Below are 57,671 nucleotides of genomic sequence, written 5' to 3'. Positions count from 1 at the left end.
AACGAACACACTATCGCTTGTAGTTTCTTGTTGTTTACAAGCCAAGATAACAACAACTTGGGCTCTTCCATGAATGTGGTTACTGGTACTCTCATAGCGTTCACGATGGCTGCCTCTTTGACAGCGCTGCCTGTTTTTGCGGATATCAATGATAGCAACTACAGCCCAATCCAATTTAAAAGCAAAAAGATAGCTCGCTGGCAGCTAAACAGCATGTACCGCGTTCAATCTACTACTGAAACATTTCTTTACGACAACAGCTATACCTACCCGGCGGGTTCACAAGGTATGTTTAGCGCCAGCCGACGTTTCGATACATGGATCCCGCAAAAGGTCTATGCGACGTATAAAACAAACAACACCGCCTTTCAACATTATGCAGAGTGGCTTTATTTACCTCACGATATAGGTACATTCACGCGTTTAGGCTGGCTGCTTGGCAGAAATGAAGGGTTAAATATGGCGATAGAAATAGAGCATAGGCAAGTTGGAGAAGAAGAAAATATGGCCCTTTCTTTAGGAGTTAATTACTTGTTTTAGGTTATCGCGGTATCGCACTTTCAACACGTATTTCGAATTATCATCTAAAAAAAATCGGAAAATGTTTACTGCTTTGCCAATGCTAAAGTTTTTGCGTAAGTCTGTTGGATTATCATTGCGTCGGAGCTCGCTCTATGGCGCTTCACGTCAAGTCGGCTTGCAAGGCAGCTTTTAACTTCGTGCCACTGATTCATTTGTGCTTCAGACAAAATATATTCCAAAGCTCTACACGTAAAAGACATCTCTACCTGCGCTGTAGCGTAAAGCTTAATTAGCCACGGGTTATCTACTACCCAGCCGTCACTATAAACAACTGTATTACCAAGAAAGTTATTTAATTCAACACAAACTTTCCGAGGCTCTACTCCCCGCGCTTGCAGCATCTGCTGCGTTATGCCGTGCAGTGACTCCGCTTTTTGATCCCAGTGAACCCACGAGTCAAAGGGCCGAAGTAGCTTGCACCACTTTGCACCATCATAGCGCACGATGCCTATTTCAATAGGATAACTCGCTGCTCCAAATCCACTCGCTTCAATATCTATAATTGTTGGCAGGGTATTTTTTCGCACTCACGCTCCAAACCGCTGTTTATCGTTGCTTGCAACATCAGCAAACCGTTTTTACCACACGGTTTTACTGCAACCTAATTACCAGAGGAACGACTAAACAAAGTCGGACACTGTTTAGGAAACGTACAACCATTCTTTTCGAAATATAAGTTAATAGTAGAATCGTGCCACATTTTGTATGCACTTGTTTAGTACGCTCAGGGGGCAAAAAACCAAAGTCAGCAATCAAAAACCTCCAAATACACTCAAAAAAGCACTAAATTTATACTAAAGGATAAGAGGTTTACGCTTAAAGGCGGCGAACATTGTAATACACTTTTAAGGTTAACATTCAGGTAGCCTATTCATGCGTGCACTTTTTACCTTTCTCTCATTGGCTTGCATCTTTTCAGCTTTCACCGCAAGTAAAGCGTTCAGTTCAACGGAACCACTGATTATTGGTATCGACGCCGACCTTTCAGCAGTAGCCGTTGAAGGTGGCATGGCTATAAAAAGAGGCGTCGAGCTTGCCGTTGACGAAATCAATGCCACTGGCGGGATTTTAGGTCGTCAAATAAAAATTATTGCGAAAGACCATCGTGGCAACCCAGCCCGAGGTGTTTATAACATCGAGCAATTTTCCAAAACTCCCAATTTACTTGCAGTAGTAGGGGGTGTTCATACACCTGTAGTACTCGCTGAAGTCGATCCAATACACGAAAAGAACATTTTGATGTTGGTTCCATGGGCAGCGGGGACGCCTATTATTGACAATGGACACTCACCCAATAACATATTTCGCGTATCGGTACGCGACGCAGAGGCAGCGCCGGTTCTCATTGATCACGTTAAAGACATGGGGCTATCAAATATTGCGTTAGTGCTGGAAAGAACAGGATGGGGACGCTCAAATTTTGAGTCGTTAACACAAGCAGCAAGTAATAATGGAATCAATATCACAGCAACCCATTGGATAAACTGGCAGCAAAAGGACTTTTCTGAGGATATAGCGGCAATAAAAAGCGCGAAAGCGGAAGCTATCATTCTTGTTACCAACGTTCCTGAAGGCGTTGTGGTACTTGATGAAATGGCAAAACAAGACATTGCCTCACTACCCGTTGTTTCGCATTGGGGAGTAGCATCGGGTCAGTTTGCCTCTGCCATTGCAGAGCCCATTGAAAATTATAATGTCTCAGTACTCCAAACATTCCACTTTAACCATCAACAAAATGCTAAGGCAAAAAGCTTGTTAGACGCCTATTATAAAAAATACGGCTTAGTTGATGCTACCACGATTGATGGTGTTACGGGGTTAGCTCATGCTTATGATTTAATTCATTTAATAGCGGCAGCTGCTGCTAAAGCTGGTAGTATAGAAGTAGATGCATTACGCGGTGCGTTAGAGTCCCTTGAAAATATACAAGGCGCAGTGAAGCACTACACAGCGCCATTTTCAGAGAACAGGCACGATGCACTTTGGTCAAAGGATTATTTTATGACTAGGTTTAATGAAAACGGTCACCTGGTAACAACGGGCGTGCAATGATGCAGCAGCCCCCAAGGTTACGCGCTATTCTGCTCTCAAGCATGCTCCCGCGACTCGTCTTACTCGTCGCGGTTTTGTCTATCACGCTATTTGCATTATCTTTTCACTTTATTATTAAACAAACCGATCATCTTCAACAACAATCTGTAGATGGTCTAGAACAAGACATCAATTACATCGTTAGCGATACGACAAGACAGCTGGCAGATTTGGCGGCCAATGACATCATCATTAATTCCTTGGTTGATTTTGAGCAAAGGGATAATTACCTTCCCATGTTTTTCCGCTCGTTAAATCTAACTCAGGCTAAAAGTGTCGAATTTGCGCTGTTTGATTTTGCTGGAAACCGTGTGATTGATAAAAACTGGAGTGCAGTTATTCCAGACTCTCTCAGTAGCGCATGGCGCCAGCAAACCCTTGGATCATCGAATGCATATTCGTCGATATCAAAGAATGGCGTATTAATTAGTGTGCCTGTGTTACTGAGAGGCGTAGCGGAAGGCGCATTAGTGATGTATGTGGATAGCTTGCAGTCTTTGCTAGCGCCCTACCCCAGGCTTACTAACCAGCTTGTTACCGACGCAAGTGGGCATGTGCTATTTAGCAGCGAACCATCACTTATTGCGCCCAATTCAAGCATCTCCTATTTTGATGACAGCGGCTACGCCATAAAAAGAGCTGATTGGCAAAATCTTACTTTGTATAGCGTTAAGCCCACCATCACTGCATACAGAGAAGCCGCATGGACTGGCATTGTGTTGATGGCAATGATTGTAGGCTTTGTATTTATCCTTCTCCATATGGTTAGTATGACGGGAACACTGGCAGAACGAACGCTTTCAACCTTATATAATGATATTAAGAATCGACTAAACAACGATACGCTAAACGATGATGAAAAATCATCCCTACGCCTTGATAGTGAGGTTGAAGCCCAAGAGCTAGCGGATATTCGAGAAGCTTTCGACAAATTGATTTGGGATCTGACAGAAATGTCGCTGTCTAACGAGCAGTTTTCCAACGTTTTGGAGTCAATGGGCGATATGCTTGTGGTGGTTGACCAAGACAGGAAAGTTTTACTTTCTAATAAGCGTTTCGACGACTTTTGCTTTGACCAGTACGGTGAAAAAAAAGGTATTTTGAAGTTCATTATGCAAAAGCTTGCTTCTTCGCAAAGCAAAGAACTTACTCACTTTTCGGTATCTACCGGCCAAGAGAGGTTTGTTCGTTGGAATAAAACATCTTTGGCCGATGCTAATGGTAACATCCGAGGTGATATATATGTTGGTAGCGACGAAACAGAACAACGCTCACTGGAAAGCCACGTTAAAGTGCTCACTCACGCTATGGACGAAGCCACCGTGTCGATCATTATTTCTGACATTAAGCGTGTTGGCCAACCAATAATTTACGTTAACAGTGCTTTTGAAGAGCTAACGGGTTACAGCCGAGAAGAAATAATTGGCCACAACTGCCGTTCGATGCAGGGCGAAGAAACCAGTAGGCAGACGGTTGACCAAATCCGCAAGGCTATTGCGGTACGCGAGCCTATTGAAACAACGCTGCTTAACTATAAAAAAGACGGTAGCGCCTTCTACAACCGTTTGAATTTAACGCCGGTAAAAATAAATGGTGAAGTCACCCATTATATCGGGTTTCAACAGGACGTTACTCAACAGCGACAAACCGAACAATATCTCCAAGATGCGCGAGAAAAAGCGGAAGAATCTGCCCGTCTCAAATCGAGCTTCCTCGCCAGTATGAGCCATGAAATACGCACGCCAATACACGGTATTTCTGGTGTTTTACAGTTAATGGCAAGCTCTGAACTGACTGAAGAGCAAAAACACTACCTGTCTCTTGCTAAATTTAGTATCCAGGGCCTTTTACATATCGTAAATGATATTTTGGACTTCTCTAAAATTGAAGCGGGTCAGTTGCAAATTGAAGAAAACCCTTTTGACATTTTAGAGTCGCTCGAAAACCTTCAAAGTCAGTATGCTATTATGTGCCAAGAAAAAGGGCTGGAGCTGTATTTCCATTTTGACTTACAGGGTTTTCACGTAGTACAAGGCGACGATGTGCGCTTTAGACAAATACTCTCGAACTTGCTGGGTAATGCGGTAAAATTCACCGATAACGGATATATTGAAGTTACTACCAGTATTAAACAAAACCCAGACAACCGCCTTGAGCTTTTGTGTAGCGTCAAAGACACCGGCATCGGTATCGCACAAGATAAACAAAGCACTATCTTTGATATCTTTATTCAAGAAGACCTTTCAACAACGCGTAAGTTTGGCGGAACAGGCCTTGGCCTGTCTATTAGCAAACAACTATGCGAACTCATGGGCGGCGATATAAAACTTGAGAGTGTTAAGGGTCACGGAAGCACGTTCTCTTTCACTATTGTGCTTGAACAAGCCGACGAAGCTCTGCTAAAGCCAGTTCATCAGTCCTCGGGTGTAAAACGGGAAAAAGGAAAAAAACACAAAGTATTGATTGTCGAAGACAATGATATTAATCAGGTTATCGTTAAACAGCACCTAAACAACCACACAACATTGAGCGCCAAATCAGGGCTAGAGGCGCTTGAAGCTTTGAATAAAATGAAAGTGACCTTTGATGTTATCTTGATGGACTGTCAAATGCCGGAAATGGACGGCTTTGAAGCAACTAAACGCATCAGAAATGGTGAAGCCGGAGAACGGTACCTAAACGTTCCAATCATCGCACTAACCGCCAACGCCATGAAAGGTGACAAAGAGCGCTGCGTTAACGCAGGAATGGACGATTACTTAAGTAAACCTTTTGATGCTGTAGACCTCATTGATAAAGTTGAGCATTGGGCAAATATTGAGAGAACTAGTCAAAAAAGCGCTGTTCATTAACCTGCTTTAGTGGACAAATTAAAGTGAGCACCTTAGTGAGATTCACGTACCACATTCAAATTGTTTTTTCGTTGTGTTCTCTGATGAACGTTTCTCTTTTTTGCAATATCGCTTCAGCCGGTGAAGCATTGCGATACAACTTAGGGACATCGGGCAGTTCAGTGCCATACGAAAATGCTGTCGACGAGGATAGGGCCGGTATTCTAGTTGAAATCCTCCCCCTTATTATGAATAGAGCAGGTATTAAGACAGAAAAAGTCATGCTCTCTACCAAACGTGCCATGCTTGCATTTAAAACAGGCGCGCTCGATTTCGTCTTCTTCAGCCCAAGCTGGCTATCCCCAAATGAATCCGCAGGCGACTTTACTTTTTCAGATCCCATTATAGGCATTACAGAGTACTTTATTACTCTGCCTGAAAATCATAGCCGCTACCAAACCGTTAGCGCCACCTACGGCGACACCGTAGGGATGATTTCGGGCTATGTGTATTTTGACTCTGACAAGTTCGACAGAATGGATTTTCAGTCCGAGAGCAACCTAATGCTAGCCCTGAATATGAAACGCATAGATGTCATTATTATGGAGGAGGCAGCGGCGCGTTACTGGTCTTCAATACACTGCGTAGACATTGCGCTGGGACCCATTCATACAGAAGGAAAAATGGCGTTGCGTGTTCACAATCGACATAAAGACAAACTCCCCGCCATTAACCGCGCCATTGCTGAATTAAAACAAACGGGTCAAATTGATAGAATACTTAATAAGTATTCTGACTTTTCATTATAAGCCACACGCGGTTTCAACATTACGCCGTTGCTTTTTTGCCATAGCCCTTTAAAGCAAATGGAAATTTTATCGATTGGATTAAAAGGCAAAGACACACCAGCGTCATGCCAACCCACCCCACCGACTTGAATACTTCACCAATGAAGAAGATAGCGAAAAGTGTCGCAACCAGTGGCTCAATTAACGTAATAAGCGTAGCTTTACTCACTTCGGTTGTGCGAAGACCATAGCCAAATAGCAAATAACCCAAAAACATCGGCACCACAGCCATGTAGAGTGAAACGCTAATGTGAATAGTGTTAGCAAACAGGTTTTGACCGGTAAACCAGAGGGAAGGCAACAGAACAATTGCCGCGCAGCCGAAAAGTCCGGCCATGGCAGATTTTGAATTTGCCCCTGTCTCAATGTGCTGTTTCGCAGCCCATGAATACCCAGCATAAGTTAAACCTGCAATTAAACCCAATAAAACACCGAACACCTGATCATCTTTAGACACTGACAACGCCGATGCTTCTTGCGCCTTGCCCATGGCTAATAAGCTAATCCCCAGCGCACCAAATACAAAGCTAATAAACCATCTTAAAGTAACGGGCCTTTTACTCAAAAAATACTCTAAGAGCGCAGCAAATAAGGGCGCGCTAGCGATAGATACGACAGTACCGACGGCAACGCCTGACAAGCGCATTGAGCTATAAAAAGCAAGCGGATAAATAGCCACACATGCACTGCCAAACAAAAAGGTCAGTGGTGTAGAAAAAAGAATAGGTGCATCTTTTACCAGTGATTTTCGGGCGCTAACACACAGCAATACACCACCTATGCCCATCGCAAAAGCCCCAATCGCCAGAGGGCTAATTTGGGGGGCAAATTGAGCTGCAGTACCTGTTGTCCCCCACAAAAAGCTTGCGATAACAATTGCTAAAATACCTTTTGCTGCGTCACTTCCCTTCACCGCTTTTACCATTGTTTTTTACCTTCCCACTCTTAACTTTGTTCAACGCTCGCACATTTAATTTTCATACTAAATGTTACCCTTCACTCTACCGGCTTTTTTATTGTGATGAAGATATAAGCCATTTATCGTTTGTGCTTCTATTGCTCAGCGCTCTCGTTCGCTCCGTCAAAAAGTTTCTTGTCAAAATGATACTGAGATTAATATTTTTGTAATTAGTCAAATAGACGCTTCTTTTGACTTTTTAGACGCACTTCACACAACCAACAAAAAACATTTTATTAACAATGGAAATGTACCGGAGCAATTACAGTCAAACTTGAAATATTTATTTCGCAAAATGTGGAAATACCCATAAATTTTTGCCACATTACGCCATTAACAATAACAAAATAGAAACAACCAACCTGGATGGACTTATGTTTGAAATAGAAAAATCTTCGTTTAGACGAAGCACACTTAGCATTGCAGTAATGAGCCTTCTTAGTACTGGCGCAATGGCACAGGATACACAACAAGCGGATGAGGACGACTTTGAGCAAATTATAGTAACAGCAACTAAGCGTGCGGAGTCCATTGAAGACATTCCTTTTTCGATCAACGCACAAACTCAACGAGACTTTGAACGTAGCGGCGCTGGTAACTTAGAAGACGTAGCAAGAAACGTGGCGAGCGTCTCTATTCAGAACTTAGGACCCGGCCAAAGCCAAGTATCTATGCGCGGCGTTTCAGCAGGTCAAATTGTACGAGACCAGCCTGGCGTTAAAGAGCAGGTCGGCGTATACCTTGATGAAAGCGTGATCTCGCTGTCTCTATTTACTCCAGATCTAGACCTTTTCGACCTTAACCGTATTGAAACCCTACGCGGCCCACAAGGTACGCTTTTTGGATCTGGCTCTATCGGAGGAACCCTTCGCTACATTACTAATCAGCCAGAACTGGATACATTTGAAGGTAAGTTTGAAGCTAACCTTAACAATGTTACAGACGGTGGCGTGGGCGGTCACGTAAAAGGTATGGTAAACGTGCCAATCTCAGATACCGTTGCCATGCGTGCGGTGGTATATCGCACCGATTACGCAGGCTTTATTGATGCTCTTGGCGAAAACGGTGCGTTTAGCGAGGACGTTAATGACGGTGATAGAACGGGCGGTCGAGTGGCGTTCATTATCGCCCCCAACGATAAACTCACCATAACGCCACGACTTATCTTCCAAGAGTTGGAAATGAACGGGTTTAACCGGGAAGAGGTGTATAACGTGTTTGCTAATCCTTACACCACGACACGCCCTGCTATTCAATTAGGTGAGCGCGAACAGTATCTGTTGCTTGAGGAAGGGTTTACTGACGAAACCTTGATAGCTGATGTAACCGCTGAATATCAAGCAGACGTAGCCGACTTTACTTTTGTTTATAGCTATACCGACCGCGATATACTGGTGAGTCGTGATGCCAGTGCGCTTTCGGGCTCAGTAAGTATCGACTTAGGTTTTCCGGATGAAGCCGTATTACTACCGTCGAACCTATTGGACAGAACCGAAGTAGAGCAAGATACCTTTGAGCTTCGCGCCGCATCTAATGACGATGGCGCACTAGACTGGCTAGTTGGCGCTTTCTACTCTTCAACTGAACGGGTTTACGATCAATCACTCCCTACCCCAGGCTATGATGCGTTTACAGACGCTACATTAGGTGAAGGCACGTCGGCAGCGGTTGCCAATGGCTTTGAAGCCGATTCGCCGTATAACGCCTACTTGCCTTACGATTTAAAGCAGCTTGCTGTGTTTGGTGAAGTGAACTATCAAGTTAGCGATGAATTCAAAATGACCGTGGGCTCTCGTTTTTACGATTATGAAGAAGAGCGTCAGTTTATTTCCGGCGGCTTATTTGCCAACGGCGACAACCAAACTGATTCGACAGAGTCAGACGGCTTTACCTCTCGTGTCATTGGGCAGTATAGCCTTAACGAAAACGTGAACTTAAATGCCCAGGTTTCTCAAGGCTTTAGACTTGGTGGTGTAAATGACCCGCTAAACAGAAGCTTGTGTACCGACCAAGATGAAGCCATATTTGGTTCATTCCAAGACTACGACGATGAAAAGCTCACTAACTATGAGATTGGCATGAAGTCATCTGGTCGCGGATGGACAGCGAATATCTCGGCTTTCTATAACGACATTGAAGATCTACAGGTTACGTTAGATGCGGGTTCTTGCTCGTCACGTGTTTCATTTAATGTCCCTGACGCGCACACGCAAGGTATTGAATTTGAGCTTACACGTCAGTTTACCGACCAGCTCTTTTTCTCATTAACCGGCAGCATCATTGAAGCTGAGTTCGATTCAACGGTAGTTGACGGTGATGGTGCAGTGTTAGGTGGCGTTGAAGACGGTAACCGCTTAGCGTCTGTTCCTGAACAGAGCTTTGCCATTGCGTTTACTTATGATTTAGCGCAGCCTTTGTTCTCATCAAACAGCACCTATTTTCAAGGCTCTTACCAATATGTGGGAGACCGCATTACTCAGCCTAGCGATCAGGTTTCAGGCGCAGGTATCTTCACATCAGGTCTTGCCTTTGGCGGTGCCACTGGCGCTGAAACAACGGAATTAGATTTGTTGTTAGACGATTACGGCACACTAAATATGAGCTTTGGTCTTACCTACGATGACTACGAAATCTTGTTGTACGCCAACAACCTGTTCGATGAAAACGCACAGCTATCGTTTGATAGAGAGCGTGGAGGACGAGCTCGACTTGGATTCACTGTGAACCAGCCGCGTACCATTGGTGCAACGTTCCGCTATTTCTTTCAGTAAAAACGGCCGATAATTACACTAACTTAGTTAGTGAACTTATCCATTAGACATAAAAAGGGCTGTCGGTAGACAGCCCTTTTTGGTTATAATTGCAAGCGCACAGCTACTTGTCGTGCATAATAAACTCGAGCTCTCCGCCCTGCACTAACTGCGCGTAAGTAATAATGGGAGTTTCGAGTAGTTGGCCGTTTAATTTAACCTCTTTAACATATTCGTTTCCCTCGTTGGTATTCCTCTTAACTACAAAAGGGTGCTTCCCGAATGACAGAGACACTTCTTCGAACTCAGGGGTTCCTAAAACGAACTCTCCTCCCACCGGATTCATAGGGTAGAACCCAATTGCGCTAAATGCGTACCATGCCGACATTTGCCCTAAATCATCATTTCCTGCTAAGCCATCAGGTTGGGCTAGATACATGGTGTCGCGAATTTCTTTAATACGATCTTCGCCGCGATGCTTACTGTCGGTGAACGCATAAAGATAAGCTACGTGATGAACAGGCTCATTTCCGTGTGCATATTGTCCAATTAAGCCTGAAATGTCAGGCGAAACATCGCCCTGAAGCTCTGAACTCGTTGAGAATAACTCATCAAGCTTTGCAACAAACTGACTTTCTCCCCCAAATATAGCTTTCAAACCATCGACGTCGTGCGGGACGAAAAACGTATATTGCCAAGCATTTGCTTCAGTATAGTCAGTCTTGCGATGCTCCACATAAGTAGGATTAAATGGTGTGACCCAGTTTCCGTCTGCATCTCTGCCCCTCATAAATCCTGTACTCTGATCGAATAGGGTCCTGTAGCTATTAGCTCGCTCAGAAAATACGGTATAGTCACTTTGTTTGCCCAGGGCTTTTGCCATTTGCGCGATTGCCCAATCGTCATATGCGTACTCTAGTGTTTTCGATACCGCTTCCAACTCAAGTTCAGAAGGTATGTAGCCATACTGACGATATAAATCGATTCCAAATTTGTCCTGCATCGCAGATGTCGTAATTGCCTGATAAATATGGGAGGGGTCGGCGGTAGTTAAACCTTTTAAATAAGCGTCTACTAGCACTGGGACTGCGTGGTAGCCAATCATTACGTCAGTCTCGTTAGACATTAAGTCCCATGAGGGCAAAAGGCCCGTTTCATCATAGAAGGCCAAAAGAGACTTAACGATATCGTCTACTCGCTCAGGGTTACTAAGGGTTATTAATGGCTGCTGAGCTCGGAATGTATCCCACAAAGAGAATAGCGAATTGCGCTCAAACGTTGTGTCATTATGGGTTGCACCGTCGGCGCCGAAATAGTTGCCATTAACGTCGTTAAATGTCTGAGGAGCGACAAACGAATGATAGAGCGCGGTATAAAACTTAGTTTTGTTTTTAACATCACTATCTTTTACTTCAAACTTATTCAGCTGATTAGCCCATGCTAACTCTGCATCAGCTCTGATGTCATCAAATGTTCTATCTGCAAGTTCAGCGGCGAAATTCGCTTCCGCCCCATCAATACTTACGTAAGACAGTGCAACTTTTGCTTCTACGTCTAGACTCGGATTAACATTGAAGTTCAGTACGAGCTGCGTTTTCTCAGCCTGGATGTTGTGACCATCAACCGCTTTCTGATCATCGTAAAATTGATAAGTAAACGGTTGATTAAATACCGCTTTAAAATACACAGGTTGATTACGTGCCCATCCTGTAGAAAGTCGGTAGCCAACAACCGTTCTTTCATCCACTACGCGCATGAAACTCACAACAGGCTTATCATAATTTTGCGCGTAAGCTAAATCGATAAGTAACTGACGTTCATTTCTTTCGTCAAAGTTATACTTGTGCATTCCCCCACGGCGTGTAGCGGTAAGCTCTACATTGACGTTTTCTTCAGGTAGATAAAGCTGGTAGTACCCAGGTGACGCTGCCTCATTGTCGTGTGAATAGTGTGTAAAAATTCGTCCTTTTTCATCTTTATCCCGTTCACTGTAGTCTCCATTGAAAGGCATAAAAAGAATATCGAGTAAATCACCTACGCCGGTACCCGAAAGATGAGTATGACTGAAACCGACTAACGTATCATCAGAGTAGTGATATCCTGAAGTCCAGTCCCAGCCTTTAGATGGATTATCCGGGCTTAGCTGAACCATACCAAATGGTACAAGTGCACCAGGGAAAGTGTGTCCATGCCCTCCCGTACCAATGAAAGGGTCAACATAGTCAACCACCGCATGATCAGACGACTCAGTAGAGACAGCCTTAGATATCGACGCTTTTTTTGCGTTGGACGCACAGCCAACTACCAGTAATGTTGTCGAAATGCCAATAAGAAGACGGCGCTTTATCGTTTGTTTCATATCTTTCTCAATCTTTTAGTTTGTCTAACCAATTCCATTTTAGGAACCACATGGTAATAACAGCTATTAGCAGGGCCGTAGCCACACCGTCCCAGTCTCTTATAACCAGATAAATAGGAAGCACGACCAAACTGATCTGCCAAGCAACGCCCACCAAAATATTAGCAACGTCTCGACCCGCATTGTCATCGCGTTTGAAGTGAGGGTCATCGGCCATCACTTTTTTTCGAATAGGCCCCCAAGCCCCCCATGGTCTTACTTGACGGTAGAAATTGCATAGCACATCTTCGTCTTCAGGCGGCGTCAGAAGTGTACCCGCCACACACCCAGTTAAACTCAAGCCAAGCAAAACGGGGAATGCCATCAAAGGATGGACGTCTGGCATCAGAAGGGGTAGGAATAGCGAGCATAATAACCCTGCAATCATTCCCCAAAAGTAACCGTACGCATTGAATCGCCACCAGTGCCATTTGAGTAGGTTTGCAGCGGCATAACCACCAAACAATGCGCCAAATATCCATTGCATAATATCGTTAATTGAGCCCAGTATTAATCCAAGAGCAATACCTATAGCCACCATAGTAAAACTCACGAAATAACTTACTTTTACGTAAGTCTTCTTATCTGCGTGAGGTCGAAAATAGCGCTTGTAGATATCATTAACAAAATAGACAGGGGCAGCATTAACCGAGGCGGCAAACGTAGACATGAAGGCAGCAAGCAAGCCCGCGATAAGCAGACCCGTCAACCCTACAGGAACAAAGTTGTTAATGGCATAGGGCAGTATTTGCTCAAAATCAAAATCAGCACCTTGTGATTGAATTTCTGGCCCCATGTACACGAGTGCGAGTACTGTGAGGCCTGCCACCATCATATAACGAGGCAAAAACATCACTAGCGATACCAGCCCACTCATCTTAGCTGCCTCTTTCGGAGATTTGGTAGCCAAAATTCGCTGCATGTCGTAGTTGGGCACAGGGCCGGCCATCGAAAACAGTGTGCCTTTAAATAGCATCATCATGATCATTAAACCGAAGAGTTCAAAACCGTCGTTATGGATTTTGCTATTAACGCTGTCTATTAATCCTTCCCAATTTAAATTTAGCTCCCAGCCGAACGTGATGCTCGACCACCCCTGAGGCGTCGCAGACTCAATCTGCGATGGAGTAACTAGATTCATAGCAATTATGCCTACCGCTATTGCGGCAATAGTCATTATGATAAATTGCAATACTTCCGTGAATACGACTGAATACATTCCACCTTTAATCACATACAAGGTTGTAATGGTGAAAATCACGAGTGCATATATGTCCGGAGAGACTTCCCATGGAAAAAAAATAGCCGCAAATTTACCAATACCTTTAAACGCATAAGCGATAAAGCCTATTGCACTGATGAGAGCAAAAATCACCACGATTAATTGGCAAAGCTCTGCACTCTTGCCTTTCCCAAATCGTGTTTCCAACCATTGCGCCCCCGTCATCACGTTTGAGCGGCGAAGCCAAATAGACAAATACACCATCAGAAATATTTGGTTAAAAATGGGCCATATCCAGGGTAGCCAGGCGCTTTTAAGGCCATAAACAAAACACATCGACACCAGCCACATGGTGCCGGTAATGTCGAACATGCCTGACGCATTTGACACCCCCAACGCCCACCAAGGAATTTTGTTGCCAGCTAAGAAATAAGCGTTCATATCTTTGCTGGCTTGCTTTGATATATAAAATCCCAGTCCGAGCGTACCTAATAGATAACCAGCAATAACGACTAAATCTATTACACTTAAATTCATCTAATTACCCTGTATAGCTGTCCACTAGAGATTGACACTCAATGGCATCAATTAACTGTTCTCGCGCGTCTAGCGGTGTTGTTGTGAGAGGTAGGGAAATGACTTTAGTCTCACCGGCAAGAAGATCAAAGAAGTTATCAGAAAAATTGACTGTGAGATCAGGAACATCTACCAATACATGACGATGTAAAACGGTAGAGTGCACAGTTACATAAAGCGTATTTTCTTTGATCTCAGCACTAAGGTTGATTCCTTCCCTTGGTAAGGCTAAAGAACGATGAGGGACCAAGTAGAAGTGTGCGCGGGCTAGTTCTGTGTCTTCACGAACCAGTGAAGCAACCAATACAACCTCTTCCAAAGCAAAACCGTTCAACGCTATTTTATTTAAAATAAGTAAGCATTCGCTACTATTGGCTGCAAGTGAAACGTCGTTAGCCTCGGACCATAAAACCTTCCCTCTGAAGTCAACAACCTTAAGCTCAAGGTTAGCATCTAGGTTTTGCAAACTATCGTTCACCCCCTGAACGTTGACGCAGTCCTCAGTCTCTGTAACCACCAGTACGTGTTGAGCAAAGCTCCTTTTTGCTTGGTAGTGCAGTGCTTTCCACTTCCCGTAATAGTCTATACCTGACCATGATGCTGCCGGCCACGTATCGTTGAGCTGCCAATACAAACTCCCCATGCAAAAAGGCATAGCGGATCTATGCGCTTCGAACGCTAGCTTTAATCCTTCAGCTTGTTGCACCTGGCTCAAATATAAGAGCTGCTGGAAATTTTTTGGCGGTAAAAACTCTGTATCCATGTAGCTATGGATGAGCTGATTGCCTCGCGGGTGTTTTTGATGCACTCGTAAAACATCCGACTGCAAATCCCAATCGCCAGGGACTGTAAACTTCTTGAATGAGCTCTCAATCGGAAAAGATTGAAAGCCATATTCGCTCATAAATCGAGGGATGCGCTTCTGATATTCGCTGAACGGCTGCTCACCGTGCCATACTCCCCAAAAGTGATGATTAGCAATATGGTCCGCGTCTTCTTCCCAAAAGCCGATAGGAGATGAACGCATATAGAAACGAGCACTATCAAACTGTTCAATCATTGAGGGAAGCAGTTGATCAAATAACGCTTTGTAGTCTTGCTTCAGCCCGGCATACACCTCTTCGGAATAACCAAACTTTTCGGGCCATTCCCAGTGCTTTATCGCCATATCCACTTCGTTATTACCACACCAAAGCGCTAGACAAGCATGGTTGCGCAAACGTTTAATGTTGTACTCTGCTTCCCTCCTAACATTTTCTAAAAATGCCGTATCACCAGGGTACAAAGTACATGCGAACATAAAGTCTTGCCAAATTAACAGACCTTTCTCATCAGCTAGACGATAAAACGCATCATCTTGATAAATGCCACCGCCCCATACACGCAACATATTCATGTTTGCCGATACCGCAGAGTCCATCAACGCCGCATGACGTTCTGTCGACATTCTATTCAAAAAACTATCGGCAGGGATGTAGTTCGCCCCTTTCATGAAAACCTTGTGCCCATTTACTTGCAGGAAAAAGCTGACACCAAGATCATCAGGCTGATTAATGACTTCAATAGTTCGTAAACCAATACTTTGACAATAACGATTAAGCGTTTGCTGCTGGGATGTTATCTCAAATACAAAGTGATACAGGAATGCTTCACCCATCCCATTTGGCCACCAGCGTTTTGGCTCATCTATCTCCAATACGATTTGTGTACCGTTATTTTCAAACGCGCTGTGAGTGACAGTAGTAGTAAACCCAGGAATCTGCTTGCATGTCACTTCAAGTTGGCTGTTAACGGGAAGTGCATCATCTAGTGTAACATCAAAAGAAATCGTAGCTTTAGCATCATCAAGTGATATCAGGCGATAGTACACATCCTCAATGCGTGTATTTTCAATAGATTCAAAAGCAATATTTCTCCAAATTCCACTTGTAACGAACCGTGGGCCCCAGTCCCATCCAAAATGGCAGGGCGCCTTTCTGCAATATACGCTTAACTTTTCCTCTGACTTGTCGTTTTCGGCAGGATAGGCATACCCTGCCGCTTTGTAACGTGGCATTGTTTCTAATATTGGGGAGCGAAAGGTAATTTCTATATAATTGTCCCCAATGCGTAAAAACTCTTTTGCTTCAATGCGGTGACCCACAAACATATTATCTGTGCTTGCAAGGCGCTGACCGTTTATCGAAATATCACAAAAAGTATCTAGCCCTTCCGCCACCAGCTGAATACGAGGCGCAGATAAAAATGTGTCATCTAAAACAACCGTTTTTCGATACTCCCAATCCTCCTTTTCAATCCACTGAAGTTTGCTTTCATTATCACGGTAAAAAGGATCGTCAATCAGTCCTGCAGACATTAAATCTGTGAAGTTACATCCAGGAACTGTCGCTTTGTGCCACAATTCAGTTCCAGCTTGCCTAAACTCCCACTCTCCATTAAGTGAAAGCGTGCGAGTATCTTGCGTAGATGTGGTATTAGCCATAATTTTCATATCGTCTTGATTAAGCGTCGCCAAACTATTGAATTTCTATTGATAGAGCGCGACAGGAATTATAAAGTCGGGACAGCTTATCGTTGCTGATTAACCCGTTTTCGAGTACGGATGAGAAGCAATGTAATGAGATACCATTGTTTCCATTGTTGACTAGAGATTTGCTCTGCCCCAGTAATGATGAAATGATGAAAGGCGCATTTTCAGGAGTCACACCGCCACCAACGACCAACTCAATGTGACCGCTCGCCGCCGATTTAAGCTTTTTCAACATTGCCAAGCCTTTGTCAGCACCTAAGCCGCTACCCCATGGAGTACCTGAGGTCAAAACTCTGGTTACCCCCATATCAATGAGTGGAAGTATAGATTTTTTAGGGTTAATAATGGCGTCAAACGCCCTGTGGAAGGTCACCGATAAACCTTGTCGTCTAGCCCGGTTAAGTAGTGCCGCCGTATTCTTGTGGTGCAGCGACAACGTTTCATCAAGCGCACCAAACACTACACCGTTCGCACCGAGAGAAGCCGCCGTATCAATACTAAGCATCATTGCTTCGCATTCACGTTTCGAGTAGCAAAAGTCACCTGGCCTTGGTCTTATCATTACCATCAGCTCTTTGTGATTGAAGATGCTCCGCGCTTCAATAATTGCCGTACGCGAAGGTGTGAGGCCTTCGCAATGCATACTGGCACACAGTTCTATACGATCTACGTCTGCTTGTTTCAATTGCTCAAGGTTGCTGGTAAACGCAGGGCTATCAGCATCAACACAAACTTCTAATGGAATCATTGAGTTACCATCAATTTACCTAGCAGCCCATCAACTGCCACGTTACCTTTTTCTGTAATCAGACCAAGCTCAAGAACTTGTTCTCCTGCGAGCGCACTCAGCGGGAACGTACTCGACTGCCAGTCCTTTGAGCTAGATAGTGAAAAGGTCCATCGTTTCTTGTTGGCATCAATTAAGTAAATTGCCATTCCAGACAGTGAATTTTTTGTCGTCACTAGTAATTCACTGTCTTTCGTAATTGCAAATCGCGTAGCAAAAAGAGGCACCCTCACACGCGAGCCTTCGCCCTTAATTTTGAGTGAGCTCCCACCCTGAAACGCATCATCAAAGTGATAACCTACGTGGAATGGTGAATTGGGTGATGCGCCAAAAATGGCAAACTGCCATGTCGGAAGCGCGGTTTGTGCGGCCATATCAGACCATGGCGTAGTAGTTTTATGGCCATTATCGAATAAATGTAAGCCATGCCCTGTATTAAACGATGTCGTGAATGGCAAGGATAAATGAGGCGTTGAGGCACTCAATCTACTTGCAATTCCTGGCCACCCTTGTTTATCGAGGAACGCGAGATTGAGGTCGTCACCAGCAAAAAGGCGCTGTTCGGTGGCATAGTATCGAGCATAATCAGTGCTATCTTGTTGGAACAGACTAAACGCTTCGCGCTTATCATCGCCGCCAAAGTTATAATTGAAATTGGGCGCAAAGATTGCGATTGATGTTTTCGCACGACCATCAAAGAAAAGCCAGTTATACCAATCTGTTACAACGAATGCAGTTTGTGCATTACGCTGTGGCCACATATCTGCGCCAGTGTAGATGTCGTATGCTGAGCGTCCAATTTTTTTCGCATGGTTAACAGATTCGTCAACCATGCCTTTATTCCACCAGTAATTCAGAAAAATGGCATCGCTAGAACGTAGGTTTTTGTCGCTCAAGAAACGACTATTGACATCATTAAGCTCGTTTTGCCATTTTACCTCTCCTGAAGCGACCATTGAATCATACCAATGTATTTCCATTCCTGATGGCGCATTGGCAGTAAGGTATTGCACGAAAGCCAGCATTTTAGTGGCTAGCTTTTGACCTCGCGCATAATTTTTTTCGCCTTCCACAAGGTTATTATTTTGATCTTTAACTGAGGTAAGATCGGTTTCTTGGTTAATAAGCCAACCGTCAAAACCATAAAATTGCGCTATGCGAATAAGCTTGTCTGCAAGTAAAAACCGCCCTTCGGCGTCCTGTATAAGGAGCTGTTCGACTGTGTCGGCGCTCCCACCCCACTGCGCGACCCCAAGAAAAACTGAGCCAATGACTTTTACGCCGTTTTTGTGTGCGGCGTCTACCCACGGCTTCGCTGGAATTTGTACCGTATGCTTCGCGGTACCGGCGAACCAATTGAGTATGTCTATGTCAGACCAATGGGTGAAATTGTAAAGGTTAAACTTGGGTTGACGTGCGAGATAGTTTCCAAAGTTGTTCATGCCATCTGGTGCATAAAGCACTTTTGCGGCTCTATCTTGAATTACCGGATTTCCGTCATTTCCAAATAACGTAGCGGTGTCCCTCCTTGCAAGAGGTATTGTAGCTACGTTTCGGCTATCTACCCATTTTGATTGAGGTGACCACTGTTCAAGTTGCTCAAGTGTGAGCGCAAATGGCGGGCTATTCGGCGTAATAGTTTCTTGGTTCGACGTGGCCCATGACGATGAGACGAATAGTGCCACTAGCGTTGTCGTTACTAATCTATTCATTGTTTACGCTCCTTTTAACAAACTATTACCATCGATGAGTTGAGCGCCGTTGCCGTCGTGAACGGCATAGTTAAAACCAGGTTGAATGCAGTGCGCCCCGTATTCGCCCTGTTTATTTAATGCCAAAAATCCTACCTGGAATGCTTTGTAATCTCCTAGTTTCAACGCGATTCGTTCTACAGCGCCTTTACATGCTTCTGCTGGAGATGCCCCTTGACGCATAAGCTCAACCACTAAATGACAACCTACCGTCTTCATCATTAGTTCACCCATCCCTGTAGCGGTAGCCGCACCTACTTCATTATCAACGTATAAACCGCTGCCAATGATAGGCGAGTCACCCACCCTTCCGGGCAGTTTGTACGCCGCTCCTGACGTTGTACAAGCCCCCGATAAATTTCCCTTCTTATCGAGCGCCAACATACCTATAGTGTCGTGGTTCTCTATGTTAATTTGCTGAACTTTTCTCGTTTTAAGCCAATTTTTCCAGTCTGCTTTGGCCTCTGCGGTTAGCAGATTTTCTTCAATAAAACCCTGTTGCAGTGCAAAGGCTTTCGCTCCTTCTCCCACAAGCATGACGTGTGGGGTTTTATCCATAACGCGGCGCGCAACAGAAATGGGGTGTTTAATTCCTTGAAGGTAGGCAACTGAACCACAATTCATATTCTCATCCATAATGCAGGCATCAAGTGTCACGTTACCTTCACTATCTGGGTAACCGCCATACCCGACCGTTCTTACCTCAGGATCTGCCTCAGGAATACGTACACCAGCTTCAACAGCATCAATAGCGCGTCCGCCACTACTGAGCACATTCCACGCTGCTGCGTTCGCTGGAAGGCCATGCTCCCACGTTGAAACAACAATAGGGCTATTCGGCTTAGTAGAAGCTTTAGCTGAAGTGGGTAAAAACACCCCTAACGCACTCGTCAACGCTGAAAGCTGTAAAAATTTGCGTCGTGTTGTCATTGCGGATCCTTTTGAGCACTGTCTTTGTTCAATATGGCTTGTTGCAGCAATAATATGGCTCCCGCCTGTGGAGAACCGTGCGGAGATATAATGTGTTGTTTTAAATCGTGGGGTAAGCGCGGGTAAAGCGCGTGCGCGACGCTGCCCACCAAAGCAATATTAGCCACGCCAAAATTAATCATTTTAGCTATCACATGTGCTGCGAAATCCGACGCTTCATTTATAAGTTCATTAGCCACTGTGTCGCCTTTATCAGCTGCTTCGAATACAAAGGGAGCGTATTTTGCAAAAACACTAGCGCCAGCGTTAACCGTTTGTTGTGCCAGTTCTATAGCATTTTTTTTATTGAGAATTAGGCGTGTTAGTCGTGTATCTGGGCCTAGTTCATCTACGGCGAGGAGTACCGCTTTTATCGCTTCCAAACCAAGCCACGAACCACTTGCCTTTGCATTAATAGGAAATCCCATACCGCCTAAAGCAAATTGCTCTTTGCTTTTTATTGCCATCGCACTGAAACCAGTACCGAGGATCAATACGCCTCCATCTTTCCCTTGATGTGCGCCAGCGACTGCGGCATGAAGATCCGTTGTTAAAGTTAAGAAATCAAATGGATGGTCCCATGCGTTCATGACATCATATATATAAGGCAAATGAAGTCCCGAAAGACCCGCACCTACCGAGCATTGAGAAATGGCGTTCACGTCCATGCCCGCATTTGATAAAGCTTGATAGCAAGCCTCTAAAATGGATAGTTTTGCAAGCTCAACGTCATTTACCGGGTTCGCTGGACCACCCCATCCCTCGCCCAATATTTTGCCTTTTGAGTCTTGTAAAAGTGCGCGGCAGTGTGACCCACCACCGTCAATACCAATATATAAAGTCATTTCACGCTTTTTTTTGATATGAAAACGTTGGCGATGCCAGAACGGCACCGCCAGATTTTACCTTACTGATCAGGACCAATAAGCTCTACTTCAGACAACACGACTGTGCTGCTTCCGTTTGTCGCTGTGATATTCAAGCGATAGCTACTATAGGCAAATCCATTCGCCATATCGAACAAGCTTCGCTCGTAACCACTATCCCATGTTTCACCCGTCCAGCTTGCGATGGTTTGCCAAGTGCTGCCACCATCGTTAGAACCAACAAGGTTAAAGTCTGCTGGGGCAGAAGCTGTGTCACCGCCGATACTAAGTGTCATGTTATTAACAACTTGCGAGGCTGGCATATCAAATTGAATCCACGCGCCATTTTCAACAGATGCAGACCAACTTGTGTTTACATCGTTGTCAACTGTGCTTTGTGGGGCATCACCGCTACTCGCTGTTGCTGTTGTACCCGATTGCGAGGTCAAATCAATTGAGCTGTAAGTAGGACCAATCAATTCTATTTCGGCAATTTGCATCAACGTGTCATCGCCGCGGTTTTTAGTGACATTAAATCGGTAGTAAGAAAAACCGAGATCATTACTAAATGCAAACACTCTGCGCTGAAAACGATCATCAAAGTCTTCCCCAAGCCAACTCGACAAGGTGACCCAATTCGTACCGTCATTAGACGCTTGCACATTAAAGTTCTGAGGGTCTCTACTCTCAGCATCGTTAGCGCTAGTCAGCGCCAACTTATTAACTGTAACTGGCTGAGTGAAGGCCACTTGCGCCCATGCCGGGTTTTCTGATGTAGGTGCACCAGCCCAATCGTTATGGTCAAGCCATTTAGTTTCCGGATCGCCGTCAAATGCTTTTATGCCCGACTCCCCTTCGCTTATAGCATTGCGCGCAGTAATGCTAGCGCCCGCCGCCATGGCGTGATTCACATCTGGCGTAACAGGGCCAATCAACTCTATTTCAGAGAGCTGCATTAGCGTAACATCACCTTTATTTTTCGTAATGTTAAGACGATATTTGCTGTACGCTAGAGAGTTATTGGCCGTAAAAGTTTGACGTTCGAACCGTTCATCAAAGCTTTCCCCAATCCACTCACCAAGCAAGAACCATGTTTCACCACCATCATTACTCCCCTGTAAATTGAAGTTTTGTGGGTCACGTTCAGGCGCATCGTTGGCGCTGGTAATGGCTAATGTGTCTACGGCAACAGCTTCAGGAAATACAACTTCGACCCAGGCTGGATCCTCGTCCGAAGGCACGCCACCATTGTCTAGCCATTTTGTCTCGAAATTATTGTCGAACGCCATCGTCTCGGCTTCGCCATCACTGATACGTGCTCGTCCAGTGACGTCAATACTTCCCACCGGATCGGTATGGTCGACTGAAGGATGAATTGGCCCTACTAACTCAATTTCACTGAGCTGCATTAGGGAGTCTTCACCACGGTTTTTAGTAATATTTAATCGATAATAGCTATACTCGATACCATTGGTGAAACGGAATTCTTTACGCTGCAGTCGCTCATCGAAACTCTCTCCGATAAACTCAGCCAATGTCACCCAGCTTTCTCCATCATTAGAAGCGACTAGGTTAAAATTCTGAGGGTCGCGACTTTCTGCGTCATTCGCGCTGGTAATAAATAAGCTATTTACAGCATGTGCCTCAGCAAATTGTATTTGTATCCAAGAAGGGTCTTCGGCCGTTGGTGTACCTTCCCAATCGTTGTGGTCTAACCATTTTGTGGTCGGATCATTATCAAATGCTTTTGCCTCAGACTCCCCATCGCTGATTCGATTACGAGCAGTAATGGTTGCAGACGCTATGTTAGCTGCGCTCGTTACTTCTTGAACGGGCCCACTGCTTGGTGCCGCCTCTTTAAACGCCAGCGTAACATCTATTATGTCTTCCGCTGTCAAACCAAACTCAGCGACGAGTGGCATAGCTGAAATTGAAGCTAACAAACGCTCTCTAACGGGGGCAAGCTGTGTCTCATCGCCGTCTCTTGCCGCGGCAATTGCCGTTAAAATAGTATCGGGCAGAGTAGTGAAATCTTCATCAGCCGCAATGTTTGCAAATGCAGCGTTTAGCAACGATAGCTTAATTACGTCTGTGCTCACCAAAACATCTGTGCATATTGACGCCTGTTCATCTGTCGCTTCGCTACACTGTTCACCGGTAACGAAATTTTCGTACGCCTCCGCACTGACAAGAGATGTGTTAAATACATTCGCTCTTAGGTTAGACCCCAACGCTTTTAGTAAAACACCTGAATTGTCGGAAAGCGCTAGTTCAAATAGCTCCCGCACAGATACATTGCGATCGCCGGCGATGTCTTGTTCCACTAGCGCTGTAGCCAGCGTCGTAAGTGCATTCGCCTGAAATGTTGCGTCTGATGTTCCATCAGCATCATTCGCATAGGGCACATCGACGTAGCTCATGGTGGTAAACACACTGCCCGTAAGCGGTGCTCCTGACAGACTCTCGCCTATTGTCATATCTGCGCAATTAGCCGCATCACATATCATCGCAGTATCACTATCGGCTGTAGCTGTAATCTTAAACATGCTACTTACACCAAAACCTTCTCCACCTGTCACACTGAAGTCTGCTTTGCCGTTAGTGTTTGTTCTTACCTCTCCACCATCGATTGAAATAGCTGAACCATTCATTTGCTCAACTGAAATCACTGCGTTACTGATGGTTCCTTTGACGACTGTGCCAGATATATCTGCCGACGTGGTTTCAATCACTTTGGGTACATCTTGAGGGTCGGGCGTGTCAGCACCACCACCGCACCCATATAAACTCGCTAAAGATAGTGCAATAAAAGCAGGGAGTGGTTTTTTCGTAAATGTTTTCATGATTCTTCCTTTACAATTCTTTTCTGTCTTAACCTGATTGTTTTTTAAAACCGGTATGTTGCACCAGCGTAAAAACGGCGACCCGCATAGGCGTTTTGCACAAATCGCTTATCGGTGTCATCTCCCAAATAGGTGTAGGTGTCAGATTTAGTTAAATTGATTACAGAAGCTGAAAACACAAGATTCTCAGAGAAGTTATAACTTGCGTTCAAGTCAACCTGAGCATAAGGGTCTTGAAAGTAATTCTTCTCCCAACTCGCGTTGTAACCCTGCACAGTTTTACCCCTGCGGTTGTAGGATGCACGAACGCTAAATAAATCGTCTTCATAGAAGATTGAGAAGTTCATTTGGTTTTTTGAACTACCGGTTAGCGGCGATTCACCTACTTTTTGACCGTCAAGTTCTACGTTAGCTTGATTAGTATCGTTATAGGTGTAGTTCGCATACACACCGAAACCATTGTCAAAGAAATGCTGAATGAAGACTTCCATTCCTTGCGAGCTTGCATCAGTACCGTTTGCTGATGTGCTGAATTCTCTTACCGTAAAATCATCACCACCTGCAGTAATCACTTTGTCGTTAGCATTTGGCAGGGTAAATTGACGCTCCGGCCCACTTTGCGTAATGTCTATAATTAACGGCACAACAAAGTTATCAACATCTTTCTTGAATAGTGCGAGCCCCATACCAGAGCCTTCACCGTAGTAATATTCTAACGACATATCTAACTGAGTAGACAAGAAAGGCTGCAAGTTGTTATTACCACCCGATCCAGTCCAACCTTCGCCGTCGATTATCTCGTCGAAGTTAGGTTCACCTGAACGGTCAGCTGAGTATTCGCTAGATGTATACGTAAGCGTTTGAAACTGACCTAGCTCATCGTATCCAGGTCGTGCCATTACTTTGGCTGCCGCACCACGCAACACCCAGTTATCATTAATTTCCCAGACGATGTTCAAACTCGGAAGCACTTCGGTGTAGGTATTTTCTTTCTCAATATATACAAAGTCTTCTACGCGCTGCTGGTCGATAGGAAGTTCAGCACCATCGTCGTCAGTCCAGTCCAAGCGGTAGGTAATTTTGTCTGAAGACCCAGAAATGGTTTTATTGCGTACAACGCGCACCCCAACGTTACCGCGGATTTCTTTATAGCTATAGTCAGCTTGCACGTACGCGGCTGTAATCTTTTCGTTTACATCGTAAACATAATTATCTTCAAAGCGTGTGTAGTGAACAAAGTTCTCGTTTACGATGTCTCGATACTTGTACCAATCAACTGCGGGGAACAGGTTGGTGTTAATCGCGTCGGACAAGTTATCAAGAGATCCTGACAATATCACATCGGTGATATTAGGAATTCCGCCATTGCGTGAGTAATCGTCGTCTAGATCGATAGTACCCGCGGCTTCTTCGCCCGCTATATCAAAATCTGGAGATAAGTAGAAACTGTTACGTGTTTCACGATGTATTTCACCGTCTCGGTATTTCGCACCAAACACCAGCTTTTCTACTACACCCCAATCGACATAATAATCGACATCAATGCTGGCATACGTCTCTTCCTGCGTGCCCGATACAAAGCTAGAGTCTGTGGCCCCCACATCGGCATCACCACCTATTCCCGCTTTCAAGTTGTCAATGGCACTTGGGTCCATATAAGTGGTCATTTCTTTATTCGTCAAATCCCACCCGTAATAGCTTGATGCTTCATTTAAATAGTAAGCAGCGCGAAACTTTTCCGACGGACCACCTTCTGCTTCGGTATGTCCGGCAGACATTTTCACATTAAAAACGTCCCCCTCGTATGAAGCAAAAAAGTCAAAGGTATCTGACGTTGATTCTTCAATCGTATACTCACCATTTATACGCGGAATAGCAGATGGCATAAATGTGCCGCCTGCACCAGAGGCGTAATCAATTCCTGTAACGTATTCAGCTTCAGCGTCAACTCGGATATCTGTCCAAAAATTGTCGTTGTTATTCCACTCTGGGTATTCAAGCTGGTTTAAAATAGAGTCCTGACCTAGCGTAAAACGGAAATAGTTCATGCCTAATTCAAGGCGGTCTGTAGGTCGCCATTGCGCTGTTATCTGCACGCCTTCTCTTTCACGCTGCTCTTCAAGGACCTCTTGCACCATACTTTGCGGCGCATAACCTTGTGCGCCACCGTCAATGGTTTGTTGATTAACCATCTCTGTATAGTAAAAGTTCTGGTTGAGAATATTGACTCTCGAACTTTGAGCTCGGTTGATACGGTCTTGCTTGGTATAGCCAACAAGGAAACCTAAGTCCTCGTCGTCATTTTTCCAAGAGTAGATACCGCTAAATTGTGGCTCATACTTGTCAGTAATATCGGCGTTTGTATATTCAATATTGAGTATTCCCGAATTAGCTTCCATTTCTAACGGTCGACGAGAATGCATGATTACTGTGCCGCCAATACCACCTTCATCAAGCCTCGCTTCTGAGGACTTATACACTTCAACGCGCGAAATCATCGTAGATGGAAGCAATGCATAGGAAAAAGAACGAGAAGGCTCGCCAGGTGAAGATGCTATAAAATTACCGTTCAACTGAGTAAAAGTAAGATCAGACGATAAACCGCGAATACTTACTGTTGCACCCTCGCCACCATCGCGCTGAATGACAACCCCAGGAACGCGCTGAAGTGAGTCAGCCACGTTTTTATCGGGAAATTTACCAATGTCTTCTGCAGTTATGGCATCTACGGTTGCATTGGACAATCGTTTAATAGCCAGGTTTTCCGCGGAGGAAGCACGTATGCCACGTACTTCAATTACTTCCGTAATTTCTTCATCTTCTGGTTGTGTGTCTTGAGCGTGTACTGAACCTATAGCACCTAAAACCGATAGGCAAAGTAAGGATTTAACGAAACCGCGTCTTAACGGGGTATCATACAGAGCGTTCCTGGTCGCCATGATTTTCTCCACCATCTAATGTAAAGGTATACAATAAAAGCAAGGGTGAAAAGTAAACCCAAATTAAATCAATACCTTGAGATTAATTATTATATTAAAATGTAACGCTTACTATAGAAACAAATGTAATCGATTACAGAAATGATACTATGATGATAAAATAACCATGTCAACCAAACATTAACAATTTAGTCATTTTTTTTACGCATAAAAGGTTTGTTCAAAAAAAAGACAAACATATTTTTTCAATATTTTCTTATACTTAAAATAACCGAGGAACGTAAAGGTTACTGCGAAAGTGATTGTGTAAAAAAGATTAATTAAAGATGTAAACGTTGGCGATACCTAACTACTCAGATATCACTTTCGTCTGCAGAATTTCGAGCTGGCCCGGAGCTCTGTCGTTCTAATAATTGAAAAGGCATTATTTCACGTGAACGTCGCAGGGGCTCTTGACGGATCTTTTTAATGAGTATTTCAACTGCACGTCTTCCCATTTCATAAGCGGGTTGATCGACGGTTGTAAGAGGCGGATCCAAATAGCCAGATACCTTAACATTGTCAAAGCCTGTAACTGAAATGTCGTCAGGAATAGAGAAGCCCTGACGCTTGAGCTCATGCATTGCACCGATAGCTATATCATCATTCAAGCAAAAAATAGCGGTCGGCTTGGTCTCATTAGACAACAGTTCGCGTACACCCTCTATTCCTGTTTCTATCGCATAACTTTGGCCCACTATATTTTGCTCTAATAAAGGGATACCTTCTTCTGACAAAACCCCGTTGATTCCCGCTAGTCTGTCACGATGAATTTGGCTGGTGCGCTGACCCGCAATAACACCAAATTTTGTATGTCCGTATGAAACAAGGTGATGTGCTAGAGCACGTCCCGCAGCATAGTTGTCTAGCTCTACGTAGGGAAATTTTCTATTTCCCTCAATACGTTCGCAAACGCTTACCATCGGCACGCTTTCAGCCAGTTCTGCATCTTGCTCCGAGAAAGGAAAGGAATGATCAAGTTGGATAAGTCCATCTGCACGGTTTGACAAAACCATACCTGCATAGTCATTTTCACGGCTTGCTTTACCCTGAGTGTCACCTAACAAAACCGAGTAACCGTGCTCTTGAGCAGCCTGTTCTATACCTTCTATAATCCGCATGAAGAAAGGGTTAACTAGGTTTGGGACCAATACAACAAGGGAATTAGACTTGCCTGTTTTTACACTTGTCGCCATCCAGTTAGGCCGATAGCCAGCAGCCTTTACTGCCTTCATTACCTTTTCACGCGTCTGCTCTGTAACCACATCGGGCATTTTCAGGGTTCTAGACACCGTTGCTGTCGAGACGCCGGCCAGTTCACTCACCTTTTTAATATTCGTCATAGACTAATTTTTCTTCGATAAAGGAGATCGTATAAATAACTATTGGATAATGATCACACTATGTAAAGGAAATGGCAAGTTTTTATGTAAACGTTATCATATGATACTTAAAACGGTTCAATTAGGTTTTTTTAACAGATATCCTCATTTTTTTCTGCGTACGGGTAGCCCGATAGACTGTAATCGATTACACTGCTTACAATTTTTTAACGAATCGCTAAATATGTCTTACAGCATTGCGCTTAAAATGAATACTCAATAAGGCACAATTTCATGTTTAAACAAGTAGTTATAGCAACCCCGTTGATTACAACCCTGTTCGGCTGCAGCCCTCCCTTACCGGAAACAACCAATGAACAATTCAGCTTAGTTGAAAAAGACCTTGTTCAATACGTCAATCCATTGATGGGCACAGATTCTACTTTTGCGCTCTCAAATGGTAACACTTATCCCGCAATAGCCACACCGTGGGCAATGAACTTTTGGACACCGATGACGGCACCTATGGGGGACGGCTGGACCTACAAGTATGATGACAACAAAATTAGAGGTATCAAACAAACGCACCAGCCAAGCCCTTGGCTAAATGATTACGGTGCCTTTTCTTTCATGGCGATTACGGGCGAATTACAGTTTAATGAAGACGACCGTGCTTCGTGGTATTCACATAAAGCAGAGCATGCATCGCCAGATCACTACAGCGTCTATTTAGCCGACTACGACGTTACAGCAGAAGTGACACCTACAGAAAGAGCAGCGCAATTTCGTTTCACATTTCCTGACGCGGACAACGCTTTTATTTTGCTTGACGCATTTAACAAAGGTTCAATGGTAAAAATCATTCCCGAAGAGCGCAAAATAATCGGCTATGCAAGAAACAATCACGGTGGCGTACCGGACAACTTTCACAACTATTTCGTGGCTGAGTTTGATACCCCATTTAGCGTAACACATACATGGCATGACGAATGGCAACTCAAACCCGATAGCCTGCAAAGTGAAGGCGAGCATGTGGGTGCTATCATTGGCTTTTCCACTCAAAAAGGTGAGCAGATAAATGTAAAGGTAGCATCGTCATTTATTAGTCTTGAACAAGCAGAACTAAACCTTAAAAGAGAAATCGGCAAGGATTCATTTGAGCAAACGCAAGAAAAAGCGAATGCCTCTTGGCAAAAAGAACTCTCTCGAATTCAAGTTCAAGATACAAATCTTGAACAAGTCCGCACATTTTATTCTGCGCTTTATCGCGTTTTGCTCTTCCCTAGAAAGTTCTACGAATATGATGAAAACAACAACATCGTTCACTACAGCCCATACAATGGTAAAGTTTTGCCAGGTTATATGTTCACTGATAACGGTTTTTGGGACACATTCCGTGCGGTTTTTCCATTTTTCACTTTAATGTACCCCGACTTAAATGCCCAAATAATGGAAGGCCTTGCCAATACTTACAAAGAGTCTGGCTGGCTTCCTGAGTGGGCGAGTCCCGGCCATCGCAACGTTATGATTGGTTCAAACTCCGCCATTAACATCTCAGATGCTTACCTTAAGGGCATTCGTGGATTTGATATAGATACTCTATATGAAGCGGTGCTTAAGAATGCAAATGTCAACGAAGGGCGTCCCTTGACCTCAGTTGGGCGTGAGGGCGTGGATTATTATAACAAGCTAGGCTACGTTCCCTATGATGTAGGTATACACGAAAGCGCAGCACGCAGCCTAGAATACGCATTTGCCGATTTTAATTTATACAAGTTGGCGACAGCGCTTGGGAAAGATGACGATGCTGCCCGCTTTTATGAGCAAGCATTCAACTATAAAAAGCTCTTTGATAGTGAAACCGGCTGGATGAGAGGCAAGAACGAAGACGGTAGCTTTGATCAGAATTTTAATCCGCTTAAGTGGGGAGATGCATTCACCGAGGGTAACGCGCTTCACTATACATGGTCTGTCTTTCAAGACATCGAGGGATTAAAAAGCCTGATGGGAGGCAATGAAGCATTTGTTGACAAACTCGATGCTGTTTTCGAAATGCCCCCTGTTTTTGATGATTCCTATTACGGGTTTACCATTCACGAAATACGAGAAATGCAAATAGTCAATATGGGCAACTACGCGCATGGAAACCAGCCTATTCAGCATATGATTTATCTGTATAACTACGCTGGTGCCCCTTGGAAAACCCAATATCACGTTCGAAACGTGATGAATAAGCTTTATAAGCCAACACCAGATGGATATTGCGGTGATGAAGACAACGGTCAGACATCTGCATGGTATGTATTTAGCGCACTAGGCTTCTACCCTGTGACTCCGGGTTCGAATCAATATGTGATGGGTAGCCCACTTTTTGACAAGGTTACGCTGTCATTAAATGACGGCAAATCATTTAGCGTTACCGCTAAGGGAAATCAAGATAATGCGCCCTATATTCAATCTGCAACCCTTGATGGCACGCCACTCCACAAAACATGGATTAGCCATCAACAATTGGTCAAGGGTGGCGAACTAACATTAGAAATGGGAACAACGCCTAATAAGGAACGTGCCATTGATATTGCAGCATTCCCCTACTCATTGTCGTTAGAAAAATAACAACCTTTAAACTATTAGTGCCTGGTCTTGCATGTAGACCGGGCAATATTGAGAGAAATTACTATGGCCGTTATTCCAGGAAACACGCGCGTTAGCAGCCAGGGAAATGCAAGCCACTTCGCATTTGCCTCAATGACCACCCTATTTTTTATTTGGGGTTTCATCACCGCGCTTAATGATATTTTAATTCCACACTTAAAAGCATCTTTTGATTTAAGTTACACCCAAGCAATGCTGGTTCAATTCTGTTTTTTTGGTGCCTACTTCGTTGTATCTCCATTCGCAGGAAAATTACTCGAAAAAATCGGTTACTTAAAAGGAATAATCACCGGCTTATGCACTATCGCAGCAGGTTGTGCACTGTTTTATCCCGCCGCAGAAATAGGTGTTTATGGCATATTCTTGCTAGGACTTTTCATCCTCGCTGCTGGTGTAGCAACGTTGCAAGTTTCTGCCAACCCTTACGTCGCAGTCTTAGGGCACGAAAAAACGGCAGCAAGTCGGTTGAATTTGGCGCAAGCGATAAATTCTCTTGGGCATACAATTGCACCGCTATTTGGTGCTGCGTTGATTTTTTCAAGTGTTTCATCTTCAGAGGTTGATGCAAAATCGGTACAACTTCCCTACCTCATTCTTGCAGGGGTAATGGTTGCTACGGCAGTCGCATTTAAGTTTTTAAAGCTCCCTGAGATCACGTACGAATCAAACGATGAAACAGACAATAAACAAAGTATATGGGCACAAAAGGGATTAGTTCTGGGCGCTGTAGCGATATTTCTGTATGTCGGAGCTGAAGTATCAATAGGCAGTTTTTTAGTTAACTATTTTGCAGATCCCCGAATCGCGGGTTTAAACCAGCAAGATGCCAGTACTATGGTGTCGTATTACTGGGGTGGCGCGATGATCGGACGTTTCGTTGGCGCTGCATTAACCAGAATGGTAAAACCAGCATATGTTCTAACCGGCAACGCTTTAATGGCAATCATTCTGCTAATCACTACCACTCAAACGTCAGGTTTAATCGCTATGTGGTCTGTGATAGCCGTTGGTTTTTTCAACTCTATCATGTTCCCTACCATTTTTTCTCTGGCTATTCGAGGTCTTGGAGAGCTTACCAGCCGAGGCTCTGGACTTTTATGCCAAGCTATTGTGGGTGGTGCCTTATTACCTATGATTCAAGGCATGGTAGCAGATATGACATCAGTTCAACTTAGCTATTTTGTTCCCGTATGTGCGTACGTTTACATCGCTTGGTACGCAGCTAACAGTCGACGTTTCGCTTAGCTAATAACGTCGTGCAACATTTTTTATATAAATATAAAGAGGTAGTGCTATGCGCTTTTTTGATCAGGATTTTTTGTTATCACACTGTAAAACAATTCTCGATTTTTACACGCCTCGTGTCATTGATGAAACGGGGGGCTATCACCAAAATTATTTGGATGATGGCTCACTCTTCAATACGCATTTTAAACAGCTCGTAAGCAGCACACGTATTATTGTTAATTATGCAACTGCCTCGCTTGTTTTTGACAACGAAGACTATCGCCGCATTGCTCAACATGGTCTTGACTATCTAGAGCAAACCCATTGGCAAGCTGAATCTCAAACCTATGCCTGGACGCTTAATAACCACGAGCCACTTGATATGACGCAGCAAGCATACGGCTACGCATTCGTGCTGCTCGCTTACTCGGCTCTTTTTAAAGCGAAAATAGTAAAAGATAAGAAAGCCTTAATTCGCACTTACAACCTGTTGGAAGAGCGTTTTTGGCAAGCTGACTATGGCTTATATGCTGACGAAATTAGCCCAAGTGGAGAATTAAGTGAATATAGAGGCCAAAATTCAAACATGCACTTATGTGAAGCAATGCTAGCGGCGTATGACGCAACAAAAGACGCGCTGTTTTTAGACCGTGCATCAGAAATTGCCAGCAACATCGCGCAACGACAAGCGGGCCTCACCGACGGTCTGATTTGGGAACACTACACGCCGAATTTCCAACCTGACTGGGAATACAACAAAGACGATCCTAAAAACCTGTATCGTCCATGGGGATTCCAACCGGGTCACCAAACCGAATGGACGAAGCTACTACTCACTTTACACCGTATCCGACCTGAATCATGGCAGGTGAACGTTGCTCAATCTCTGTTTGATCGCGCATATGACATCGCGTGGGACAATGAGAATGGCGGCTTGATATATGGTTTTGCCCCCAATGGCAATTGGTGTGATACCGACAAGTACTTTTGGGTACAAGCAGAGAGTTTTGCTGCGGCAGCCATGCTCTATCATGTGACTGACGAAGTGCGCTATCTGGAATGCTACAACACTCTATGGAATTACAGCTGGGAGCATATGGTCGATCATAAGTACGGCGCTTGGTACAGATTACTCGATCAACAAAACAATGCTTATAACAACGAGAAAAGTGCGGCCGGAGCGAAATGTGACTACCACACATTAGGCGCTTGCTTTGAAGTGTTACGGACTTTAAAACACAACGCATAACACGGACATACAGCCGAGAGTGCGGCTTTTTATTTAAAGGACGAGTTCATGAAATATACTGTATTACTAGCGCTAGTAGTCACTCTTTTTTCGTGTAAACAAAGTGATATCCAAAGAACACAAAAAGACGCACTTAAGGAAGATGTGCTTAGCTACGTTGACCCGTTCATTGGAACTGATGGTAAAGGTAAAACATTTCCCGGTGCCACAATACCTTATGGAATGGTTCAGTTAAGTCCAGATAATGGTCGAGGCGGATGGGACTGGATATCTGGTTATTTTTATCCAGACAACATCATTGCAGGGTTCAGTCATACACATTTGTCTGGCACAGGAGCGGGAGACCTTTATGATATCTCGTTTATGCCGTTAACTAAGCCTTATTCGCGAGTGACGACAGAAGGAGGACCATCAGAAGGAACGATTGTTTCCCACTTTAGTCACGAGCAAGAACAGGCTTCTCCAGGATTTTATCAAGTCTTTCTTGAGGACTATGGCATTCAGGTAGAACTGACAGCAGGTTTGCGAACGGGTTATCAACGCTACACTTACCCTGAATCAGCTACTGAAGGTATCGTTAGAATAGACTTGGGATATAGCAGAAACTGGGACAAGACCGTCGATACAAAACTAACGGTTATTGATGACTATACTGTCGCAGGTTACCGTATGTCTTCTGGGTGGGCTACCGACCAGCGGGTTTACTTTTACACTGTGTTTTCTCATCCTATTTCGCACTACGTTCTGGGACACGAAAACGCAACATCTAGCGTAAACACCGCAAAAGGTGAGGGTGTAATTTTCGAAGGGAGCTTTTCTCTTGATAATACGCGAGTTATTACGGCTCGCACCTCCCTTAGTTCTGTGAGTGTGGAAAATGCGAAAAATAACCTACTAAAGGAAGGCGTAAAAAAGACATTTCAAACCGTGAAGCACGAAGCAGAAAATCATTGGCGACAAGAGTTAACGAAGGTCGATATTGATGCATCGCAAACCACCAAAACCCAATACTACACCGCCCTCTATCATGCCGCGTTAGCACCCCGAGTGTATTCTGATGCAAACGGTCAGTATAAGGGCCCGGACGGAAATGTTCACACTACAGAGAGCGATTACCGATACGACTTCTTTTCGCTTTGGGACACTTTCAGAGCATTGCATCCTTGGAAGACTTTGGTTTCACCTACGCAAAATCAGGAAATGATGAGAACACTGCTAGAGCATTACGATATTGCCGGCAGACTACCTGTATGGATATTTCAGGGTAATGAAACTGACATGATGATGGGTTACCACTCTGTACCTGTTTTAGTAGACGCTTTTCTCAAAAATCCTGACAGCCTTCCAGGTGATAAAATTCTAGCTGCAGCATTGCATAGTGCTACTCAATCGGATTTTGGCGTAGGTGAATATCAACGGTTAGGCTATGTTCCTTATGAATATGGACCGTGGAATGTGTCTCTTACCCTTGAATATGCATATGACGATTGGGCTATCGCCAAACTTGCGCAAGCGCTGGGAAACATGGAGATATACAATCGCTTTTTAGCACGCTCAAAAAACTATCATCATCACTTCGATGCACAAACCAACTTTATGCGAGCGAAAAGCCAAGAGGGCTCATTTAGGCCCTCATTTGATCCAAACGCATATCATCCTGAAGATTATTGTGAAGCAAATGCATGGCAGTACAGCTTTTTTGTTCCCCATGATATCAATGGCTTAATTGAGCAAATGGGAGGAAAAAGTGTTTTTTCTTCAAAACTCGATGACATGTTCAACACTCAACAAGATCCCTCGACTTTCCCAGAGTGGATATCCGGCACCATAGGGCAGTATGTTCATGGGAATGAGCCTAGCCACCATGTTCCATATCTGTATCAATTTGTTGGACAATCACATAAGACGCAAAAAATTGTCAGAGAAATAATGCGTGATTTATACAGTAATGACCCAAATGGCCTGGCTGGAAACGAAGATGCTGGGCAAATGTCAGCTTGGTATTTGTTTAGTGCACTCGGCTTTTACCCCGTCGACCCAGTAGCCGGAGAGTATATATTAGGCAGCCCAGCCGTTGACGCAGCGGATATTCATTTAGAGAACGGGAACACCTTTTCTGTTAGAACGATTAACCAAGCTGACAACCACGTTTACGTCGCTTCAGTTAACCTCAATGGCAAACCTTTAGAGGGTTTCACACTTTCTCACCGCGATATTATGGCGGGTGGAGTTTTAGAATTCACAATGAGTAAACAGCCATGAAACGCTTATTTTTAGCACTATCAACATTACTCTGTATAACTTCTGTTTCTGCTGGAAACAGTAAGTACGTCAACCCATTTATTGGCACCTCGAATTTTGGCGCAACCCACCCTGGGGCGCAATATCCCAACGGTTTAGCTTCAGTGTCTCCGTTTAACGTTGCTTTTGGTGGTGATACTAACCCTACGAAAAAGGACGATAGCTGGAACTCGCGCGGCTACATTTATGAAAATGGCTACTTAACTGGTTTCAGCCATCTAAATCTCAGTGGTGTTGGTTGCCCTGAAGCAGGCGTGTTACTGCTTATGCCTACTGCCGGCAAACTTATTCTTGAAGCAGAAAAGTACGGTTCTACATACTCAAATGAACAAGCAAAGCCGGGCTATTATCAGGCTTTTTTAGACAAGTATAAAATTAAGGCCGAGGTCACAAGTACATTACGAACAGGTTTGAGCCGCTTTACTTTCCCTGAAGGGAAGTCTCACATTTTGATGAACCTCGGACTTGGACTAACAAACGAAACTGGAGGAATGATTAACGTAGTTTCAGATACTGAAATAGAGGGTATGCGCACATTAGGTACATTTTGTTATCACTCTGAGGACGTTCGCCCTGTATATTTCGTTGCCCAATTTAACAAACCGGCAAAAAGCCATGGTGTATGGAAAAAGATGCCAGCTTACAAAAACGTTGAAGCCGATTGGGTTGGATATAACGATACAGTAAAACCCTACGTAAATTATTCCGCGCCAATGGCCGGAGACGATGTGGGTGCATGGTTCGACTTTGATACGACAGAAGACGAGCAGGTGCTGGTGAAAATTGGAATTTCATTTGTAAGCATTGAAAATGCACGAGCAAACTTACAAGCAGAACAGCCAAGTTTCGATTTCGAAAATACGTATTCGTCTAATATCAAAGCGTGGGACCGTTACTTAGATCGGGTTGAAGTAGAGGGCAAGCAAGACGATAAAGTAAAATTCTACAGTGCGCTCTATCACACCCTGATTCACCCCAGTATTTTTCAAGATGTAAACGGGGATTACCCTTTAAACGGCACAAACGGGGTTGGCAATACGTCTGAGAATCGCTATACCGTTTACTCTCTTTGGGATACTAATCGTAACGTGCACCCCCTCCTCAGTTTACTGTATCCGGAGTTGCAAGAAGATATCGTGAAAAGTGCTATTGCCATGTCAAAGGAAAGCGGCTGGCTTCCGAAGTGGGAACTCTATGGAATGGAAACACAAGTGATGGTTGGCGACCCTGCTACGCCAATGATCGCTGATACGTATTTACGCGGTATACAAAATTACGATATTGAAGCCGCTTACAAAGCAATGGTGCGCTCTGCAGATCAGAAAACTGACAACCTTTTAAGGCCCGAGAACAATGACTATCTCAGGTTAGGCTATGTTCCGTACGACGACGAAGGGCCGTTTGATGGTAGCGTATCGACAAGCTTAGAGTATTACCTTGCGGACTACAGTCTTGCACAACTTGCTAAGTCTTTAGGAAAGCTTGATGATCATGAGCGTTATCTGCAACGAGCGATGCAATATCATACGCTTTTCGATGAGGAAACGGGGATGTTACGCCCTAAGAGCCGAAACGGAAAATGGCTTACACCTTACGATCCAGAACTTGGCAAGAATTTTGAGCCTGCCCCAGGGTATATCGAAGGAAATGCTTGGAATTATCGCTTTTATGTCCCTTTTGACACACCCGGACTGATTAAGCGCCTAGGCGGAGAAAAAGAGTTTTACAACGCATTGAACGCAACGTTTGATACGGACAACTTTGATATGGCGAACGAACCGGATATTACTTATCCGTTTTTGTACAACTTTATCCCGGGGAAAGAAGCAAAAACAGGTGAGCGCGTACGGAATTTAATTTCAACGCACTTTAGTACCGCTCCGGGAGGGATCCCAGGAAATGACGACACGGGGACCTTGTCCGCCTGGTTAGTCTTTAGCATGATGGGTATTTACCCTATTAGCCCTGCGGTGATGGACTATGCTGTGTTCACGCCCACATTTTCAAGCGTTAAAATAAACCTGAATAGCGACTACTATGAAGGTAAAACATTCAAGATTAAAAAAGCTAATGAAGGCTTCGTAGAGTTTGAAGGAAAACCGCTTTCTGTGCCTTTTATTTCTCATAAGGTCATCACCAAAGGTGGCACTCTACAAGTTAACTAGATGGGATGGCACTAACGTTTAATACCCAATAAACGTTAGTGCTTAAAAGAGTGGAGTTAGCCGTAAGCCGGGTTCTGTCGTGGGCAACCATTCCTCTAGATCAGCAATCGCTCACTGATTCAAGCAACCTACCCGATCCCCATGCGGGCCACACGTTGAGGGATCCTATTTGGTCTTGCTCCGGGTGGAGTTTACCTTGCCACACTCTGTTACCAGAGGTGCGGTGCGCTCTTACCGCACCCTTTCACCCTTACCGGCATGTAAACATGCTTAGGCGGTCTTCTCTCTGCTGCACTTGTCGTCGGCTCACGCCGCCCAGACGTTATCTGGCACCCTGCCCTTTGGAGCCCGGACTTTCCTCCCCTTTCTTACGAAAGCGGCGATTGCCTGGCCAACTCCGCGGCGCATTCTACATGAAGTGCCCTACAATAGCACCCTATTCCTGCTCGCTGTAAAAGCAGTGCTCAACTGCGCTTTTATCGAGCAGTTTGGTGATAATGAAAATTTGATCGCCCATTTCTATTTTGGTACTTCCTTTGGGTATAAGGGTTTCTTCACCACGAGCAATCATCGCCACTACCGTATTATCGGGAAGGGCTAATTCACCAATGGTTTTATGTAGCGCCGGCGATAACTTCGATACTTCTATTTCTATAAGCTCGCGCTTGCTCTTAGCGACTTTTACAATTTCCAGCGTGCTTGATTCCTTTACTTCATCGTCCAACACTAAACCTAACTTACGCGCCGCATAGGGTAAGGTGGAACCTTGCAACAACGCGGAAATAAGCACAATAAAGAACACCACATTGAAAATAAGCTCGGCGTATGGCATGCCAAATATTAGCGGAAATATAGCAAGTATTATTGGCACCGAGCCGCGTAATCCCACCCACGAGATAAGCAACGACGCTTTGAATGAGAACTTCGAAAGCAACAAAATAGGCATCACCACCAGTGGACGGGCAATAAAAATAAGCACAAAGGCAATGAGTAAGCCTTCTTTCCAATTAACAAAGAGCTCGGTAGGCGTAACTAACAAACCTAAGATAACGAACATGGCAATTTGCCCTAGCCAGGCCAGCCCATCGAGAAACACAAAGGTATTGCGCTGATAAGCGAATCGACTGTTACCCACTATCACGCCGGTAATGAAAGTAGCGAGGAAACCACTGCCATTTAGATTCGCAGCAAGGCCAAAAGACAATACACCAAACAACATCACGAATACGGGGTACAAGCCAATGGCCATTAAGGTAACACGTCTGAAAAGCCATACTGCAATACCGCCAATGGCAAGGCCCACTATCGCGCCCACTCCCATTTGGCTGGCAAAGAGTGAGAGCAAGTCTACGGGCTTGGTAGAGCTGTCTTGAATAAGGGTTATTAGGCCAATGGTCAGGAATATGGCCATTGGATCATTCGACGCACTTTCCAGCTCCAGTGTGGACTTTATTTTAGCGGGAATGCGTATACCAGCATTGCGCAGAACAGAAAACACTGCAGCGGCGTCTGTCGACCCTACAATAGCACCAAGCAATAAGCCCTTATAAAGCGGTAAATCGAGAATAACCATAGCAGCGATACCGGTGACCACTGCTGTACCGATTACGCCAAAGGTGGCGAGTAACGCGGCGGGCTTCCACGCCTGAACTATGGACTTTTTTGACGTTTGCAGACCGCCATCAAATAGGATGAGAATAAGAGCAAATGTGCCAATAGCGTGCGCAGCATCAGCATTATCGAAGAAGATTCGGCCGATACCATCTTCTCCAGCCAACATGCCTACACCAAGAAATAAAACTAAAACAGGTACACCAAAGCGCGGGGACAATTTACTGGCCAGCACGCCCAAAATGGCAAGCACTGCACTAAGTAAAATAATGTGATCGACTGCAAACATTATACGTTCCTTATTGCCCTTGATGCTCACACGTAAAATATAAGGTTATGCGTGCACGCATCAAGGATTCCTGTTAATACTGCTACCTTACCGCGTTTTTGCACCAATGTATTGAGGTGCAAAGGCCCGCTAAGGAATTGGGGTTAAGGAACTTGTGTCGCTTAAGGAATGTGCGACAACGAAGCCTTAATTTCCTCGGCCGTAGGCTTTAACTGCGCTTTACCTTGTTTTTCTCTTCTGCTTCCCAATAGATACAGCAGCGTAGAGGTGATAAACAAAGTCGATGACGTGCCAATCACGACAGCAAAAACCATAGGGACTGCAAAACTTTCTACTGCATCACCGCCAAAAACAGCCATCGGTAGCAACGCCAACAGCGTGGTAAAGGAAGTGAATACCGTGCGGCTTAATGTGCTGTTCACGGCCTCATTAATGGTATCTGCCAATGGCTTATTTGGATCTAAACGCAATAATTCACGGATGCGGTCAAGCACCACTACCTTATCGTTTATAGAGTAACCAATGAGCGCCAACAGTGCTGCGACAGCCGTTAAGTTAAATTCAATGCCCGTTAGCGCGAAAAAGCCTATGGTTTTGGTTAAATCGAGTATTACTGTAAGCAATGCCGCGGTCGCAAAATGCGCTTCAAAGCGTGCCCACAGATACACCAACATGCCGCCACCTGCGATAAGCAATGCCAGAATGGATAGCTCGGCGAAGCCTCCGCTAACCTTGGGTCCAACCATATCAATTTTATCAAAACTGACTTCACTGTCGGCTTGGGAAATCGCACGCTTTAGTGCGTCAGTCTGCTTTGCGTTGCTATTTTCAAGCTCGCCACTGCTATCTAGAACAGGTGCTCGCAATAAATAGTGATGTTCACTGCCATATTCTTGAATCGCTATCTGATCAAAGCCATTACTTTCAATCACATTTCTTAGCTCATCAGTAGTAAGGGTTGGTGCAGTCAACTCAATCATAGTGCCACCGGTAAAGTCGACGCCATAATGTAAGCCAGGCTTAGCAAACAAGCCGATTGAAAGCACGGTTAGCAATACCGAAACCGCAATTGCAATTTTACGTTTTGCCAGAAAATTAATACCGCTAAGGGTATCGCTTAACCGCAATAGCGGTGATGAAAAGCGCAAAGGAACGCGCTGCTGCGCGCGATCTTGCGTGTTCTTTTGCTTCGACGTAACCACTTGTAGCATTAACATTTTAGTTAAGGCAACAGCAGTAAATACCGAGGATACCAGACCAAGGGCAATAGTCATGGCAAACCCCTTAATAGGGCCGCTACCAAACATAAACAACAAGCTTACCGCTATTAATGTGGTGAAGTTTGAATCCACAATAGTCGCGAACGCTTTACCAAAACCCACTTCTATTGCACTGGCTGCCGGACGGCCTTTTTTACTTTCTTCACGAATACGTTCATTAATCAAAATGTTCGCGTCTACGGCCATGCCCATGGTTAGGATCAAACCTGCAATGCCCGGCAACGTCAGTGTTGCGCCAAACAGGGTTAATGCGCCAAACACCAAGGCCATGTTGATACACAGAGCAAAGCTTGCAATAGCCCCCCACCTGCCGTAAATCGCCACCATAAATGCCAATACTAGTAACGCACCTGCTATGCCGCTTTCCACTCCGGTTTGAATAGCGTCGCTACCTAAATCTGGCCCCACCGTACGCTCTTCAATAATGGTAAGTGGCACAGGTAACGCACCCGTGCGAAGCATTAATGCGGTATTACCCGCCTCGGGCAACGTAAATTTACCGGTTATTTCACCACGACCACCTGGGATCACACTATTTATAACGGGGGCGGTCACCACTTTATCGTCAAGTACAATGGCAAGCACGCGACCGATGTTGTCACGGGTCATAGTGGCAAACTGCTTAGCACCGGCACTGTCTAACCGGAACGTCACTACTGGCTGGCCATTTTCACTACTTAAGACACCTGCCGCATCAGTAATATGTTCACCTTCTAGCGCCACTTTTTGATCTAAGCGATAAGTATTACCCGCCGCATCTTGCTTATTCATTACCTGCTCAGACTGGCTGTTCGCGGCCCAGTGAAAGGTCATTTGTGCGGTAGTGCCCAATAATTTTTTAACTTGGGTAGGGTCAGACATACCCGGCATCTGAACTAAAATGGCGCCTTTACCTTGTAGCGTAACGCTAGGCTCAGTAAGCCCCGTTTCGTTCAAACGCTTTCGAACTACTTCAACACTTCGGCTTAACGTGTCTTTAACCAGTTGTTCGGTATATAGCTCGTTAAGCGTAAGGGTAACGGTGCTTTGCTTTATCGTAACATCTAGCGCGCTTGAACCATTTGGCTGAGCGGAAATTTGATATGCGGTGTCTTTTACCTTTCTCGCATCATCTGCACTACGCAATGTAAAAACGACACTTCCAGAACGCCTATCACTTGCCGCTTTATGTGCAAGTGAATGAGACGTTTTCGTATAGCGTACATTTTGACTGCGCAATTCGCTAAACAAGTCACTCGAAAAGCTGTTGAGCTGCTTTTCAAATAAGGCGTTGGTGTCTGCGGCTAATAGCAGGTGCGAACCACCTTGCAAATCTAAGCCTAGCGATAGCGTGGAAGTGGTATACCACGTAGGTAACTGCTGTTTAATTGATTGTGGCAATATGTTGGGCGCAGCGCTCAGTAAACCAAGTAAAACGAAGAGCACATACACAAAGCCACGAAATGAAAATCGTGCCATTTTGAAATCCTGAATAATAATGTTTTTAAAGTCGCCATAATTGAGAACACAACAGGTGTGCTCCCACGTTGACACATATGAGTTGTTAAATCAGGATATAAGGCGGTGCGCGAGGGCTTGGTTTAACCCACTTTTGTGCATTAAAAGGAAGGGCTACTAAAGGCGTATGGACAGTGAAAAGGCCGGTGTAAGCCAAGCGCAACGCAACAGGTATTAACCCTAAAAGGTCGGCATCGGTAGGCTGCTCACTGCTATCGTCCGTCAGCTTGCTGGCGTTAAACCGTAAAGAGTAGCTTTGCGAGTTGTGAACAAACTTGGCAAACGGTGATTGCGACGTTACCTCAGCATTACTCGCTACATCAAGTGGCTGAAACCCAGTACTAACGACCAGATACGACAATACCCACGCCATGAGGAAAGGCGCAAATGAAGAGGGGTATAAGCGGTTAAAGGCTATATTCACCAGAGTTCAGTTCACTATTAGAATGAGCAATTGAAGCTTTTCAGCGTTAAGAAGTGGGGGCTAAAAAAACAAACTCAATTGCTATATTAAAAAGAGCCCAATTTAAGGGCTCTTTTGACAATCCGCATTTTTCGTATGTACGAGTGAATTACATTTACTTAAACGCCACTTTGCTAATACAAGTTACACGATTGCAATCACCTCTTCTTTCGCCAAGCGTGCTTTGGGAAGGCCGTGATTCCAATCTTTCTCAGTATCAGGGTAGCCCATGGCAAGTGCAACTTCGCAAACGTGACCATCCAACTCACCTTTGAACAACTCACCAAGTAATTCAGAGTCAACACCCTCCATAGGTGTGGAAGCGATCCCTAACCGCGCCAGAGTATGTAATACATTACCTAATGCCAAGTAAACTTGGGCTTTAGTCCACGCCCCGTTGTTGCCATTCTCATCGGTGTTCGCTTCGGCAAATGCGTAAGCGCCCATGAAGTTTTCTCGCATGTCTTCTGGTAAATGACCTGAAGATACTTCCGCATCGACGCGCTTCACAAACTTGTCTTTCGTGAACTTAGGATCGTATGCGAAGAGAATAGTATGTGAGGCTTCTTTTGCATGATGCTGATTAAACTGATGTTTGTTGGCAAAGCTATCATGTAGGCGCTGTTTGGCTTCGTTACTCTCTACAACGACGAACTTCCAGGGCTGCGAATTAATTGAAGACGCTGATAATCTCAGTGCTTCGAGTATTGTCGCTAGCTTGTCGGCGGAAATACGCTTGTTGGCATCATATTGCTTTACGGTATAGCGTTTATTTAAATCTTCAATAATAGGATGAGACACTGCTAACTCCTCAATACATAGTCGGGATCAAATCAAAAGTTGTGCGTATGGTATCGATTCAGCTTTTCAATGATAAGCCCGATAAAAGACGAATCAGTTTCAAATTATTTTTGGTAATAAGCATTTCCAGTACTTTTCGCTACTCTTATCAACTAAAGGCAAATTGTTAAGGCCAACTAATTGACCTACTATTGAGATTTTATTGAACGCATTTATGTGGTTAATACCAACCCCTCCTACCACTCCATACGGTGATTAATAGTTTTACATTGATATGAGCCAAACACACGAAACTACCAAAGGACAACGAGAGATAGTGCAGGTTCGTCACCGACGTCGGTTTGCGCTCTGTCAGATTTTAACCGTTATTGGCGTGATTTTTTTATTCGCTCTAGGTGGCCTAAGCTTATATAACCGCGCCTTTTTGCTTGGAACCATCTTACTAAGCAGTGCACTAGTCGGCTTGGTAAACCTCTATTTTTTAAAGCGCACAGGAAATGTAGAGAAAGCAGCAACAGTATTGAGCGGCATATTGTTTGTTTTATCCATGAGCCTGCTTATTACAGGTGGAAAAGACAATACGGGCATGTTGTGGATATATCCTATTGCGGCAATTAACTTATTTATTAATCGGTTTTGGCCTGCCGTAGTCGTATTCTGTATTTTTAGCATCACCAGTATTCTTCTTTTGTTTACGCCGCTCTCAAGCTTATTAATGACAAGTTACACGCTTGTTGAAGCCATACGTTTTATTCTAACTACGTTGGCACTAAATCTAATATGTCTTGCCGCCCTGCGTTCTGAAGAGCAGTCTTACGAGACGATTATAAAACTGCACGATGATGACATCAGGAAAATGGCGTTTTACGACACCTTAACCGGCCTTCCTAATCGATGGAACTTTAAAACAAATCTACAAAGAGTTATCGATAGAGCGCGCAAAAATAAACAAAAGGTGGGACTGCTCTATATCGACTTAGATAACTTCAAACAAGTTAACGATCAGTATGGTCATGAAATGGGTGACAAACTCTTGCTCAAGTTTAGTGAACAATTATGGAGTGAAATCCGTCCATCAGACCAAGTGCTCAAACCTCAAGAGGAAAGTATTGCCAGACTTGCGGGTGATGAATTCGTGGTACTGCTACCAAATATTAAAGATACGGTTGATGCCGGTTCAATGGCAGCACGCATTTTAAACATTTTTGATGGTGGCTTCGAGGTAGACGGTATTACTCACCTAACTTACGCCAGTATTGGTATTGCGATGTTTCCCGATGACGCAGTTGAGCCCGCTGAACTACTTCATTACGCAGATACAGCTATGTATGACGCGAAACAAAATGGTCGAAATTGTTTTAGATTTTTTACCAAAGAAATTGCCGAAACAATAAAGCAGCACCAAAAGATAGAAAACGTACTAAGGGCGTCGTTGGAAAACGACCAATTCGCTCTGGCATTCATGCCTATTTTCGATTGTGATAACGACGATATTGTTGCCATTGAGGCGCTGCTTCGATGCAAAGCCCCTGAACTTCGAGGTATAGGTCCCGATCAATTTATTCCAGTTGCGGAATCAACAGGACTTGTAAAAGAGATTGATTTATGGGTAATAGATCACGCTTTGCAAAGCCTCGTAGTATTGCAAAAGCAACATAATTTCGCAGGAAAGATGTGCATCAATATATCTGGCATAGAGTTAAGCAACGAAAATTTTCCACCGCTAGTTAAACGTTTACTTGAAACACACAAGGTAAACCCTGGCAGCGTAGAATTAGAAGTAACTGAAACTGCATTGGTTGCTGGAAATAAGGCCTGTTTAGAAACACTTAATGCATTACATGAGCTGGGGGTTTCCTTAGCTCTAGACGATTTTGGAACGGGTTATACTGCATTTAGCCAACTCATTCACTATCCCGCCCACTGCCTAAAGATCGACCGCTCTTTTGTGGGTGATTTATTTTCTGAAAAAGAGCCTCGAAGCAAAATGGTGTTAATCATACAAAACCTTGCAGAGCTTTACGGTTTGCGGGTTATCGCGGAAGGCGTTGAAACTGAAGAGCAGTTAAACTACCTGAAAAGGCATGGCTGTGACTGGGCACAGGGGTATTTCTTATCTCGTCCCTTACGTTGGGATGACCTACTTGAGCGCTTAGCTAGGTAAGAGCAAAAGTCAGATAACCTTTAATTCTCAACAAAAAGCCCCCCTATTGAGGGGCTTACAGATTAAAAACGAGATATTTCTTAGTTTAGTTAGGCGTAATCGCGTTGTGGTAAACGTCTTGGACGTCGTCACAGTCGTTAAGCATGTCCATGAATTTTTCAAACATAGGCATGTCTTCTTCGCTAATCTCAGTTTCAGTCTGAGGCATCCAGCTCATTTCTTCTGCAATGAAGCTAATGTCTGGGTAGGCTTCAGTTAATGCTGTTTTTACTTGATAGAATTCAGTGTGCGGCGCATAAACTGTTACTTTACCGTCCTCAACTTCAACGTCAGTTACGTCTACGTCGGCTTCCATTAGCACTTCTAGGATAGCGTCTTCGTCGTCACCTTCAAACTGGAATACCGCTTGGTGATCGAACATATGCGATACCGCACCCTGTGCACCAAGTTTCGCGTTGGTTTTAGTAAAGCAGTTACGTACTTCGGTAATGGTTCGGTTTGCATTGTCAGACAAGCAGTCAACAATTACCATGCAGTTACCCGGGCCAAAGCCTTCGTAACGCATGGGCTGAAAATCTTCACCAGCACCACCTGCCGCTTTATCAATGGCTTTTTCGATAACATGGCTTGGTACTTGGTCTTTCTTCGCTTTTTCCATTAGGCGGCGAAGTGAAAGGTTAGTGTCTGGATCGGCACCACCATTTTTTGCGCACACGTAAATTTCTTTACCGTACTTAGAATAAACCTTAGTTTTTGCGCCGGCAGTTTTTGCCATGGCGGCTTTACGAACTTCGAATGCTCTTCCCATCTTAAAATTCTCTTTCTCGCAATTTGAAATGCTGCGTTGGGTTTTATCGGGCTACCTGTTGCCTGACCGTTCATCAGGCGCATCGCTCTGCCTTACTTGGTAGCATTGCCGAACTCGACGTTTCAATAAATGGTCGAACGCGACGGTGCTAGAAATTGCCAAGCGAAGCACTGCCCAAAATAACGGTAGGCTAAGCGACACAAAAAATTTGGGCGAAATTCTACCTTAATTTTCGTGTAATACCAATGTGAACGCCCCTAGAAAGGGTGTAGGTTAGTAGCTTTCACATTTTCAATGAGGTCAAAATGTACACTGACCCCATATTTATGCTTACGGTAAGTGTTCAGTTGCTAGGTAGTCGTGAGACTGCATTTCCTTTAAGCGGCTAAGACAGCGTCTGAACTCAAAATTAAGTAGTCCCTCGGTGTACAAGCTTTCCAGCGCGACTTCTGCAGATATGATCAGCTTTACATTTCGCTCGTAAAACTCATCCACCATGGCAATAAAACGGCGCGCCACATCGTCATTATGCTGTCCCATTTCCTTAACGTTGGCTAAAAGCACTGAGTGATAACAACGGCTTAACTCAATGTAGTCGCTCTGGCTTCGGGGCCCACCACACAGGGCTTTAAAATCAATCATCAATACCCCGTCAGCATTTCTAAGCGTCGGTATTTTGCGATTGTTCACCTCAATCTCTTCGCCTGTAGAGCCTTCTTCTGGCGCTAATTGAGAAAAGTAGCCATGCAAGTTTTCCGTGGCTTCGTCATCAAGTGGATAGTGATAAATTTCGGCTTGTTCTAGCGTTCTAAGACGATAATCAATACCGCTATCAACATTTACCACGCGGGTATTCTGATTGAGTAAGTCGATGGCTGGCAAGAACCGCGCACGCTGCAATCCGTTTTTATATAAATCGTCAGGTACTATGTTGGAAGTCGCCACCAGCACAATACCGTGACCAAATAACTCTTCCATTAACGTGCCTAAAATCATTGCATCGGTTATATCAGACACAAAAAACTCGTCAAAGCATATTACCCGCGCTTCTTTTGCTAGTTTTGCGGCCACTAGCTTTAGCGGGTCTTGCGCGTTTTCAAGCTGCTTTAGTTCATCGTGCACACGGTACATAAAGCGGTGAAAATGCACGCGCATTTTCTTTTCGAACGGCAAACATTCGTAGAAGGTATCTACTAAATAGGTTTTGCCACGCCCTACTCCACCATAAAAGTAAATGCCCTGAATACCGGGCTTTGCATGACCTTTTCCAAACGCTGCTTTCAACTTCACCCGCCACGTCGTTTTCTTTTCAGGCTGAGTAAGTTCATCAAACAAACGTTGAAGTTCTTTTACTGCATTTTCTTGTGCCGCGTCGTAATGAAAGTCAGACGACTGAAGATCTAGTTGATATTTTTCCCATGGCGTCATCGCCGAAACCACTCCGTTCAAAAGTCAATAGTGGCGCTTGCTGCACCGACCTGCTTGAATTTCTCAATTATGACCTTAATTTTAATGGAAATCACGGTAGAATCTCACATTGAAATTCGACATATACTGAATAAATGAAACTATGTATGCGCGTTTCGGGTTTGACCTTGCTATATTCAGCATATGGTCGAAAGCAGCTTTTAGATCGTAGAATTAGAGGTCGGCTGTAAGATGTAGATTGATTCGGAGAATATAATGGAATTGTTAGTATCTCTTGCTTTGTTAGTAGTTGGGTTAATTATTGGCTTTTTTGCAGGTCGCTTTTTTCAACAGAAGCAGGGCTCAGGCAATACTGCGCAGACCGAGAAGCAAGTTAAAGAAATCCTTGCACAGCAGGCGCAACACCACATTCATCAAACTCGTCAAAGCTTAGAGAGCATTGAAAGCCAGTGTGAAACCTTAAAGCAACAAATTGAAGAGTACGAATTGCTGCTGGAGCAAGGCAGCGATGATGACAGCAAAGTTCCTTTTTATGGGGAACAAGCAACCACCTATTTACGTAACAACCTAAAAGGGTCTGACAAATCGAGAGTAAAGCGAGTATCTGACACACAGCCAAGAGACTTCGCCAACTCAGGTTCTGGGCTGTTCGTCGGCGGATCTGATAAGAACACCGCAGAAAAACAGTAACATCGGGAACTTTATCACGACCTCGGACTCTTTTAGTGAAACCATGCTATGTCGCATATAACATGAAGGAGTGTAAGCGAACATGAAAATGTCTTTCCGCCATTGTCTATTGGCGTCTGCCGTTGTTGTAAGTTCATTGGGCTTTACTGCTAGCACACAGGCGGCGTTGCCGTTCTTTTCTGATAAAAAAGATGAAGTTCCCTCTTTAGCCCCTATGCTAGAAGAAGCTACCCCTGCGGTAGTCAGCATTGCGGTAGAGGGAACACAAACTTCTACGCAGCGCGTACCCGAGATGTTTCGCTACTTCTTCGGAGCCCCGCAAGAGCAGGTTCAAGAACGCCCTTTCAGAGGCCTTGGTTCGGGTGTCATCATAGATGCCGATAAAGGTTATGTTGTTACCAATAATCATGTCGTCGATAATGCAGACGAAATCACTGTTAAATTAACTGACGGTCGCGAGTTTAAGGCGAAAAAGCTAGGCTCTGATGAGCAAAGCGATATCGCGCTACTTAAAATTGAGCCTGATGATTTAAAGGCGTTACCGCTAGCAGATTCTGATGCGTTGCGTGTCGGTGACTTTGTGGTAGCTATTGGTAATCCATTCGGCCTTTCTCAAACGGTTACCTCTGGTATTGTTAGCGCACTAGGGCGCTCTGGCTTGAACATTGGCGGCTACGAAGACTTTATTCAAACGGACGCCGCAATTAATCGCGGTAACTCAGGTGGTGCGCTTGTTAACCTTCACGGTGAACTGGTTGGTATAAATACCGCTATTTTTGGTCCAAATGGCGGAAACGTCGGCATTGGTTTTGCCATCCCAGCCAATATGATGAAAAGCTTAATTGATCAAATTGCAGAGTTTGGTGAAGTACGCCGTGGCCTATTAGGTATTTTAGGTAGCGATATTGACGCAGGTCTAGCCGAAGCTATGAATGCTGACGTGAATATTGGTGCCTTTGTAAGTGAAGTGCAGCCTGACTCAGCTGCCGAGAAAGGTGGTTTGCAAGCTGGTGATATTATAACTGCGATTAACGGTCGTAAACTTCATAGCTTCCAAGAACTGCGAGCAAAAATTGCGAGTATGGGTGCGGGCGCTGAAGTTGAGCTCACGGTTATGCGCAAAGGTAAGAAAATGAATGTAGACGTTGTATTAGACGATGCTACAGATACCACGGTAACCGCTGCTCAAATCCACCCAGCCCTTGAAGGTGCAACGCTGTCAAACGGCACTGACGATGCTGGCAATGCTGGTGTAGTGGTCTCTGATATTGAGCGTGGTGCGCCAGCAGCCAGAATTGGTCTTCAATCTGATGACGTTATTATTGGTGTTAACCGAGTACGCACGTCTACTGTTGCTGAGTTCAGAAATGCATTGGAAGAAGCAAAAGGCGTTATGGCGCTTAATGTAAAACGCGGTAGCTCTACGCTTTATCTGGTAATTAGACAGTAGCATTTTAATGCTTCGATTACGTCCCTGTTAGATACGTTGTTGTCTGAGCAGAGGGTTAGCATAAAAACGGCGCTTTAATTGCGCCGTTTTTGTTTTTTTAATGATAACGCTTGAAAACAGTGCATGCTTGTACAAATCGAATTGCACAAAATTTGCGTTTCATTACGGTAGTTTATTAAATAAAGTGATATCCTCTACCGTAACATGATAATTTTAGAATGTTGCGCTTTGAGATTGTGAGATGGTGCTGACTTAATGGCACAGATGAAGTAAGTGCGACAGACAACAAAAAGTGTGACTTGTGACTGGCCGCTCAATAATAAACTTCTTTCTAAAATCTGTATTTCTTGGCGTAGCTGTTGCTGCTCTACTGTTAGTTTTTTTACCCGAATTACGCCAAGGCAACGGCCTTGCTCAAGGGTTATTTAACTCCCCATCTGTAAGCGCTAGCCGCGAAAGCTACTTTGCCGCATTAAGCCGCTCTGCACCCGCAGTGGTAAACATTTATAGCGTCAGTATTGAAAACGGTTCAGGGCTGTTCAGAAATCAATCTCGTGGACGCACCAACCTAGGTTCTGGTGTTATCATGACAGAAAACGGCTACCTGCTTACCTGTCACCACGTTGTCGCTAATGCCGACAGCATTTACGTAGCGGTGCAAGATGGGCGCATTTTAGAGGCGCAAATTGTGGGTACCGACCCGCTCACAGACCTTGCCGTATTAAAAGTCACTGCTGATAACCTGCATATTATTCCTCAGGTATCAGAACCTGACACCCATGTGGGTGATGTAGTGATGGCCATAGGCAACCCCTTCGACTTGGGCCAAACCATTACTCAAGGCATAGTAAGCAGAGCTGGGCGAAACGGTCTTTCTAATTATGTTGATTTCATTCAAACCGATGCTGTTTTGAACCAAGGTAATTCTGGTGGCGCACTGGTAGATAGCAATGGCATTTTGCTGGGTATCACTAACGCCAATTTTCAGGTGCTAGACTCAAACAATCGCGCTCGCAATGTGGACGGAATTAACTTTGCTGTACCCTATGAGCTAGCTAAACGCGTCATGGATGAAATTATCAGCAATGGGCGAGTTGTCCGGGGTCAACTTGGCTTTGTTGGCGGAGAGAACCGTAATCGACCCGGTATAGACGTTTCAGCGGTAGCTAAAGGAAGCCCTGCTGACATTGCGGGTATTCGCCCTGGCGACATTATCGTAGCCATAGACGGCGTACGTTTAGAGAGCGCGTCTAAAACTTTGGATATGATTGCGGAAACCGAGCCCGGTACCGAACTTGACATTGAGCTTAGCCGCGATGGACGCTCAATTTCTATTACAGCAACGGTTGCTGAGCTTCGCGCAGGCCAATAAACGTTATAAATGCCCAGCGCTATGTGGGTATATAGCAGTTAAGCAGCTATCGTTTAACTATAGCAATAGAAATCAAGCAAGCATAAAAAAAGCGCCGCAATGAATGAGGCGCTTTCGTTTATACTAAAACCTCACGACATAGAATTATTCTTTGACTCGCTCTATGATGGCGCCTAGACCACCAAGTTTTTCTTCAATTGATTCATAGCCGCGATCTAAGTGATAAATGCGATTTACGTGTGTCTCACCTTCTGCGATAAGCCCGGCGATCACCAAGCTTGCTGACGCGCGAAGGTCAGTAGCCATTACTGGCGCCCCTTTAAGACTTGAACTACCTTTGGACACTGCTGAATTCGCTTCTAGTGCGATTTCTGCGCCCATACGCTGTAATTCCGGTACATGCATGAAACGATTTTCAAAAATGGTTTCCGTAATTACCCCCGTGCCTTCGGCAACACAATTTAGGGTAACAAACTGCGCCTGCATATCTGTAGGGAATGCTGGATGTGGAGCGGTTTTAACGCGCACGGCCTGCGGCTTACGCCCTTCCATATCTAACTCAATCCAGTCTTCACCTACCGTGATTTTCGCGCCGGCTTGCTCTAGCTTATCTAGCACCGCATCTAACGTATCGGGCGCCGCATGGGTACAGCGTATTTTGCCACCTGTTACCGCAGCCGCAACTAAGAAAGTACCGGTTTCAATGCGATCTGGCAGTACTGCATAATCGCAACCGTCTAAGGTTTCTACGCCTTCAATGATTATTTTATCACTTCCTGCACCACTAATTTTCGCGCCCATCTGAATAAGACAGTTTGCTAAATCAACAATTTCGGGCTCCCGTGCCGCGTTTTCCAAGATAGTTGTGCCATCTGCCAAAGCCGCAGCCATAAGCAGGTTTTCAGTGGCACCCACGCTCACCATATCCATGAAGATACGGGCACCTTTCAAACGACCATCAACTTCAGCTCGAATATAGCCTTCATTTACTTCAATCTTCGCGCCCATCTTTTCAAGGCCTGTTAAATGAAGGTTTACCGGACGAGCACCTATGGCACAGCCGCCTGGCAAAGATACATTCGCTTTACCTTGCTTAGCTAGCAATGGGCCAAGTACCAAAATAGACGCACGCATAGTACGAACTAACTCATATGAGGCTGTAACGCTTTGTAGCGTACTCGCATCGATAACAATATCGTTAGGTGCGGGTAATGCCACTTCAACACCTAATTCACGCAAAAGGGCCGTCGTTGTATTGATATCACGGAGACGAGGAACGTTGGTGTAACGACAAGGAGAGTCGGTCAACAAGCTTGTCATCAACAATGGCAAGGCCGCATTTTTAGCGCCAGAGATACGCACAGTTCCGTTGAGCGCAGGGCTCTTCTTAATTACGAGTTTATCCACGTGCTACGCCTATTACTGAGGAATGTTAAACTGGCGCTCTCGCTCCCAGTCTTTTACTGAAAATGTCTTGATAGTAATTGCATGCATACTGCCATCAGCTATTTTATTTGCTAAAGGCGCATATACTGCTTGCTGACGCTTCACACGGCTCATTTCGTTAAATGCATCGCTTACCGCAATAATATTAAAATGCGAACCTTCTCCTTTTACGTGGACTTCGTGAAGGTCTAATGCATCTTTCAAGATTTTTTCAATTTCAGACAATTCCATAAATACTTCTTAATTCGCTAATAGGTGTTCATTCTACGGGTAAAAAGCTATCTGCGTCGCTTATTTTAGCGAGCTTATGTAGCTTCTCAGGCATTTTATATAGGCTCATGCTAACACCATTTTGCTTTGCATCCCTAACGGCATTAATAAGCCAGGCCAAACCTGCACTGTCTGCGCGCTCCACATCACTTAAATCAACAAGGCATCTTTTATTGTTAATCAAGGTACTACGCTCATTTCCGCTCAAACTATCCCAGAAATTCTTCGACAGCGTTTCACGGTCAAGATGACCGTGAACGACGATATTGCCTTTATCGTTTACCTCGAATAGGCTCACTCAGCCTCTCCCTCGATTTCAATTGGCTCACCTTGTTTAAGCTCTACTGGCTTGCCAATTTTGTCGCGCATGAGAGCGATAACTGCATCGATACCGTCTTGGCGAAGGATTGATTCAAATTCGCTACGTTTGCTGTTTAGCATGCTGATGCCTTCAGCAACCATATCGTAGGCTTTCCACTCGTTCGTTTTATTGTCTTTGCGAACTTTAAAAGCAATTTTGATTTCAGGACGGTTTGGATCTTGAACCACTGCGCGCACTGTTACTGATTTTTTATCATCAAAAGATGACTCAGGCTCAAAAATGACTTCTTGGTTGTCGTAGTAGCCCATCGCCACAGCGTAGGTTGTTACCAAATATTGACGAAATACGCTGATGTACTCGCCCATCTTCTCTTGAGGTACTGACTTAAAATGTTTACCTAGTACCATAAAAGCGGCGAATTTGTAGTCGATATGAGGGACTAATTCTTCTTCCATGATAGTGCGTAGCATTTCTGGGTCTGCTTTGATCGCTGCTTGGTTCGCTTTGATGCGCTCAAACGTGCGGTTTGCTACGTCTTGAACCAATTCATACGGGTTCTGTTCATTCACTTCTTGTGCATTCGCTATGCCCGCTACAGACATCATGAAGATGCCAAGTGCTACCATAAACTTTTTCAAAATTACTCTCCTAACTTAAAACTCTATTTAGCAGACCTGATGGCAATCCAATAAGTTTCATCACGCCGCTGGAATAATTTAACAACTTGGTAATAGACGTCTGGCCGTAATACCGCGATTAGTCTTCGTCGCTTCCGCGATTAAATAAGAACTGTCCTATGAGGTCTTCTAGGACCAACGCTGACTTAGTATCCTGCAGGTAATCACCATTCTGTAAATTAGCCACACCATCGAAAGAGAAACCAGGTTGGAAGCCAACATACTGTTCGCCTAGCAAACCTGAGGTTAAAATAGACACAGAACTGGTTTCTGGAAAGCCGTTATATTCATTTAAAATTGATAGCTCAACTACTGGCGTAAAATCTTCTTGGTCTAGCGTAATCGATGACACACGACCAACTGTTACCCCACCAACCTTTACTGCCGATCTCGGCTTTAAGCCGCCAATATTGTCGAATTTTGCGTATAACGTGTAGGTATCGCCTTCGGTGGCTACCGTTTGATTTGCTACTTTCAGTGCCAATAATAACAACGCACCGATGGTAAGCATGACAAACACACCAACCATGACTTCCGTTTTATACTTACTCATTCCAATCCCCTACTCGATACCAAACATAAGGGCGGTTAGCACGAAGTCCAGCCCTAATACTGCTAATGATGAATAGACCACCGTTTCGGTAGTCGCTTTGCTGATCCCTTCCGATGTTGGAATAGAATCGTAACCTTTAAATATGGCAATCCACGTCACAACCAAGGCAAACACGAGGCTTTTTATTACGCCGTTTATGACATCCTGGTTCCAATCTACCGTCGATTGCATAATTGACCAGTAGCTGCCTGCATCAACGCCCAGCCAATCAACACCCACTACGTGACCGCCTAAAATACCAATTGCACTGAAAATAACAGCAAGCATAGGCATCGCTAACATTCCCGCCCAAAAACGCGGTGCGACGATACGTCGTAACGGGTCTACCGCCATCATCTCTAAACTGCTCAGCTGCTCAGTGGCTTTCATGAGGCCTATTTCAGCAGTCAACGCTGAGCCAGCTCGCCCAGCAAAGAGCAATGCGGTAACTACCGGGCCAAGCTCTCTCAATAGCGAAAGTGCGACCATGGGACCTAAGCTACCTTCTGCGCCATAATCAACCAAAATGGTGTAGCCTTGTAGCGCCATTACCATGCCAATGAATAACCCCGATACCATAATAATGAGTAGCGACTGAACGCCCACCACGTATAGCTGCTTAACCACCAGCGGTACATTTTTGATTCGAGGAACAGCGACTAACGCACCAAATAGCATAAGTGCAGCTCGACCGAGCGAAGTAACTTTCCCTATGGTTTTAGCGCCTATTGATTGGAAGAAATTCATTTATCTGCTCCCAAAAAGCTTGTTTTCAAGTCAGGTGCAGGGTAATGAAATGGTACCGGACCATCTGCTTTTCCTTTCAAGAACTGCTGAACTAATTCAGAATCACTTTCTTTGATTTGCTGCGCGGTTCCCTCACCGATAACTCGCTTGTCAGCCAAGATATAGATGTAATCGGCAATGGTCAGTACTTCAGTTACATCGTGAGTCACCACTATACTGGTAAGATTAAGTGCGTCGTTTAATTCACGAATAAGCTTGACCAGCACCCCCATCGATATAGGATCTTGTCCGGCAAAGGGTTCGTCGTACATGATTAAATCTGGATCTAGTGCAATCGCCCTAGCCAAAGCTGCACGGCGCGCCATACCACCAGACAATTCACTAGGCATTAATTGAGCTGCACCGCGCAATCCTACTGCCTGTAGCTTTAAAGCGACAATAGTCGCAATAACGTCTTCAGACAGTTTTGTGTGTTCGCGTAGTGGAAACGCCACGTTATCGAATACACTCATATCGGTAAAAAGCGCACCACTTTGAAAAAGCATGCTCATTCTACGACGTGTTTCATATAGCGTTTTTCTCGACATAGAAACAATCGAATCGCCGTCGAATCTAACGTCACCTTCATCTGGCGTTAACTGCCCGCCAATAAGGCGCAGCAGCGTGGTTTTACCTATACCACTTGGCCCCATTACCGCAGTAATTTTGCCTTTGGGTACCTTTAGCGATATCCCATCATAAATGATGCGATCGGCGCGCTTAAAGGTAAGGTTATTTACTTCAACTAAATGATCCATAGTTACTTAAATGTCGACCCCTGACGTTGGATTGAGACCGTATAAAATAATGCGTTCAATCCACTTAGAAAATTTTAAATTTATAAGAGCAACGAGAGTATTCAATTTCTGTGCCTTCACTCGGTCCACTCTTAAGGTTTACTGCACAGTTTACTTTACGAACACAAAAAATCAAAAAGGTTTACTCTCCAGTGTACTTTTATGACTTTCAATCGCCAGACGGACATAGAGCGTCGTGTCTAGGCGGTGTAATTTAAGGGCATTGTACGCCTTTTCAAGGCCCTCGCCAAAGTCAAAAAGTTACAAGTTATGTTCGATTAAGACGAATGTTAGGTATCTCGCGCTAAACTACCCAGCCGTAAGTCATAAGTGTTACACAATATCGCTGATATCATCCTATTTCGTTGTTTCTTAACTGAAACTGAATATGATACCAGTCTGCATAGATCATTACCCACTCAGCGAGAGTTAAAATGTTTGTAATCGCGGCGTGTTACCGCAGGTATAGTGGTTCTACATCAAGATAACACAAAAAAGAGTACGGACATTTTAAACTCGCCCTTCGGGAAGGTCTGGCAAGCTTCCTAGCTTCATTCTGAGAATTTGAAAGGGAACAGCCATTCCTGCATTCCCACGCTTCGCTATGAAACTTGCCAGTGCCTTCTGAGTGGGCAATGAACTATGCGGATTGGTATGAGACCTTGGTAGCTTAAATACGCACTAAATTTACTTATTCAGAAAAAATTTACGTTGATTGGCAGTATTCGGCGAAAATAAAACGTTGCGAGCATAGGCAAATGACACGCTTTTTGCGACAATCTAGCGAAATACTTTCTATTACAGGTTGTTGTGCTTTTAAACATTGTCATTTTTCTTGTTGGGTTGATTGTACTAAGCTGGAGCGCTGACCGGTTTGTATATGGCGCATCAGCACTTGCAAAAAACATCGGTATTTCTCCAATGATGATCGGATTAACGATTGTCGCTATGGGATCTTCGGCACCTGAAATTGTGGTTTCCGCCATAGCCTCCGCGAATGGCAATATGAACACCGCCGTGGGTAATGCA

At 44.5% G+C, this 57,671-nt stretch carries 40 protein-coding genes and 1 other RNA gene (1 of these 41 cut by a window edge); 15 read left to right on the top strand and 26 right to left on the bottom strand.

Annotated features, from left to right (window positions below):
- Window positions 1-105: 105 nt before the first annotated feature.
- Complete coding sequence (locus V7R42_RS05530) at window positions 106-540, top strand: hypothetical protein (protein WP_334019199.1); 435 nt, start codon at window positions 106-108, stop codon at window positions 538-540.
- Between the two features lie 65 nt (window positions 541-605).
- Here V7R42_RS05530 and V7R42_RS05525 read toward each other — a convergent pair whose 3' ends face one another.
- Window positions 606-1,109: a 3'-5' exonuclease gene (locus V7R42_RS05525; RefSeq protein ID WP_334019198.1), complete on the bottom strand. Its 504-nt coding sequence runs from the start codon at window positions 1,107-1,109 to the stop codon at window positions 606-608.
- Between the two features lie 346 nt (window positions 1,110-1,455).
- Between V7R42_RS05525 and V7R42_RS05520 the strand changes: the two genes are divergently transcribed.
- The 3 genes from V7R42_RS05520 (at window position 1,456) to V7R42_RS05510 (ending at window position 6,313) form a co-directional block, all read left to right on the top strand.
- Window positions 1,456-2,634, top strand: coding sequence for an ABC transporter substrate-binding protein (locus V7R42_RS05520; protein ID WP_334019197.1), 1,179 nt, complete (start codon window positions 1,456-1,458; stop codon window positions 2,632-2,634).
- Window positions 2,631-5,525 (top strand): ATP-binding protein, encoded by a 2,895-nt coding sequence (locus V7R42_RS05515; protein ID WP_334019196.1) that lies wholly within the window; start codon window positions 2,631-2,633, stop codon window positions 5,523-5,525. Before V7R42_RS05520 ends, V7R42_RS05515 begins: the two co-directional genes overlap by 4 nt.
- 83 nt (window positions 5,526-5,608) lie before the next feature.
- The gene (locus V7R42_RS05510; protein WP_334019195.1) at window positions 5,609-6,313 is read left to right on the top strand and encodes a substrate-binding periplasmic protein; all 705 of its coding nucleotides are present in this window, start codon (window positions 5,609-5,611) and stop codon (window positions 6,311-6,313) included.
- Window positions 6,314-6,332: 19 nt separating this feature from the next.
- Here the strand turns inward: V7R42_RS05510 and V7R42_RS05505 are convergent, their stop codons facing one another.
- A complete protein-coding gene (locus V7R42_RS05505; RefSeq protein ID WP_334019194.1) occupies window positions 6,333-7,277 on the bottom strand; it encodes a DMT family transporter in 945 nt (314 codons plus the stop codon).
- 407 nt (window positions 7,278-7,684) lie between these two features.
- Between V7R42_RS05505 and V7R42_RS05500 the strand changes: the two genes are divergently transcribed.
- Window positions 7,685-10,081 carry a TonB-dependent receptor gene (locus tag V7R42_RS05500; protein ID WP_334019193.1) on the top strand — a complete coding sequence of 799 codons (2,397 nt, stop codon included), beginning with the start codon at window positions 7,685-7,687 and terminating at the stop codon, window positions 10,079-10,081.
- Between the two features lie 103 nt (window positions 10,082-10,184).
- On the opposite strand, the gene V7R42_RS05495 is transcribed toward V7R42_RS05500, so the two are convergent.
- The 10 genes from V7R42_RS05495 to V7R42_RS05450 all read right to left on the bottom strand — a co-directional run bounded on the left by V7R42_RS05495 (window position 10,185) and on the right by V7R42_RS05450 (window position 28,323).
- Window positions 10,185-12,419: a GH92 family glycosyl hydrolase gene (locus V7R42_RS05495; protein WP_334019192.1), complete on the bottom strand. Its 2,235-nt coding sequence runs from the start codon at window positions 12,417-12,419 to the stop codon at window positions 10,185-10,187.
- Between the two features lie 7 nt (window positions 12,420-12,426).
- Window positions 12,427-14,217 (bottom strand): sodium:solute symporter family protein, encoded by a 1,791-nt coding sequence (locus V7R42_RS05490; RefSeq protein ID WP_334019191.1) that lies wholly within the window; start codon window positions 14,215-14,217, stop codon window positions 12,427-12,429.
- A gap of 4 nt (window positions 14,218-14,221) precedes the next feature.
- Window positions 14,222-16,738, bottom strand: a complete 2,517-nt coding sequence (locus tag V7R42_RS05485) for a beta-mannosidase (RefSeq protein ID WP_334019190.1) — start codon at window positions 16,736-16,738, stop codon at window positions 14,222-14,224.
- Window positions 16,739-16,772: 34 nt separating this feature from the next.
- Window positions 16,773-17,534: a copper homeostasis protein CutC gene (locus V7R42_RS05480; RefSeq protein ID WP_334019189.1), complete on the bottom strand. Its 762-nt coding sequence runs from the start codon at window positions 17,532-17,534 to the stop codon at window positions 16,773-16,775.
- A complete protein-coding gene (locus V7R42_RS05475) occupies window positions 17,531-19,285 on the bottom strand; it encodes an endo-beta-N-acetylglucosaminidase (RefSeq protein ID WP_334019188.1) in 1,755 nt (584 codons plus the stop codon). The genes V7R42_RS05480 and V7R42_RS05475 overlap by 4 nt, the downstream gene beginning before the upstream one ends.
- A gap of 3 nt (window positions 19,286-19,288) precedes the next feature.
- Complete coding sequence (locus tag V7R42_RS05470; RefSeq protein ID WP_334019187.1) at window positions 19,289-20,254, bottom strand: N(4)-(beta-N-acetylglucosaminyl)-L-asparaginase; 966 nt, start codon at window positions 20,252-20,254, stop codon at window positions 19,289-19,291.
- The gene (locus V7R42_RS05465) at window positions 20,251-21,138 is read right to left on the bottom strand and encodes a BadF/BadG/BcrA/BcrD ATPase family protein (RefSeq protein ID WP_334019186.1); all 888 of its coding nucleotides are present in this window, start codon (window positions 21,136-21,138) and stop codon (window positions 20,251-20,253) included. The genes V7R42_RS05470 and V7R42_RS05465 overlap by 4 nt, the downstream gene beginning before the upstream one ends.
- Window positions 21,139-21,200: 62 nt before the next feature.
- Window positions 21,201-24,002 (bottom strand): discoidin domain-containing protein, encoded by a 2,802-nt coding sequence (locus V7R42_RS05460; protein WP_334019185.1) that lies wholly within the window; start codon window positions 24,000-24,002, stop codon window positions 21,201-21,203.
- 44 nt (window positions 24,003-24,046) lie between these two features.
- Window positions 24,047-26,941 (bottom strand): TonB-dependent receptor, encoded by a 2,895-nt coding sequence (locus V7R42_RS05455; protein ID WP_334019184.1) that lies wholly within the window; start codon window positions 26,939-26,941, stop codon window positions 24,047-24,049.
- Between the two features lie 353 nt (window positions 26,942-27,294).
- On the bottom strand, window positions 27,295-28,323 hold the full coding sequence (locus V7R42_RS05450) for a LacI family DNA-binding transcriptional regulator (protein WP_334019183.1): 1,029 nt from the start codon (window positions 28,321-28,323) through the stop codon (window positions 27,295-27,297).
- Window positions 28,324-28,596: 273 nt separating this feature from the next.
- Here V7R42_RS05450 and V7R42_RS05445 point away from each other — a divergent pair, with 273 nt between their 5' ends.
- The 5 genes from V7R42_RS05445 to V7R42_RS05425 all read left to right on the top strand — a co-directional run bounded on the left by V7R42_RS05445 (window position 28,597) and on the right by V7R42_RS05425 (window position 37,899).
- Window positions 28,597-30,918 (top strand): GH92 family glycosyl hydrolase, encoded by a 2,322-nt coding sequence (locus tag V7R42_RS05445; RefSeq protein WP_334019182.1) that lies wholly within the window; start codon window positions 28,597-28,599, stop codon window positions 30,916-30,918.
- Window positions 30,919-30,981: 63 nt separating this feature from the next.
- Window positions 30,982-32,202: a sugar MFS transporter gene (locus V7R42_RS05440; RefSeq protein WP_334019181.1), complete on the top strand. Its 1,221-nt coding sequence runs from the start codon at window positions 30,982-30,984 to the stop codon at window positions 32,200-32,202.
- A gap of 49 nt (window positions 32,203-32,251) precedes the next feature.
- Window positions 32,252-33,433: an AGE family epimerase/isomerase gene (locus tag V7R42_RS05435; protein WP_334019180.1), complete on the top strand. Its 1,182-nt coding sequence runs from the start codon at window positions 32,252-32,254 to the stop codon at window positions 33,431-33,433.
- Between the two features lie 48 nt (window positions 33,434-33,481).
- On the top strand, window positions 33,482-35,695 hold the full coding sequence (locus tag V7R42_RS05430; protein WP_334019179.1) for a GH92 family glycosyl hydrolase: 2,214 nt from the start codon (window positions 33,482-33,484) through the stop codon (window positions 35,693-35,695).
- Window positions 35,692-37,899, top strand: a complete 2,208-nt coding sequence (locus V7R42_RS05425; RefSeq protein ID WP_334019178.1) for a GH92 family glycosyl hydrolase — start codon at window positions 35,692-35,694, stop codon at window positions 37,897-37,899. Before V7R42_RS05430 ends, V7R42_RS05425 begins: the two co-directional genes overlap by 4 nt.
- Window positions 37,900-37,947: 48 nt before the next feature.
- Here the strand turns inward: V7R42_RS05425 and rnpB are convergent.
- The 5 genes from rnpB to V7R42_RS05400 form a co-directional block, all read right to left on the bottom strand.
- Window positions 37,948-38,298, bottom strand: an RNA gene (gene rnpB / locus V7R42_RS05420) — RNase P RNA component class A.
- Window positions 38,299-38,335: 37 nt separating this feature from the next.
- Window positions 38,336-39,799 carry a potassium/proton antiporter gene (locus tag V7R42_RS05415; RefSeq protein ID WP_334019177.1) on the bottom strand — a complete coding sequence of 488 codons (1,464 nt, stop codon included), beginning with the start codon at window positions 39,797-39,799 and terminating at the stop codon, window positions 38,336-38,338.
- Window positions 39,800-39,960: 161 nt separating this feature from the next.
- Complete coding sequence (secD, locus tag V7R42_RS05410; RefSeq protein WP_334019176.1) at window positions 39,961-42,537, bottom strand: protein translocase subunit SecD; 2,577 nt, start codon at window positions 42,535-42,537, stop codon at window positions 39,961-39,963.
- 85 nt (window positions 42,538-42,622) lie between these two features.
- A complete protein-coding gene (locus V7R42_RS05405; protein ID WP_334019175.1) occupies window positions 42,623-43,000 on the bottom strand; it encodes a hypothetical protein in 378 nt (125 codons plus the stop codon).
- 183 nt (window positions 43,001-43,183) lie between these two features.
- Window positions 43,184-43,840 carry an NAD(P)H-dependent oxidoreductase gene (locus V7R42_RS05400; RefSeq protein ID WP_334019174.1) on the bottom strand — a complete coding sequence of 219 codons (657 nt, stop codon included), beginning with the start codon at window positions 43,838-43,840 and terminating at the stop codon, window positions 43,184-43,186.
- Window positions 43,841-44,114: 274 nt separating this feature from the next.
- Between V7R42_RS05400 and V7R42_RS05395 the strand changes: the two genes are divergently transcribed.
- Window positions 44,115-46,004 carry a putative bifunctional diguanylate cyclase/phosphodiesterase gene (locus V7R42_RS05395; RefSeq protein WP_334019173.1) on the top strand — a complete coding sequence of 630 codons (1,890 nt, stop codon included), beginning with the start codon at window positions 44,115-44,117 and terminating at the stop codon, window positions 46,002-46,004.
- Window positions 46,005-46,089: 85 nt separating this feature from the next.
- On the opposite strand, the gene V7R42_RS05390 is transcribed toward V7R42_RS05395, so the two are convergent.
- Window positions 46,090-46,812, bottom strand: a complete 723-nt coding sequence (locus V7R42_RS05390) for a YebC/PmpR family DNA-binding transcriptional regulator (RefSeq protein ID WP_334019172.1) — start codon at window positions 46,810-46,812, stop codon at window positions 46,090-46,092.
- A gap of 330 nt (window positions 46,813-47,142) precedes the next feature.
- Complete coding sequence (zapE, locus tag V7R42_RS05385; protein WP_334019171.1) at window positions 47,143-48,240, bottom strand: cell division protein ZapE; 1,098 nt, start codon at window positions 48,238-48,240, stop codon at window positions 47,143-47,145.
- 255 nt (window positions 48,241-48,495) lie between these two features.
- Between zapE and V7R42_RS05380 the strand changes: the two genes are divergently transcribed.
- The 3 genes from V7R42_RS05380 (at window position 48,496) to V7R42_RS05370 (ending at window position 51,752) form a co-directional block, all read left to right on the top strand.
- The gene (locus tag V7R42_RS05380) at window positions 48,496-48,930 is read left to right on the top strand and encodes a ZapG family protein (protein ID WP_334019170.1); all 435 of its coding nucleotides are present in this window, start codon (window positions 48,496-48,498) and stop codon (window positions 48,928-48,930) included.
- 88 nt (window positions 48,931-49,018) lie between these two features.
- Window positions 49,019-50,380, top strand: a complete 1,362-nt coding sequence (locus V7R42_RS05375; protein WP_334019374.1) for a DegQ family serine endoprotease — start codon at window positions 49,019-49,021, stop codon at window positions 50,378-50,380.
- Window positions 50,381-50,681: 301 nt separating this feature from the next.
- The gene (locus V7R42_RS05370; RefSeq protein ID WP_334019169.1) at window positions 50,682-51,752 is read left to right on the top strand and encodes a trypsin-like peptidase domain-containing protein; all 1,071 of its coding nucleotides are present in this window, start codon (window positions 50,682-50,684) and stop codon (window positions 51,750-51,752) included.
- Between the two features lie 144 nt (window positions 51,753-51,896).
- Here V7R42_RS05370 and murA read toward each other — a convergent pair whose 3' ends face one another.
- The 7 genes from murA to mlaF form a co-directional block, all read right to left on the bottom strand.
- Complete coding sequence (gene murA / locus V7R42_RS05365; RefSeq protein ID WP_334019168.1) at window positions 51,897-53,159, bottom strand: UDP-N-acetylglucosamine 1-carboxyvinyltransferase; 1,263 nt, start codon at window positions 53,157-53,159, stop codon at window positions 51,897-51,899.
- Window positions 53,160-53,171: 12 nt separating this feature from the next.
- Window positions 53,172-53,429 carry a BolA family protein gene (locus V7R42_RS05360; RefSeq protein ID WP_334019167.1) on the bottom strand — a complete coding sequence of 86 codons (258 nt, stop codon included), beginning with the start codon at window positions 53,427-53,429 and terminating at the stop codon, window positions 53,172-53,174.
- A gap of 28 nt (window positions 53,430-53,457) precedes the next feature.
- Window positions 53,458-53,766, bottom strand: a complete 309-nt coding sequence (locus V7R42_RS05355; RefSeq protein ID WP_334019166.1) for an STAS domain-containing protein — start codon at window positions 53,764-53,766, stop codon at window positions 53,458-53,460.
- Window positions 53,763-54,428 (bottom strand): MlaC/ttg2D family ABC transporter substrate-binding protein, encoded by a 666-nt coding sequence (locus tag V7R42_RS05350; RefSeq protein WP_334019165.1) that lies wholly within the window; start codon window positions 54,426-54,428, stop codon window positions 53,763-53,765. The genes V7R42_RS05355 and V7R42_RS05350 overlap by 4 nt, the downstream gene beginning before the upstream one ends.
- A gap of 118 nt (window positions 54,429-54,546) precedes the next feature.
- Window positions 54,547-55,020 (bottom strand): outer membrane lipid asymmetry maintenance protein MlaD, encoded by a 474-nt coding sequence (mlaD, locus tag V7R42_RS05345; protein ID WP_014948351.1) that lies wholly within the window; start codon window positions 55,018-55,020, stop codon window positions 54,547-54,549.
- A gap of 9 nt (window positions 55,021-55,029) precedes the next feature.
- Complete coding sequence (gene mlaE, locus V7R42_RS05340) at window positions 55,030-55,806, bottom strand: lipid asymmetry maintenance ABC transporter permease subunit MlaE (protein WP_334019164.1); 777 nt, start codon at window positions 55,804-55,806, stop codon at window positions 55,030-55,032.
- A complete protein-coding gene (mlaF, locus tag V7R42_RS05335) occupies window positions 55,803-56,603 on the bottom strand; it encodes a phospholipid ABC transporter ATP-binding protein MlaF (protein WP_334019163.1) in 801 nt (266 codons plus the stop codon). Before mlaF ends, mlaE begins: the two co-directional genes overlap by 4 nt.
- 849 nt (window positions 56,604-57,452) lie before the next feature.
- Here mlaF and V7R42_RS05330 point away from each other — a divergent pair.
- A protein-coding gene (locus tag V7R42_RS05330) for a calcium/sodium antiporter (protein WP_334019162.1) crosses the window boundary here: on the top strand, window positions 57,453-57,671 show its 5' portion. Its footprint extends 738 nt past the window's final position; 219 of the gene's 957 nt are visible here — the first part of the coding sequence; it begins with the start codon at window positions 57,453-57,455; the stop codon falls past the right edge of the window.

The sequence above is a fragment of the Alteromonas sp. S015 genome, assembly GCF_036864485.1.
Taxonomy (GTDB): domain Bacteria; phylum Pseudomonadota; class Gammaproteobacteria; order Enterobacterales; family Alteromonadaceae; genus Alteromonas.
This window is presented reverse-complemented; position numbering and strand designations above follow the sequence as displayed.

What these genes read in the sequence shown, in the direction of transcription:
- V7R42_RS05510 (WP_334019195.1), top strand. Translation starts at nt 5,609, where the DNA reads ATGAACGTTTCTCTTTTTTGCAATATCGCTTCAGCCGGTGAAGCATTG.
- V7R42_RS05520 (WP_334019197.1), top strand. Translation starts at nt 1,456, where the DNA reads ATGCGTGCACTTTTTACCTTTCTCTCATTGGCTTGCATCTTTTCAGCT.
- V7R42_RS05470 (WP_334019187.1), bottom strand. Translation starts at nt 20,254, where the DNA reads ATGACAACACGACGCAAATTTTTACAGCTTTCAGCGTTGACGAGTGCG.
- V7R42_RS05455 (WP_334019184.1), bottom strand. Translation starts at nt 26,941, where the DNA reads ATGGCGACCAGGAACGCTCTGTATGATACCCCGTTAAGACGCGGTTTC.
- V7R42_RS05415 (WP_334019177.1), bottom strand. Translation starts at nt 39,799, where the DNA reads ATGTTTGCAGTCGATCACATTATTTTACTTAGTGCAGTGCTTGCCATT.
- V7R42_RS05435 (WP_334019180.1), top strand. Translation starts at nt 32,252, where the DNA reads ATGCGCTTTTTTGATCAGGATTTTTTGTTATCACACTGTAAAACAATT.
- zapE (WP_334019171.1), bottom strand. Translation starts at nt 48,240, where the DNA reads ATGACGCCATGGGAAAAATATCAACTAGATCTTCAGTCGTCTGACTTT.
- V7R42_RS05360 (WP_334019167.1), bottom strand. Translation starts at nt 53,429, where the DNA reads ATGGAATTGTCTGAAATTGAAAAAATCTTGAAAGATGCATTAGACCTT.
- V7R42_RS05500 (WP_334019193.1), top strand. Translation starts at nt 7,685, where the DNA reads ATGTTTGAAATAGAAAAATCTTCGTTTAGACGAAGCACACTTAGCATT.
- V7R42_RS05495 (WP_334019192.1), bottom strand. Translation starts at nt 12,419, where the DNA reads ATGAAACAAACGATAAAGCGCCGTCTTCTTATTGGCATTTCGACAACA.
- V7R42_RS05445 (WP_334019182.1), top strand. Translation starts at nt 28,597, where the DNA reads ATGTTTAAACAAGTAGTTATAGCAACCCCGTTGATTACAACCCTGTTC.
- V7R42_RS05430 (WP_334019179.1), top strand. Translation starts at nt 33,482, where the DNA reads ATGAAATATACTGTATTACTAGCGCTAGTAGTCACTCTTTTTTCGTGT.
- V7R42_RS05425 (WP_334019178.1), top strand. Translation starts at nt 35,692, where the DNA reads ATGAAACGCTTATTTTTAGCACTATCAACATTACTCTGTATAACTTCT.
- secD (WP_334019176.1), bottom strand. Translation starts at nt 42,537, where the DNA reads ATGGCACGATTTTCATTTCGTGGCTTTGTGTATGTGCTCTTCGTTTTA.
- V7R42_RS05515 (WP_334019196.1), top strand. Translation starts at nt 2,631, where the DNA reads ATGATGCAGCAGCCCCCAAGGTTACGCGCTATTCTGCTCTCAAGCATG.
- V7R42_RS05390 (WP_334019172.1), bottom strand. Translation starts at nt 46,812, where the DNA reads ATGGGAAGAGCATTCGAAGTTCGTAAAGCCGCCATGGCAAAAACTGCC.
- V7R42_RS05485 (WP_334019190.1), bottom strand. Translation starts at nt 16,738, where the DNA reads ATGGCTAATACCACATCTACGCAAGATACTCGCACGCTTTCACTTAAT.
- mlaF (WP_334019163.1), bottom strand. Translation starts at nt 56,603, where the DNA reads ATGGATCATTTAGTTGAAGTAAATAACCTTACCTTTAAGCGCGCCGAT.
- V7R42_RS05440 (WP_334019181.1), top strand. Translation starts at nt 30,982, where the DNA reads ATGGCCGTTATTCCAGGAAACACGCGCGTTAGCAGCCAGGGAAATGCA.
- V7R42_RS05490 (WP_334019191.1), bottom strand. Translation starts at nt 14,217, where the DNA reads ATGAATTTAAGTGTAATAGATTTAGTCGTTATTGCTGGTTATCTATTA.
- V7R42_RS05480 (WP_334019189.1), bottom strand. Translation starts at nt 17,534, where the DNA reads ATGATTCCATTAGAAGTTTGTGTTGATGCTGATAGCCCTGCGTTTACC.
- V7R42_RS05450 (WP_334019183.1), bottom strand. Translation starts at nt 28,323, where the DNA reads ATGACGAATATTAAAAAGGTGAGTGAACTGGCCGGCGTCTCGACAGCA.
- V7R42_RS05505 (WP_334019194.1), bottom strand. Translation starts at nt 7,277, where the DNA reads ATGGTAAAAGCGGTGAAGGGAAGTGACGCAGCAAAAGGTATTTTAGCA.
- mlaD (WP_014948351.1), bottom strand. Translation starts at nt 55,020, where the DNA reads ATGAGTAAGTATAAAACGGAAGTCATGGTTGGTGTGTTTGTCATGCTT.
- V7R42_RS05465 (WP_334019186.1), bottom strand. Translation starts at nt 21,138, where the DNA reads ATGACTTTATATATTGGTATTGACGGTGGTGGGTCACACTGCCGCGCA.
- V7R42_RS05395 (WP_334019173.1), top strand. Translation starts at nt 44,115, where the DNA reads ATGAGCCAAACACACGAAACTACCAAAGGACAACGAGAGATAGTGCAG.
- mlaE (WP_334019164.1), bottom strand. Translation starts at nt 55,806, where the DNA reads ATGAATTTCTTCCAATCAATAGGCGCTAAAACCATAGGGAAAGTTACT.
- V7R42_RS05375 (WP_334019374.1), top strand. Translation starts at nt 49,019, where the DNA reads ATGTCTTTCCGCCATTGTCTATTGGCGTCTGCCGTTGTTGTAAGTTCA.
- V7R42_RS05530 (WP_334019199.1), top strand. Translation starts at nt 106, where the DNA reads ATGGCTGCCTCTTTGACAGCGCTGCCTGTTTTTGCGGATATCAATGAT.
- V7R42_RS05460 (WP_334019185.1), bottom strand. Translation starts at nt 24,002, where the DNA reads ATGAAAACATTTACGAAAAAACCACTCCCTGCTTTTATTGCACTATCT.
- V7R42_RS05380 (WP_334019170.1), top strand. Translation starts at nt 48,496, where the DNA reads ATGGAATTGTTAGTATCTCTTGCTTTGTTAGTAGTTGGGTTAATTATT.
- V7R42_RS05475 (WP_334019188.1), bottom strand. Translation starts at nt 19,285, where the DNA reads ATGAATAGATTAGTAACGACAACGCTAGTGGCACTATTCGTCTCATCG.